The sequence below is a fragment of the Vibrio sp. La 4.2.2 genome (assembly GCF_027586995.1).
Lineage (GTDB): Bacteria > Pseudomonadota > Gammaproteobacteria > Enterobacterales > Vibrionaceae > Vibrio > Vibrio mediterranei.
In genome coordinates this window covers 1-57671 of sequence record NZ_JAPPTJ010000007.1, presented here as the reverse complement: position 1 = coordinate 57671, position 57671 = coordinate 1, and the positions used below count along the sequence as shown (strand labels likewise).

The window sequence follows — 57671 nt, the reverse complement described above, 5'->3', positions numbered from 1 at the left end:
AGTTACTGAACTATGGAAGCCAGTTATCTTCTGAGGCAGAGTTAAATGCTATCCAGGAACGTATCGCGCTGCTGACTAGCCTTAGTGAAACCCGGGTCAATAGTCTGTTCGAGATTGCAAAAAAGATAGATAGTGCCGTGACTCAAGATCAAAGAGCTCAACTCAGGGAAAAAATAGCTGAATTGCAATCCGTTACTGAGTCCGTATTGGCGTTTCAGTCTCAACTCATTGCAATGAAAGGTCGTATAGATAAGCAAGTGACGGGATTCCGTTATGGGTTAAGTTCTATTGGCCCTGAAATGAATCGTATTAGCCTAATTCTGTCTCAAGACAATCCATTGTCTTCAGATGCGGCGAGTCGATTTATTGCGAGTGCTAGCTCAATGGAGAGCACGTTCTTAGTCATGATGATGCAAGAAGAACTGAGTAAAGCGAAAAGTGAATATCGTGAAATGCGTAATCGAATCGCTGGAATCAACCTAGCATTTGCAGACTTCTCTGATTGGCACCCTGAAGTCAAAGAGTTTGCCAGTCTTATTGCACCATATGAAATGGTTCAGGACGGATTTAAACAAAGTGGTGTACTAAGTCAAATACTCGACAGGCTAGAAGTGGTTGAAAAGCAAAAAGTGGAGTTGGAACGTGCTGTTGTGATAGCCGATGACACGGTACAACTCCTACAGCAAATCTCTGATACTGCCTCGACACTAATAAAAGATAGTCAATCCGTAGTGAATCATACCCTTGATACAACCTCACAATGGTTAATTGCTGCTACAACATTTCTAATTGCAACAATTGTCGTAATCTTCTTCTCTCTGCGTCGATGGATAAATCGACCTTTAAAGAACATCATCTCTCAATTGAAAGGGCTCACAGAATACGAACTAACGGGCAAAGTGATGCTAGCGGGGCCTGCTGAAATGCAAGATATCGCCAGAAAGTTGAACCAAGTTATCGACTCGACTCATGATTCGATTGAGGTGGTAACGAGAAACTGCGAAACACTCTATCAAACGGCGGAGATAAGTCACGGTGCGGCAGAGGAAACTCGTCTGAGTTTGCGTTCACAAAACGCCTCCCTAGATAGCATGGTGACAACGGTTACAGAACTGGAAGCATCGATTAAGGAGATAGCTCAAGTGACGACTGCGTCGTTTAACGATTCTCAACAAGCGGATAGTTATGCCAACCTTGGTTTGGAAGCGGTATCTGACAACCAAGAACGACTTCATATGTTGGATACGACGTTAGGCAACAATGAAGCGTCAATGACTGAGCTAGATGGCAAAGTGAAGCAGATACAAGAGATGGTGGATATGATCAGTGGGATTGCAGATAACACTAATCTATTAGCATTAAATGCGGCTATTGAAGCTGCAAGGGCTGGCGAGAAGGGCAGAGGCTTTGCTGTTGTGGCGGACGAAGTTCGTAAACTCGCCAGTGATACTTCTGCACAAACCACAAACATTCGACAAATGATGTCGGAGCTCATCCAAGCAGCCCAAGACTCACGTCAATCGGTTGTCGAGTCACGCAAAGAAATGTCTTTTGCTTTGGAATCCAGCGAGCGAGTAAAAACGTCTTTTACTGACATCGCCCATTCAGTGAATCAGATACGTAACAGGGTAGAGCAAGTTTCTGTGGCTACTGAACAACAAGAGCGTGCCACGGCAGACGTGGGCCGCTCAATCGTTCAGGTTACTGAGCAAGGTGAACATTCGAGCATGCAGTTGGAGTCCATGGTAGAAAGTGCTGAGCAAGTAGCGGAAATTGCGGGCCACCAGCAATCGATGTTACATAAATATCAATTGAACCAAGCTTAGTTCTACTGAGAATGGCTAGCGTCGTTCTCATCGTTCCTAAAAGGTTGGGTAAGCAGTTTGTCCAACCTTTGTTCTTTTGGCTCGACAAAGGCTGGAATACCGATTACCACGCCATCATGCCCCAACTTAGGTTGAGCACGATAAGTTCCAAACCAGATGTCCCAGATGGATAGAAAGAAGCCAAAGTTGGAATGAGTTTCTTTGACGATTTCCGAGTGATGAACACGGTGAAAATCCGGTGTCACGATAACTTTTCTCAGCAAGGCATCAAACTTCAAAGGCAACTTGCCGTTGCTATGGTTAAACATCGCACTGGCATTGAGTACAATTTCAAAAATAAGCACTGCGATTGGAGGTACGCCTAAGGCAATCACGATCACTATTTTTATCCACATGGAGAGGATGATTTCAATAGGGTGGAATCGAGAACCTGTGGTGACGTCGATATCCCGATCAGCGTGATGCATTCTATGCAATCGCCAAAGGATTGGAACGCGATGAAAGACTATATGTTGAAAGTAGATTGCTGCATCCAACAGCACTACGCAAAGTGGGGCAATTAACCATGAGCTCACTTCGAACTGGTTAAAAAGCCCAATACTATGTTTCTGAGCAAAGAGTGCAGCTTCTATGGCAAGAAGTGGCATGACTAAGGCGAGAATTAGAGAGTTAAGGCCAACTAGGCTGAGATTGTTAATCCAACGCAAACGTCGTGTCCTTGTACGTTGTTTTCTAGGTACACACCATTCCCACACCGCACAAATTATGAGTACAGAGAGAAAGATCGACAATCGAATAGAGTCACTGTGTTCCATTGAATAGGGTTTCCTTTTACTTACAAAGTGTACCAGAGTAGAATCCCGCCACCTTTCGCTAGAATACCATGAAAATGAGACGTCACGCCTTCCATAAAATGTACGATGAGCGCCTAGCCGCGGCAACTAAACCATTTAATGCTCGTGGAGCGAAAGTCATACGTTGTAAAAGCTGCCAAATTGCGCAACAGTATTGTATTTGTGAGTACCAGCCAAAACCGAGCAATGACTTTGCAGTATTGCTGTTGGTTTCTGATGCGGAAATTCTGAAGCCAAGTAATACAGGCCGCCTGATACTTGATACGGTCGAAGAAGGTTATGCGTTTCCTTGGCATCGAACTGAAACTCAACCAGAACTCCTTGCACTGCTAAAAGATGAGACCTATCAACCCGTCATAATCTTTCCAGAAGATTATGTTGATGATAAAAAGCGTTTAATCGACCAAAACCAGTTCGAAGTAGAGGGAACTAAGAAACTCTTGTTTATCCTTTTGGATGGCAGTTGGCGTGAGGCTAGACGTATGTTTAGAAAGTCACCATATCTCAATCAGTTCCCTGTGTGTTCGATTAAGCCTGATGCTTTGTCTAACTATATGATGCGAAAGTCAGAGAACGAAGATCATCTTGCTACCGCAGAAGTTGCGAGTATTGTCTTTGAGCAATTCGGGTCATTACGTCATTCGATGATATTGAGAGAATGGTTCGCTGTTTTCCGCGAAAGTTACATGTTGAGCAAAACGCGTCTCTCTCCAGATTTGTCGCGACCAGCACTGAATAATTTCATAGGTCTAATAAAAAACGAGAACTCGCTCTAAAGTTCCAGTTCTAATGTGATGGCTTGTTGAACAAGCAGTTCGAACAAGGGCATAAATCCGCTCTGCGTCACGGTTTGAGGGGGTAGGGATATGGATAATGCCAACAGTTATCTATTTTTTACCTCAAGTTGAGGTTAGCAAGGAGAGTTGCATGTATTACGGCTTTGATGTCGGTGGCACTAAAATTGAATTTGGTGCATTTAATGAAAAACTTGAACGCGTTGCGACAGAACGTGTACCTACACCAGGCGATGATTATCCGCTACTAGTAGAGACCCTAGCAGGTTTAGTGGCTAAGTACGATGCAGAACTTGGAACCGAAGGTAAAGTAGGTCTTGGTCTGCCTGGTATGGAAGACGCTGACGACGGAACTGTACTCACCGTAAACATTGCATGTGCGAAAGGCAAACCTCTGCGTAGTGACTTAGAAGCGAAGATTGGGCGCGAAGTGAAACTTGAGAATGATGCAAACTGCTTTGCATTGTCTGAAGCATGGGATGACGAACTGAAAGATGCTCCATCTGTAATGGGTCTAATTCTTGGAACTGGCTTTGGTGGTGGGTTGATCTACGAAGGCAAAGTGTTCTCTGGTCGTAACCACGTAGCCGGTGAACTAGGTCATATGCGACTGCCTATTGATGCTTGGTTCCACCTTGGTGAAAAAGCGCCGCTTCTTGATTGTGGCTGTGGTAAGAAAGGGTGCTTAGATAACTACCTATCTGGACGTGGATTCGAGCTACTTTATGCAAATTATTACGGCGAAAAGAAGAAAGCTATCGACATAATTAAAGCACGTGAAGCTGGTGACGCCGATGCTATTGAGTTCGTTGATATGTTCATGGAGCTGTTGGCTATTTGTTTCGCTAACATCTTCACGGGCAACGATCCGCATGTGGTTACATTAGGCGGTGGTCTATCTAACTACGACCTTATTTATGAAGAAATGCCTAAGCGTATTCCTAAATATCTAATGTCTGTGGCGAAGTGTCCGAAAATCGTCAAAGCGAAGCACGGAGATTCTGGTGGTGTTCGTGGTGCTGCATTCCTTAACATCAAGTAGTGTTGATTGGATTGAAAAAAAGCGACCAGAAATGGTCGCTTTTTTGTTACTTGCATTAAGCTGAAAATCAGTGACTAACTAGCATTGGGCAGTGCTCTGGTAAAACCAATTGGATTGTGTTCGGCAGCACACAAAACTCGATATTGGTAGCTTCGATAGGTTCACCATCTAAATTTACAGGCATGATACCATCGGAAATCCATTCAATGGTTTTTACCTGATTACGTTTAACGAACATTCCACTATAACCATCATCTTGCATCAACTCCTCAATTACGGCAGGGATATCGCTGGGGGTGAATTCCTCAAGCGACACCACATCTAAATAGCCGTCGTTGATAAAGGAGGTTGGAGAGAGCGCTTGGCCACCACCGGCCATTCTCCCATTGCAAATAGCGCCGACAACCACATTGCTTGTGACAGTTTGACCATCAAACTTCACCGTGCCTTTAAAAGGTTGGAAGTTGATGGCTTGAACGAGGCCTGCGAGCGTGTAGGCTCCTCCGCCAAGGAAGTTTTTTAGGGCAATAGGTGTGTTTGCTGTAACTTGCGCACCAAACCCAGCGGTAGCGATATTCACAAAGTGACGGTCATTCGCTCTCGCTGCATCAACTGGCTTAGACGTTCCCGAAACAGCTAATAGCAAGGCATCGTAAGCAGAATTGGTTGGGATGGAGCAGGCGGTCGCAAAGTCGTTAGCGGTTCCAAGTGGCAAAACCGCAACTTCCATTGTGGTGATATTGTTTTTTAAAAGTGCATCAACTACTTCGTTTATGGTTCCGTCGCCACCTCCAGCAATGAGCCTAGAGACGCCTTGATCCGCCGCTTCTTGTACTAATCTTTCAATATCGCCTCCTTCCCAAGTCACACGGACTTCTATAGGGTAACCTTCACCACGGAGTTGATAGATGGCTTCTCTAATATCATCTTGAGCAGCTTTCTTTCCGTTAAGTAGGAGGCGATAAGTCATATTTCTTCCTTAAAACAGTATGTTATCTAGTCAACACAATGAAAACTATAGCACAAACTTTTCAATGGCTTTAGCTACACCGTCATCGTCATTACTGTCAGTAATATAGTCGGCAATGGATTTAGTTTCTGGCATGGCGTTCGCCATCGCAACACCTTTACCAGCGAATTTGATCATATGATGGTCATTTTCTGCATCACCAAAACACATGGTTTGTTCGTACGGGATATTTAAGTGATCGGCAATAACTTTAACACCTTCACCTTTGTTGCTTAAAGGGTTCAAAAACTCAAGGAAGAATGGGGCGCTTTGTACAATGGTATAGTCGTCGTGGTAGCGCGCTGGGATTTTACCGATGCCCTCAGTTAGTTGAGCTGGCTCACCAACAATCATCGCTTTGATGATCTCGTGATCATCCTCTAGCTTATTAAAATCATAGATGGTGATATCTAGCTTATTGATCTCAGCTTCGTGGTCGGTGTAAGGATTCGCTTCTGTAGCAATCAAACCCAATTCGCGGCTAAAGGCATGGCAATGCAGGCCGAGCTGTTTCGCTAGGTTCGCTACTTCTTTAGCGCGACGACCATCGATGATTTGTTGATGAAGTATGTCACCTGATACTACCTTCTGTACAAAGGTACCATTGAAATGGATGACATAATCTTCTTCACCGTTCAAACCAAGCTCATTAAGGGCATCTAACATACCGTTGAGAGGGCGACCAGATGCAAGCACCACTTGGACGCCTTGTTGTTTGGCAGATTGGATAGCTTGTTTAGTACGCGGAGAGATTTTTTTATCAGATGTTAGTAGGGTTCCATCCATATCGATGGCAATGAGTTTATACACGTTACTTACCTAAAAAAGAAATAAATCAAACGCCTCTAGGATATGAAAAAGCGCGTTACACTACCAGAGATTTAGTATGACACTTTGTATTGAATTTCTTGGTCGCATCCTTTAAGGTCTGCTCATCTTATATAATTGGCATGATTTGATGAGTAATACTCGATTTAAAATCAACGAGATGTTTGAAACCATCCAAGGTGAGGGCATGTTTACCGGCGTCCCGGCGGTATTTATCCGACTTCAAATTTGTAACGTAGGCTGTTCGTGGTGTGATACGAAGCAGACATGGGATGCGAATAATGAAGACCAACGTTCGTTTGGAGAAATCATAACTAAACAAGGTGACAGCCCCACGTGGAGCGATGTCGACGCAGCGGAAATTGTGGCTATGTATCAATCGCAGCAGTTTAACGCAAAGCACATTGTGATTACTGGAGGCGAGCCTTGTGAGTATGATCTAACCGCGTTATGTGAAGCCTTTGAAGCCATTGGATGTCGTTGCCAAATCGAAACCAGCGGTACTTCAGAAATAAGAGTCACGCCAGTAACCTGGGTTACGGTGTCACCAAAAGTGGCAATGAAGGGAAAACTTCCTGTACTTTCCTCGTCGTTAGAACGTGCTGATGAAATCAAGCATCCAGTTGCGACGCAAAAAAACGTCGACCAATTAGATGAGCTTTTACAGGGTGTAGAGTTAAAGAGTGATGTGGTTATTGCGCTTCAGCCAATCAGCCAGAAGCCACGTGCAACTGAGTTGTGTATTGAAACTTGTATTCAGAGAAATTGGCGTTTATCAGTTCAAACACATAAATATTTAAGTATTGCTTAAAGGGCGAGGAGATATTGATGAAAAAGGCAGTAGTCGTTTTTAGTGGTGGACAAGATTCAACAACTTGCTTGGTCCAAGCACTTGAGCAGTACGATGAAGTACATGCAATTACGTTTGATTATGGCCAACGCCATAAGCTAGAGATTGAAGTAGCGGAAGCATTGGCAAACAAGCTCAACGTGAAAGCACACAAAGTTATGGACGTTAGCTTGCTCAACGAGCTTGCGATTAGCTCATTAACTCGTGACGATATTCCTGTCTCGCACGAGCTTCAAGAAAATGGTCTGCCGAATTCATTCGTGCCGGGTCGCAATATACTGTTTCTGACACTGGCGGGTATTTACGCCTATCAAATCGGCGCGCAAGCTGTCATTACCGGTGTATGTGAAACGGACTTTTCTGGCTACCCTGACTGTCGAAATGACTTTATCAAAGCTATGAATAGCGCTTTGGTGCAAGGGATGGACAGAGAGTTTGATATTGTTACGCCACTTATGTGGTTAGATAAGGCAGAGACTTGGGCGCTGGCTGATAAGTTTAATGCGCTATCGTTAATCCGAGAAGAAACGTTAACCTGCTATAACGGCGTTATTGGCGACGGTTGTGGAGATTGTCCATCTTGTGATCTTCGAGCGAACGGACTGAATCATTATTTAGAGAATAAGTCTGAAGTGATGGCTTCTCTGAACGAGAAGTCAGAATAAAAAAAAGAGGCTGAAAGCCTCTATTTTTTTCGTTTACTTAGCGTTTAAGTACAACTTAGCGATAGCTGATGGTTCCATTTCCTTACCGTCTAGCTGACTGTTCCAGTTGGTACCGATTAGCACACCATCTTCATCGAGAGTTAGTAGCCAATCTTCTACAAAGATATCAAGTGGGATGTGTAACACTTCAAAATCAGCCCACTCTTCAACGTTGTGTGTTTTTGCGTCTTCCTCAGACGACCAAAACGGCATAACTTCTGTGTTTTCGAACTCAGTAGAATCGCACGCTAACCAACCATCTTCATTACGCAGGCCCCAAACAAGCTGGTTTTGGGTGGTTTCCTCAATAAACAGGTTAAGGTTTTGTTCGATATCTGAAGTTAATTTACTCATCACTTTATACTCTTAATAAGAATTGCTACAAGGTTAGCATGAGATACCGAATATCTAAATGAAATAAAACAAAAAGAGCGCTAATACATAGCGCTCTTAGTTTAACTGAGTGAAGAGTGAACTATTTACCGATAGTAGTAAAGATAGTCCATTCTTTTTCTACTTCACCTTTATAACCAACAACGGAAGCAACCACTTTTCTGTTCATCGCATGTGCAAACTCGGTATCACCAAGCTCTTCTGGCTGGGTATCGCCATAGCCCACAATAGTTAGGCGTTCTGGGGCAATACCGTTGTTGATGATCGCTTCACGAACAACCTCAGCGCGATTCTTCGAAAGTACCAAGTTCTTCTCTGGGTTACCAACTACACTCGCATAGCCTTGAATTTCAATAGTGGTATCTGGGTACTCCTTTAAGAAGTCTGCCATTTGGCTGATTTGTGTTTGGAATACTGGTTTGATATATGTTGACGCGTTATCAAACAAAATTCTCAACGCCATCGTATTCGACACGTCGACATATTGTTCACAACCATCGTTATCTAACGCAGCGCCCTCCGGAGTTGCAATACACAAGTCACGGGCATTAATAACGCCATCACCATCATCGTCGATTAAATCGGCTTTTTGATCGGCAAGAGGAGTTGCGATGTAGTCGTATTTATCATTTTCAGGCGTTGTTGCTGATGCAAAAAGCGGCAGAGAAACAAGGCCACATAGTAGTAATTTGGTCTGTAGTTTCATATTAATACTCCACCTTCTCGTTCCACTCTTTTGGAGTGTCAACTCGTAATGCTGCAAGTAAATCGCCAGTAGCATTCATCACTCGATAGCGAGCAAATTGCTCAGCGTATTTAGCGTCTAAATATCCTTTACGAGCCTCGAACAGTTCGTTTTCGGTGTTAAGAACATCAAGAAGAGTACGTTTGCCTATCTTGTATTGTTTTTGGTAAGCAACAACAGTGTCAGAAGCAGAGTCTACGTGATCGGACAAAAATTCACGTTGTTGAATGGTGAACTCTAAACCTGTCCAAGAGAGTTTTAATCCTTCTTCAACCATGCGGTAGGTTCTGTCACGGAAGTCTTTGGCTTTATTGAGTTGGTACGCTGCAGCTTCAGTACGATCGGAATCTGAGCCGCCATTATATAAGTTGTAACGCATTCGAAGCATAGCGCGAGTTTCATTATCGGTACCGATATTACCACCGGCATCGTCACGCCAGTTATGGCCCGCATCGATATAGAAGGTAGGGTAGTTAACCCCTTTAGTTTGTTGGTATTGAAAACGAGCAGAGTCTACATCCACCTGAGAGACTTTGATTACAGGGTGATGTTCCATGGCGATTTTTAGTGCGTCATCTACGGTTGGTGGAATAGCGACTTCATCAGCTCTAGGATATTTGAGGCCCAAAGGGGCTTGCCCTACTAGGCGTTTAAACTGCGTATGTGTATCGAAAAGGTTGTTCTGCGCGGCGAGTAAGTTACCATGAGCTTTTGCAATACGAGCTTCGACTTGTGAAAGGTCAGCGGTTGAACCAATACCTGAGTCAACACGCTTTTTAATGTCTTTATATATTTTCTTGTGTACTTCTAGATTAGCTTCAGAGAGAGCCAATATCTCGTAGGCTTTGGTCGCGTCGAGATAAATCTGAGCAACTTCAAGCGCAATGTCTGAGGCATCCGCAAGTAATTGGTATCTCACAGACTCTGCTTCCGCAGCAGTTCGATCCATATCGTTTAATGTCTCGTTACCATCCCAAATCAATTGAGTAAGACTAATACCAACTTCCTTTCGAGTTAAGTTCTCGTTTCGACTATTTAAAGAGTTTTCACGGTCATAATCCGTTCTTTCGTAGCCGATACCACCGTCCAAGTCGACTTTAGGTCGATACGCCCCCACAGAAGCTTCTGCGTCATATCGTTTACTAACGTATTCATTATAAGCGGCTTTAATATCAGGGTTAGTAGCAAGTGTGTTTGCCACTGCTTGCTCTAATGTTTGACTGCTAACCGGAAGGCTAAGGGCTACAAAACAAGCGGCTGCTGTTAGAGTGAACCTGTTCAATGTTATTCTCCTTAATCCTTGGCTAGACGAATTGCTGATTTTTGGTTTTGAGCTTGCAAATTCATCACTTCTACTCACTACTATTTATTCGAGTTAAGTCATAAACTTAGGTAACACGCTATAGAATTACTATAGCGCACAACCTTGTTCTTTCAACCTAGCTCGATCACACCTTGAACCTAAAGAGGGGTAGGTACAGGCTAGATGTTGGCTTTGTTATACATTGCCACATACTATTGAAAATAGTAGAGAAATTCGTTAATTCAATTAAGGAAATGAAAAAATGTCTTATTTTTGAGACAGCTCAATCAAAAAAGCCATTCTTTTCGAAAAAAGAATGGCTTAGAAAATGATGTAGAGTCTTGACTCTAAAGTGCTTTAGGTCTAGAGGACTTTACAAGCAAACCCTTTCAAGTAGAAGCCTTCCGGGTAAGCGGTATCTGTTGGGTGGTCTGCGGCTTGTTCAAATCGTTCTACAAACTTAACAGAACGGTTAGCATCTACAGCGGCGTCTGCGATTATTTTTTGGAATAATGCGCCGTCCATTAATCCTGAGCAAGAGTAAGTCAAAAGGGTACCACCGGGCTTCAAGATCTGCATTGCTAGCATATTGATATCCTTGTAGCCGCGACAAGCGCCATTGAGTTGAGCTTTCGATTCGGCAAACTTTGGCGGATCCATGATAACTACATCAAACTTGGTTCCTTGATCTCGGTATTCACGCAATAACTTGAAGACATCTGCATTGAGGAACACCGCTTTTTTCTTCTCAGTGAAACCATTCAGCTCGGCATTGTGTTTCGCGGTATCAAGAGCCAGTTGAGAAACATCGGCGTTAATGACACGCTTGGCACCGCCCTTTAATGCATAAAGTCCAAATCCACCGGTATAACTGAAGCAGTTTAGTACTTCTTTATCTTTTACATACTTCTGTGCTTGATAACGGCTATCGCGCTGATCCAAGTAGAACCCCGTTTTGTGTCCGTTAATGATATCGACGCTAATTTTTACGCCATTTTCTTCGATGACGACTGGCTTTGATGGTGTTTCCCCATGCAATACACCCGTGCGTTCTCTTAATCCCTCTTTTTTACGAACCGATACATCAGAACGCTCGTAAATAGAGCATTCTGGGAAGCACTGCGTAAGTGCTTCTACAAGGGCATCCTTTTGGAATTCTGCTCCAGCACTGAGCAATTGGCAAACTAGGAAGTTTTCATAGCGGTCGATGGTAATACCCGGTAAACCATCAGACTCTGCAGCTATCAAGCGATATCCGGTCAAGCCATCTCGTTCAATAATGTCTTCCCTTAGTAACTGAGCTTGCTTGATACGGCTGACAAAAAAGCTAACGTCAATATCTTGCTTTTCAAAGCTCCATACACGTGCTCGAATCTGAGAGTTAGGGGAGTATGCAGCCTTAGCTAACCACTCGCCATTGCTAGCGAACACGTCGACTGTTTCGCCAAGTGACGGCTGGCCGTCAACATGAGAAATACCTCTAGAGAAAATCCAAGGATGTTTGCGTCGAAGTGATTTGTCGCGACCTTTAACAAGATGAATAGCTGGAGCCATAGGATGCCTTACGAAGTTGAAACAGAGAAAAGGTTGGCTATTTTGTGTGAAGATTCAAACAAATGCAAATAGAGTTCCGTTAACCTGATTTAGAAACTGTATAGATGAACTAAAATCAGCTTAGCACGCTGTTCATGCAGGAGAGAAGATATGACTCAAATTTGTCAGAAGGTTGTTGTGAAAGGCATGGTTCAAGGAGTAGGGTTTCGTTACCACACTTGTCATGAAGGGTTAAAATTGGGACTGACTGGGTATGCTAAAAACTTATATGATGGCTCGGTTGAGGTGGTTGCATGTGGTGATCAAACTAAAGTTGAAGCTTTGTGTGAATGGCTAATGCAAGGCCCAAGGACCGCAACGGTTGATTCGGTGACCAAAGAGCCTTGTGAACAAAGTATTGTTTACAGTGGTTTTAAAATTCTCTGAGTACTTATAAGCACTTTGCAGGCTTTGGTAAACCTGCAAGTTTTGTAGCTTGCTTTGCCGGGCCTTTTTTGAACAGCTTGAAAAGATATTTACTGTTTCCTTTTTCCGGACCATGTGCCTTTTCCATTGCTTTTACCAGCATTCGTACCGCTGGTGAGGTGTTAAACTCCACATAAAAGTCGCGAACAAACATTACAACCTCTAGATGTGCATCGGTCAGTTCAATACCTTCCTCTTGTGCTAGAGTTTCGATCATCGCAGGCTCCCAATCTTGATGATTGAGCAAATACCCTTCGGCGTCAGTTTCGATGGTTTTACCGTTAAATTCAAACATGTTTTTGATCTTGTAATTGAAACACGTGGCAAGGTTAGCTTAGTTACACGCTTTTTTTCAAGAGTGGTAGGGTGGTTTTAATCAGTATTTAGATACAAAAAAGCCCAAGAACGTGTCTTGGGCTTTCCTTAACATCCAGCGACTTGATTAGTCGTCGTTCATAATACCTAGGATAGATAGTAGGCTGATGAAGATGTTGTAGATAGAGACATACAAGCTTACAGTTGCAGAGATGTAGTTAGTCTCACCGCCGCGAACAATTTGCTGAGTTGTAAGCAAGATAACGCCTGTTGAGAACAGGATAAACATTCCGCTCATCGCTAGGTATAGCATTGGCATTTGTAGGAAGATGTTTGCAACCATACCTACCAACAGCACAACGAAACCAGCTAGAAGCATACCGTTAAGGAACGATAGGTCACGTTTGGTTGTTAGTGCGTAAGCCGACGCGCTTAAGAACGCTAGAGCAGTACCACCTAAAGCGGTCACAATAACATCGCCCATACCAGCGCCAACATAAGCGTTAAGGATAGGACCGATTGTGTAACCTAGGAAGCCAGTAAATAGGAACGTAAATACCAAGCCCATGCTGTTGTTGCGGTTCTTTTCAGTAAGGAAAAGCAAACCGTAGAAGCCAACCAGCATAATAATCAAACCTGGGCGAGGCAGGTTCATAGCCATAGAAAATGCTGCAACGACCGCAGACCAAAGTAGCGTCATAGATAGCAGCGCGTAAGTATTTCGCAATACTTTGTTAGTTTGCAGTACACTCGCTTGAGATGAACTGCGAGATACCATAGGATCGTTCATAATCTTCCTCATAGATGATTGTCTTTACTTATATGACTATTTATGGGGCTGTTTGTTCGAAAAATCAAGTCCACAAATACAAGTCATTGAACAAAATCATAATAAAAATAATTGGTTAAGTGTGTAGTAAGTTGTAACACGATATTTCTACGTTGCAAATGGCAAAACAATGTAAAAATGGCGACTTAAAAAAGTCGCCATTTCTCATCCAGAGCAATCAGTGATGAAGTATCTGACTTAGGAAGTTTTGCGTTCGATCTGATTGCGGATTTTCAAAGAAATCAACAGGATTGTTCTCTTCGATTATCTCCCCGGCATCCATAAATATCACTCGGTCGGCAACCTCTTTTGCAAAACCCATTTCGTGCGTTACACACAGCATGGTCATTCCTTCCTCTGCGAGTTCTACCATTACGTCCAGTACTTCTCTAACCATTTCTGGGTCGAGAGCTGACGTTGGCTCGTCGAACAACATAACCTGCGGGTTCATACACAATGAGCGAGCGATAGCTACGCGTTGCTGCTGTCCACCAGATAGCTGACCTGGATATTTGTCAGCTTGATCTGGGATTTTAACGCGCTCAAGATATTTCATCGCAATGGCTTCCGCTTCTTCTTTTGGCATCTTTTTGACCCAAATAGGAGCAAGCGTGCAGTTCTCCAGCACCGTGAGGTGAGGGAACAAGTTAAAGTGTTGGAAGCACATGCCCACTTCACGTCTCACCGCTTCGATGTTTTTCAGGTCTTCAGTCAATTCGTTACCAGAGACAAAAATGTGTCCTGCTTGATGCTCTTCTAATCGGTTAATACAACGAATCATCGTTGACTTACCTGAACCGGAAGGGCCACAAATTACGATTTTTTCACCCTTTTTAACGTCAAGGTTGATATTTTTCAGTACGTGAAACTCGCCGTACCACTTGTTCATGTCCTTTAATTGGATCATGTAATCTTCTTGTTGCGTCATAATACGTCCTCGAATTTCCGTTTATCGTTTGTGACCGGTATGCAGCTTGTTCTCTAGCCAAATCGAGTATCTCGACATGCCAAAACAGAACACCCAGAACACTAACGCGACAAATACATAACTTTCCGTAGCAAAACCAAGCCACTCGGGGTCGGTGTTTGCGGCTTGACCAATACCCAGTACATCAAACATACCAATGATGAGTACTAGACTGGTATCTTTAAATAAACCGATGAAGGTGTTTACGATTGAAGGAATGGTAATCTTAAGTGCCTGCGGTAGCACAATAAGCCCCATTTTTTTCCAATAAGTAAGACCTAAAGCGTCTGCTGCTTCATATTGGCCTTTTGGAATAGCCTGTAGACCACCACGAATAACTTCCGCCATATAAGCCGCACTGAACATGACAACACCAATCAATGCTCTAATCAGCTTGTCAGTTTCTACACCTTCTGAGAAAAATAACGGCAGCATTACCGACGCCATAAACAGAACAGTGATAAGCGGAACGCCACGCCATACTTCGATATAAACAGTACAGATACTGCGAATAATCGGCATCTCTGAACGTCGACCTAATGCTAACGCTACACCAATAGGTAGAGAGACGATAATACCCACAAGAGCAATGATCAGTGTGACAAGTAGACCACCCCATTTGTGTGTTTCTACGACTTCAAGCCCAAACACACCACCGTATAAGAGGCCAGCGGCGATGAAAGGATAGATGTTGACGAAGAACAACCAAATCCATAAACGTTTAGGCGTTCGCTCATAAGCAAGCAAAGCAACGAAAATTGCCAGTGTTGCGTAGAACAGGCGAGGGCGCCATAACTCAGCTTGAGGGTAGAATCCATACATGAACTGTTCCCAGCGAACGCTGATAAACACCCAGCACGCGCCTTCTCTAGAACAAGCGTCGCGAGTGGTACCAACCCAATCTGCTTTGAGAATAGCCCAATCGAACACATACCAAAGTAGAGAGAGAGCAAAGTAGCCTAAAACAATCGTTAGTAGAGAGTTAACAGGGCCATTAAATAGATTCTTTCGTAACCAACCTACCACACCAACAGTATTGGCTGGCGGCGGAAGGTCCGGTTGAAATTGATGCTGTGACATATTACCTCTCCACCAATGCAACTTTCTTGTTGTACAAGTTCATCAATGCAGACGTCACCAAACTCAAGGTTAGGTAAACGGCCATAGTCATTGCGATGATTTCAATGGCTTGTCCAACTTGGTTTAACGTAGTACCAGCGAACACAGATACTAAATCTGGGTAACCTATCGCCATAGCTAAAGAAGAGTTCTTTGTCAGGTTAAGGTATTGACTGGTGAGTGGTGGAATGATGATCCTCATTGCCTGAGGAATAACGACCAGTTTTAATGTGCGAGATTTAGGTAATCCAAGAGACATTGCTGCCTCGGTTTGACCGTGGTTTACAGCATTAATGCCTGAGCGAACGATTTCAGCAATGAAGGAAGCGGTATAGATACTTAAAGCAAGAGTCAAAGCCGCAAGCTCAGGAATAATACTGATACCACCTTTAAAGTTGAAGCCTTTAAGAACGGGGTACTCTGCCGTGATAGGCATGCCCATAACAAAAAATACAACAACAGGAAGGACAACGATTAAACCCAAACCAATGCGAAACATTGGTGTTTGTTGACCAGTAAGCTTTTGTTTGTTCTTAGCCCAAATATTAATAATGATGGTCGCAATAATACCGAGTATAAAAGCGCCGATCACCACGCTACTGCCTTCTCCAAACACTGGAGCAGGGAAGTAAAGGCCACGAACATTTAAGAAAATAGCTTCACCTAGGCTCATACTTTGACGAGCGGAAGGTAAGGCTTGAAGGACCGCAAAGTACCAGAAGAAGATCTGTAACAATAAAGGAATGTTTCGGAAAATCTCGATATACACTGCAGCAAATCGACTAACTAGCCAGTTAGAAGAAAGTCGAGCAATACCGATGACAAATCCGAGAACAGTAGCTAACACAATGCCTAGCACAGAGACTAGCGCCGTGTTTAAAAGCCCCACAAAAAAGGTTCGGCCATAAGAAAAGGTTTCGTCATACTCGATAAGAGTAAGACCAATTCCAAAGCCTGCTTCTTGGTTTAAGAAATCAAAACCCGTTGCGATACCTCGAGCAGCTAGATTGTTTAACGCATTGTTAACGATCGTATAGAAAAAGAGTCCTAAAGCGAGAACGGCGATAACTTGGAAAACAATAGAGCGGAAGGTGGGGTTGTATAGTAGATTTGCGCTTTTCGCAGGTTTGTTCTGCGGTGCGACTTGAGTCGTAGTAGGTTTCATACAGCTATAACCTCAAATCCTTTTAAAAAAAGGGCGGATGAACCGCCCTTATTTGAGCACTTAATAGTTATTAGCGGATTGGTGGCGCGTACATGAAGCCGCCAGCATTCCATAGTGCGTTTACGCCACGTGAGATTTGAAGTGGTGAACCTTCACCAACTGTACGCTCAAAACTCTCGCCGTAGTTACCTACTTGTTTAATGATTTGGTAGCCCCAATCATCACGGATACCTAGGCCTTTACCTTTAGGACCATCAACACCAAGAATGCGCTTGATGTTTGGATCTTTAGACTTCAGCATTTCATCTGCGTTCTTTGACGTGATGCCATATTCTTCAGCGTTCACCATTGCTGCTAGTGTCCACTTAGCGATGTTGAACCATTGGTCGTCGCCTTGACGTACTACTGGGCCAAGAGGCTCTTTAGAAATGATTTCTGGAAGAACGACCGCTGAACTTGGATCTTGAAGGTTTAGACGAAGTGCATACAGACCTGATTGGTCAGTTGTTAACACATCACAACGACCTGAGTCGAAACCTTTTGACGTTTGAGCTGCAGTATCGAATACTACTGGCTTGTATTCCATACCATTGTTACGGAAGTAATCAGCTAGGTTCAGCTCAGTAGTGGTACCTGATTGAACACAAACAGACGCGCCGTCAAGTTCTTTAGCGCTAGAAAGACCTAGATCTTTCTTAACCATAAAGCCTTGACCATCGTAGTAGTTAACACCAACGAAGTTTAGACCTAGTGCAGAGTCACGGTGTAGAGTCCATGTAGTGTTACGTGATAGTACATCAATCTCACCAGATTGAAGTGCAGTAAAACGTTCTTTCGCAGTCAATGGAACGTATTTAACTTTGGATTTGTCACCCAATACCGCAGCAGCAAGAGCTTGGCAGTATTCTACGTCAATACCTTCCCACTCACCTTTTGAGTTAGGGTTAGAGAAGCCTGGAAGACCAGTACTAACGCCACAGGTTAAAACGCCAGCTTTAGTGACTTTGTCGAGAGTGCCGTCAGCAGCAGATGCTGATGTACTCATCATTGCAGCAGATGCCGCTACTAAAGAAGCAATAAGAGTGAGTTTCTTTGCCATTGTGTATCCTTCCTGTTATTTCCGTGTAAATCAGGTCCAGCCTGAATACAATGTGCTAGTTATTGTTGTGTTGCATCATAAGTCGTTAAAATTGAACTGATTTGGTGCAATTTGTAACGACCGTTTAAAGCGTAGATAATGATTTGTGATTTCTCAAATTATTAATTTAAATAGTGTTTTGAGTTGCCACATACGTCTAAACAGTAGTTAGAATGACGAAATGTGATGATTTTGTAAATAGTGCAGCTTGGCACCAAAAGGGTGCTTCAGAGAGTGGTATGTTATATTTGTGTTAAATTAACATAATCAGTCGTTTTATTGATTTTGGTTCAAATTTTTGACTAATAAACATTAAAAATTCAGTGAAAAATTGTTTTGTGACCAATGTCTCGGTGACAAATATGCACCGTAATGGTGAATATGAATGAATAGTTATTTCGTTTAGAAAAGGAAATTTATGCGTTACTTTCCACTGTTTATGGATTTACTAGATCGACCAGTTTTGGTCGTAGGGGGCGGAGAGGTCGCGTGCCGAAAAGTGGATACTTTAACGAGAGCAGGGGCTCGCGTAACGATAGTATCACCTCAACTAGAGCCTTACCTTGATGATTTAGTCGAGCAAGGTAAATGTTTATGGGTAAAGCGTTTCTACGAAGCTGAGTTAATGCATCAGGACTTTGTGCAAGTTTGGGCGACAACTGATAACCCAGAACTTAACCATCAGGTGCATAAAGATGCTAAAAAAATGGGTATTTTGGTAAATGTCGTTGATGATACCCCGTATTGCGACTTCATTACTCCATCGATAATCAATCGCGGCCGCGTTCAAATTGCCATATCAAGTGGTGGTGCCTCGCCAGTTTTAATTAGAGGTATTCGAGAAAAGCTTGAGTCCATACTTCCCATGAATACGGCTCAGCTGGCGGATTTTGCCGCAAGCAAACGTGGTGATATTAAACAGCATTTCGCTACCGTTGATGAGCGACGCAAGTTCTGGGAGTTGTTTTTCAACGAACCTAGGGTAGTGGAATGTAAGAATAATCATGAACTTGAGCTCGCCTATCAACAGCTCATAAACAGTGACGCAGAGTTTTCCAATGCCTGTACGTGGATCAAGTTTGGTGTTGACCCTGAACTCCTGCCTATTAAAGCACTAAGGATTATGCAAGAGGCTGAAGTGGTGTTCTTTGACAAGAGTTGTCCATTCGGATTTGTAGATTTAGTTCGACGGGACGCAGAGCGCATCGAGTTTCAAGATATCGCACAAGTCTCTCAAGACATTCAGAAACGCAAAGCAAACAAAGAACGTATAGTAGTGTTTGTAGACCCGCAATCTTCATCACATAGGCTTCTAAAAGAGGGCGATGAGGAAATTGGCTTGGCGCAGATAAAATAAAAGGGCGTTAACGCCCTTTTAATCAAAACGACTAACTCGAGTTAGTCGCGGAAGTTATTAAACTGGAATGGTTGACCTAGTTCGCCAGTCTTAACTAACTGCATAGTTGCTTGCAGGTCATCGCGTTTCTTACCTGTTACGCGGACTTTGTCACCTTGAATCGCGACTTGAACTTTAATTTTCGAGTCTTTTACCAGTTTCACGATTTTCTTTGCAACGTTGGTTTCGATACCTTGCTTGAACAATACGGTTTGGTGCCATTGTTTACCTGATTGTTCAGCCGTTTGCGATTCCATCGCGTTTACATCAACGCCGCGCTTAGTCAAGTTACCACGCAAAATATCGCGCATTTGCTTAAGCTGGAAATCGCCTTCACATGAAAGTTTTACGGATTCATCGTTTTGAGAGAACGATGCTTCGACGTTCCTAAAATCAAAACGCGTCGCCAGTTCACGGTTTGCATTGTCTACAGCATTACGCAGTTCTACTGTGTCGATTTCTGAAACAATATCAAATGACGGCATGTTAACCTTCCTTCTCGTTACGTTGTTTTACAGCATCAGCAAGAATGTCTAGCATTTGAACGGTATCATTCCAACTAAGGCAAGGATCTGTGATTGATTGTCCATAAGTAAGGTTATGGAGATCTTCCATGCTCTGGTTACCTTCTTCTATGAAGCTCTCAGCCATGATGCCTGAAATCTTGTTGGAACCAGAGATGATTTGACCAGCGATGTCTTTCGCAACGTCGAGTTGCTTACGATGTTGTTTTTGGCAGTTTGCATGACTGAAGTCAACAACTAGGCGAGCTGGCAAGTCAAATGATGCTAACTGCTCGCATGCTTTCTCGATAGACGCTTGATCGAAGTTTGGTCCTGTGTCTCCACCACGTAGAATCACGTGGCCATATGGGTTACCACTGGTGCGGTATACTGTCATACGGCCATGTTTATCTGGTGAGTAGAAATAGTGCTGTGCTCTCGCGGCGCGAATCGCATCAATTGCAATTTTGATGCTGCCGTTGGTACCGTTTTTGAAACCAACAGGACAAGACAAAGCTGAGGCCATTTCTCGGTGAATTTGCGACTCAGTAGTACGTGCGCCAATTGCGCCCCAAGTGATAAGGTCGGCGATGTATTGGCCCGTAATCATATCTAAAAACTCAGTTGCCGTAGCCAAACCAAGTTTGTTGATGTCTAGAAGCAAACCACGAGCTTTGTTTAAGCCAGTCTCAAGAGCATAAGAACCATCAAGATTGGGATCAGTAATTAAGCCTTTCCAGCCAACAACAGTGCGTGGTTTTTCAAAGTAGGTACGCATGACGATAAATAGTTCGTCTTTATACTTGTCTTGAATTGCACTTAAACGCTTAGCGTAGTCTAGTGCAGCTTCAGTATCGTGGACTGAACAAGGTCCTACTATGCAAAGAAGACGATGGTCTTCTCCGCTTAAAATACTTTCAATTTGACGGCGAGAATTAGCAATGCGCTCTGCAACGTCATCCGTGATTGGGTGATTCGTACTCAATTCTGACGGAGTCGGCATTGGACCTAATGCCTGTGTTCTTAGTTCATCTGTCTTTAATGGCATGGTGCAGCCTGCAAATTTATTACGAAGCGGTAAAGATAAACGAAATGACAGTTAGAATAAACCTCTAATCCGGAGATAACCGTATCATTTGCATTGATTCGCCCTTCATAAAACACACATTGGTTAAATTAGAATCAAAGTTTGGCTTTATCCTCGTGCTACAAAAATAGTGGTCACATTTAATTAAAAGGAATCCCTTGTATTCATTGGCGGGAGTCGGTATTTTTCCTTTAAAGCAAATAACAACAGCACGGAGCAGCAATGGGGTACGACACTATCCAAACTGGCCAAGAAGAAGCCGAATCAACAACCAACCTGAACCTTGGAAATGTACTGCCTAGTTTTGGCGAGCAGCAGCAACCTGCTACCCATCTTTATGTATCTATTTCTGAGCTCATTATGGAAAAGATATTCTTTCACCCCAACTATGCCTCAATGGTTGACTCTCTCGATACCGTAGAGCTCGAGGCAATAAATGCTATCTTAGGTGAGCAAAGTGCTTCAGAGTTTTTTGTTGAGACGTTGGTGAATGCAATTAAAGCGGCGAATATTGCTTCTTACGACACCGTACGTCTTGAACTCAATGATGCAAATAGCTACGAGATGAGTGCTCTACTAGGTGGAGGCGCGGAACCTGATGAGGTGAACCCTTGTCTGGGACTTCGTGGTGTCTCTCGATTTGCTTCTGACGCTTATAAAGCGTGCTTTGCGCTTGAATGCGAAGTGATAAAGCGTTTGAGAGCTGACGGTATTAATGTCGAAATCGTTGTGCCTTGCGTACGTGCCTTGAGTGATGCCGCAAAAATCATTGATCGACTCGCTGAGCAGGGTTTGCCACGAGGCCTTAATGGTTTAAAAGTATTGTTTGCTTGTGACACTCCTTCTGCAGTGCTGCTGTCTGAGCGTTTGCTTCAGTATTTCGATGGATTGGTAATTAAAGTTGAGAGCTTGACTCAATTGACTTTAGGTGTTGACATCAATCAAGAAGAACTAGTTCATCTATACGACCCCCAAAACGAAGCGGTACTAAAGCTAATTAAAGAAGCGGTTGCCGCCTCAAAAGAAGCGCGAAAACCGGCTCTACTGACAATTGGATCACTCGACGATTATCCAGCCCTTAAAGACTTCATTTCTGAACTGGGTAGAATCGACGTATATTCCACTGCAGCTTAATTACGGCGGCGCTACAGTGAAAGCTCCTGTCTTCTTACGAAGTTAGGAGCTTTTTATTAACAAAATTTTGACATCTTCGTAGCTTTCTAGTTTACTGGTCAGACAAGTATGAATGAGGGAAGTCGTATGTTATCGCCGTTACAAAAGGCTAATTTTTACCTTAACGCGTTTGGGTTTATGAAGGTGCCGTTAATTTGGTTATGCCGTCCAAAATTACTGGAACTGAACGAAGAAAAGGTCGTAATTAATATTCCATTAAGGCGACGTACGAAGAACCACTTAAACAGTATGTATTTTGGCGTGCTTGCGGTTGGTGCTGATGTTGCCGGCGGATTTATGGCGATGAACAAAGCGCAAAAACGCGGTAATAAAGTGTCGTTGGCATTCAAAGAGGTCGAAGGCAAATTTCTAAAACGGCCAGAAGCTGATGTTCAATTTGTTTGCTCTGACGGAAGGCTTATTGATGAAATGTTGGACGAGACGATAAGAACGGGAGAGCGTGTGAACAGACCGGTAAAGATTACCGCCATCTGTCCATCACTACATGGTGACGAACCAATGGCGGAGTTTTCTTTGGTCTTGTCATTAAAAGCTAAGGCAGCGTAACCTAGCAAACCAAACTGTGTACTCAAACTTTTAGTACTACAGTGGGATTTGTTCTATATCGACAATTTTCGAACGGCTGAGCACAATTTTCCAACGATAGTAAATGGGTTCGTTACCATGGTTGTGCTCCTTCACAATCAGATTGAGCAAGTGACGTTTTTCTAACGATTCTTTCACTACTTGACCGTCTTGAAGCTTATAAAAGCGGTTGTTGGATTTATCCATCAATCGCGTCAGCGCTCGGAAGTTAATATTAATGACTTCACGAGTCTGATCATAACCACTGGTAAATTTAGAGGTCGCCATGTCGGTTAGTGAGCGATAGTGCAAGATTTCTTCTTCTCTTTGAACCACACGCTTCTTGCGAATAGACTTAATTCTATCTGGCATCTTTTCGAACGTTGTGTAGTCCAACCACTCAATTTTCCTGCCCACATCTTTCTTTGTAGTTGCATCGTTATAACGTCTGCGCCACTTAGGTTTTCCTCTTTGTATCCAGCGCCACATAATATCGCGTAGGTCATCTTTAAATACTTCACGCAATGCGTAGATAACAGATAGTACAAGAATAAATGAAGCGGTAATCTCGCCCAGATAATCGCGTGCCAATATGACCGCGGACGTTACGAATAACATCACCAGTCCAGTCGCAGTACCTTTGATAACTCGTTTAGTATTACTGCCGACGGACGTTGACTTTTCTTGCAGTACTACAGGGTGTTCAATCAAGCGGCGCAATAATCTCATCTTGTTGCTAAGACGAGTAGGGTCTTTACGAACTTTTTCAGAGTTGTAGTTGTTAAGATTTCGATGTGCCTGTTCTTTTTCGACAATGGTAATAAGCCGATCTTTTAAAGGGGTATATGCCTTACCGTTAGGGATATAGACGACGAGTTCGAGAAACTTCTGCCCGGTATACCAAGATAAATAGTTATCAATGTTGGCATAGTGACGTTTAAGGCTTTCTTCATAAGGAATCGAACGGCGCATCTTCTTAAGAATATCGAGAGCGAGCTCGATGACTTCATCTATTTCATCTGCGGTGACATCTTCCTTGGCCGTTTCTTTTAAGGTTGCAACTGCTTTATCGAGGGCAATAACATATTGGTAGGCGAATAGACTCAAACTGACGCGGTATTGAGTATTAGAAAGACGTCCTCGCTTTGCTAATCGCGAGTGAACAAGTGGCAGAAGTGTTTCATTACTGTAGTAGGCTCGCTTTTGCGAAATTGAATCGTAGTAGAAATCTGTTTCGGATACTAGATGTGACTTCATCCCTAGTTCGTTCGGGACGAATAAGTAAACATCTAAATCTAATCTTTTTGAATTTGCCATCACGTGTGCAATTTTGAGTGTAATGGCGTCTTGCTTGTCGACGGTGATCAAACAACTTCTCCGTGTGCTTTGATAACGTTAAGCATATCAGAACCAAGGTAAACTAGCATCTTAAAGCGAGTCAGGTATAATCGCGCCAATTACCCCAATAGAGATAAACACAATGATTAACGTAGGTCGTATCAACCAGCTAGAAGTAACAAAAGAAGCGGATTTTGGTTGGTTTTTAGACGGAAAAGATTACGGTTCGATTTTATTAACCAAGAAGCACGCTCCTGAGGGTGTAGCGGTTGGTGATGTTGTTGATGTTTTTCTCTATTTTGATGCGGACAACCAAATTGCTGCAACCACAGAAAAACCAGTTGCACAAGTTGGCGAGTGGGGCCTGATGAAAGTTGAAGGCGTAAATAGCATCGGCGCATTTGCCAGTTGGGGAATTAAAGAGAAAGACTTACTTATTCCTTTTAGCGAACAGCGTGGTCGCCTGTCAGCAGGACAAACGATTCTGGTTTACGTGTACACCGACAAAGCATCCGGCCGTATCGTTGGTACCACGAAATTCAACAAGATTTTAGACAATACACCTGCACAATATACAAAGAACCAGCAAGTTGATTTGCTCATCGCTGAACGCAGTGACTTGGGCTACAAAGCGATCATTAATGGTGAACACTGGGGAATGATTTTCCCTTCGGATGTATTTGGTAAGTTGTTTATCGGTAAGCAGTTGAAGGGCTTTATCAAACAAGTTCGTTCTGATGGTAAGATAGACTTGACGCTTCAAAAAGTGGGCGTTGCAAAAATGGATGATTTAAGTGAAAAAATCCTAAGTCTACTAGAGAAGAAAGGTGGCTTCTTACCATTGAGCGACAAATCTACGCCTGAAGCGATTTTTGCCACCTTCAAAACCAGTAAAGGTACATATAAGAAGAGTATCGGTGGTCTATATAAGCAAGGTAAGATCAGTATTGATAAAGATGGTATTCGTCTGATTCAAGACTAATCAAAACTAACGATAAAACTTCAGACCAAAAAGAGGCCCAAAACTGATCCTGATTTGGGCCTAGGGGAATGGCTCATGGAGAGCCTACGCTAACTGTTTTAAACAAACCTGCATTCAATAATGCGTCGCTATGCTTCTTTATGTCAGTGCTTAGAATCTTTACTTTAAACGGCTATTGCGTTTAATTGCCTATGTGTTGATAACCTTTAAAGTGTAGTACAGAACAGGAAAAAAGCGATGTGACAAGCGGTTTTAGCTAGCTAAAACCGCTATGTATTTGGCTTAAAACAGGTTTTTGTCGCGCACCAACTCTCTTGGAAGGCCATTCTTTACTCTATTTCCAACCCATTTACCCAAACCAATAATAAAACCGTTATAACTAACGAACACTTCGCCTTTGCCAGATAAGCCCTCAGGCCTTACGTCTCGACCCATAAACCACTCTCTTGCGTCCTCTTTAGATAGGGGAACAGCGGCTGTTTCAGTATTAGTCAGAGCAGTAGCGACTTGATGTTGCCAGCGATAACCTTTTTTATGTTGTTCTGCGATTTTGATACCCATGCGCGAGAAACGAAACTCTCCCAACATTGGTTCTAACGCTTCTGGGAATAACCAAATGTCATTGTCACGCTTCCATAACGTGCTGTGTTGTGGAAGAGAGGTTCCCATAGTTTGCTGTAGTTGAGTGACAACGTCACTTGATTCTTTTCGAGTTAATGGTTGAAAAGGAAACTTACCTAGTCGCTTCTTTACTGTTGGAGCAGGGTAAGCTGCTGTTTTCTTAAACTTGGCAATAAAGAAGCCTTCACTGTCGTAAGTTTGCGGGAAAACGTGCAGAAACCCTTCTTGTGTTGTCGCTTTCTCTGCATCAGGGAACAGCTGTTGCAATGACGTGATTTCAACAGCATTTCCAAAAGTTTGTGTGAGATGAAGAGCAACCTGTTGGTTTTCTTCTGGACTTAAAGCACAAGTAGAATAGACCAAGGACCCACCTACTTTTAGGGCGTGAAATGCACTTTCAATAAGGTCTTTCTGGGTTTGTGCAATATCTTTGGTAGACGCTAGGCTCCAGTTTTTCATCGCATCGGCATCTTTACGAACGGTTCCTTCCCCTGAGCATGGTGCATCTAAGAGAATGGCATCAAACTGTTCGGGCAACCATCCGCCAAACACGCGAGCATCGTAGTTACTCATTGCAACATTACTGACTCCGCAGCGTTCGATATTGGCGTGCAATACTTTAACGCGGCTAGCGGCAAACTCATTCGCTACCAAAACCCCTTCGTTATTCATTAATGCGGCAATCTGAGTCGTTTTTGAGCCGGGAGCGGCGGCCATGTCCAAGACGGCTTCAAATTTGTCATCACCACAAAATAAAGCGCTAGGCGGCAGCATAGAACTGGCTTCTTGAATATAGAATAATCCGGCCATATGCTCTGCGGTGTTGCCAAGGGGTACGGTGCTTTCGTGTGCATCAATCCAAAATCCCTCTTCACACCAAGGGATGGTCGTTAATTCCCACCCATTTGCCAGTGCTTTGTTTAAAAAGTCATCAATTGAAATCTTAAGGGTATTAACGCGAATACTCTTTCTTAAGGGTCTTTGACAAGCGGCGATGAAGTCTTCCATGTTGAGAGTGCTAGGGAGGAACGTTTCAACATGTCTTAAGAAGTCTTCTGGGAGGTAAACATTGGCGTGCAAAATGATGCCTTTCGATAGCTGTGTTTATTTAGCAGCGAATTATATACCCAGCGGTAATCAAAGCAAATAAAAGCCCGCTATTGCGGGCTTAGGAAAGGCGTCTTTTGTTCGATTAAGGAGTAGGGATTGGCGTGCGCCATTTTTTCCAGCTTTCTTCTGCAGAGGTGTTTAAATAAAACGACTGTCCAGCCTCTGCTTGAGGTTGAAGCTGTTTCCCTTCTGGAGTAGAGAACGTAATCCCTCCTCGAATCAGGCTATCAACAGTACCAGCCTTGATGTTAGCGCCCGAGAGGCCAATTTGCACATCTAAACCAGACACATTCCAAAACACGCTATTAGAACGGACTAAATACGCATAGTGCGGATCAATTTGAATGGTGGAGATGACACGGTCAGCGAATGTGCCAAGCTCGACGTCAGTGACACGACCCACTTCAATGTCTCGATAGAGGATTGGTGTTCCTGGCTTAATTGAGCCACGAGTTTCACTTTGTAGCGTAAACTCAACGCCGTTTTCTACTTTAGGAAAATCGTTAAGATCGAAAACCTTAGAGGCTTTTCCTTTACCCGGCTCTACGGCTATATATTGACTAACAATAGCGCCTAGGTTCTTCACACCGTTAAGACCGATTTGCGGTTTCACCATCCAATAATAGGTGCCTGATGTAGTTAATTGATTGACATACTCCGGCAGAATTCTTGCGATTACTTCAACACGCTCTTTATCGAAATCTGGAACGGTAAGCATCACTTCACCAACTTTTACCCCTTGGTATTTTAGCGGCATACCTTTACTGACTTGTTGGTCTGATGTCGTGGTATAGAGAGTAATAGACTGACCAAATTTACGAGCTGAGTTGAAGTCCTGATATAGTTTCCAGTTCTTGCCAGTTTTGTTGTCGATACCCGGCATGCTATCAAATGCGATACCGCCGTCGATAAGTGTTTTGAGTGGCGCAGCTTTAACATTGATCCCAGATAAAGAGGCTTCAACTTCAACACCAGAGCGGTTCCAAAATACCGTTTGCGGTGTAACGAGGTGCTTGTATTTGTTATCGATGCTCGTTTGAATATAGACTCCGCCATCGGTCAATGAGTAGTTTGATACGCTACCTACCTGCATATTTCGATATAGAACAGGACTACCTTCTTGGATTGGAGGAAGCTCATTAGCGAATAGTGTCAGGCGCATTGAACCAGTTTGGTCATGTTTTGCTAACTCAGCCAACGATTTGGTTTGGAACAAGGCAAATTCTGCGCGGTCTGTTTTCGCACCTTCACTGACAAAACTGATAGAGCCTGTGAGAAGTTGTTTTGCAGGTGGGACAGTAACGTTGAGTCCCGCTTTAGTTAACTCAGCGGTAGCACTGCCTGTTACGAAAAAACGGTTTTGCGAGCGAATCAGATCTTTGTACTCAATATCGATGGAGATATCCATTGCCACTTGGTCGTCCACCAGTTCCACGCTATTTAGCGTACCGACAGGAATACCTCTATAAAGGACGCTGCTGCCAGGCTCAAGACCAAATGAGTTCTCAGAAAGTAGACGTATAGCGATAGATTTCGCTTGAACGCGGTCGAGTTCGTCTTGTTTAACTGCTACAAAGTCACGGGCTTGTTCGCCACTTCCAGGAACGAGCGTCAAAAAGTTTCCAGTAATTAGATTTGATAGGTTTTCAACCCCAGACAGTGACACTTTGGCTTCTTCCAATAAGAACAGTGTGCCCTGATTGAGCATATCACTAAAGGCTGGCTCGATAGATGCTGAAGCAATGATAGAGTCTCGTTCGCCGCTTAGTGCCAAATTGTTTATACGGCCGATCTCAAGGCCGCGATACATAATCGGTGAGCCATTGGCCTTCAGGTTACTGTTATCGGGTAGGGCGATGCGAATTGGAATACCTCGACCAGCGGTTTTAAGATCTTTGTACAGTCTAAAATCTGTCCCAGCTTTTACCGGTTCACCACCGTCTGGAGAGTCTACGGCAATGGCACCTGCGAGAATAGCACTCAAGCTTTCAAGACGAATGTCGACACCTTGAAAACCAACATTAGCTCCGATGCCACTCACATTCCAAAAGCGGCTCTTGTCAGTGATGATGTGACGAAACTCGTCTTGAATAGATGCTTTTATAATTACGGTTTCAGCATCATTATCAAGTTTGAAGCTATAGACTTCACCTATTGGAATTTTCTTGTAGACAATTTTTGAGCCTACTGAAATGCCCCCTAAGTCTCTTGCCTTTAAAGTAACAGTTAACCCGTCGTTGACGGCGAGTTCTGTTGGTACTGACTCAAGAGCCACATATTTGGATTTCGCGCTATCGGATTCGGTAGCAGGGAAAATCGATATGTAGTTACCGGATACCAGAGCATCTAATCCAGAAATGCCAGATAGCGACGCGGAAGGTTTTACCAACCAAAATTTCGTGTCTTCACCCAGTAATTTGGTTGCTTCAGGATATATATCAGCATCGACATAGATGTTACTCAGGTCTTCTGACAGATTGATGTCTCGCACCATACCCACCTCTAAACCTTGATAGCGAATAGTCGTTCTACCTGCGATTAATCCTTGAGCATCAGAGAAGTAGATTTGCACTCGTTGACCGGCATCATGAACGGCTTTTGCTAATAACCAACCCGCCAAGGCGATGGTCAAAACAGGCAAGATCCAGAGAGGAGATATGCGTCGATCTTTCTTAATCTCTGGGCTATAGGATGGTTGCTGTTGATTCTCGTTACTCATTAAAGCTACTACTCAACTTTGGTTTCAGGTTGCAAGGAAGGTTTCGAATTATGTCTGTCCCACAGTAATCGTGGGTCCAATGTTTCGGCCGCAAACATGGTTAATACAACCACTATACCGAAGGCAACGGCACCAAACCCTGGGGTGAAGTTCAAAATCTGGCCACGGTCTACTAAGGTAAGCATGATTGAAATGACGAACAAATCAGTCATCGACCATTTGCCGATCCATTTAATCGCTCGGTAAATACTCATTTCGACTTTGTGATTTTTAACCTTGTCGAATTGAATGCAAAACATCAGATAGCTGAGGCCAATAATCTTAGCTACGGGTACTACGATACTCGCCACAAAGATAATAATGGCAATGCCCAGCATGTCATTATTAATAAGCGATGCGACCCCAGAAAAAATGGTGTCTTCTAGGCGTTGTCCATTGGTAATTAAAATTGAAATAGGCACAAGGTTGGCTGGGAATATTGCAACGGTAGCGGCAATAAGCAGCGCCCATGTTTTCTGCATGGAGTTGGGCTTGCGATGGTGCAGTGGATTGTGGCAACGAACGCAAAATTCAGCTTCGGGTTGCGATAAATGGCATGTGTGGCAGTGGATTTCTTTCGCTTCTACTGGCAATGAGCTTTCTGCTTGCCAACTTTCCCAATAACGTCTTGTGCTTACTCGGTTCACTAGAACAATAGTAAGTACTTGTAGAATCACCAAGCTATATAGTGCATTACCAACGTAGATATCCGAATAATCTTGGAGCTTAAAGCATGAAATAGCGACACTGATCAGGAAGACATCTAACATTACCCAGTGCTTACTGTGTGAGAGAATGCTGAGCGATATTTTAAGCGTATTGAACCAACGATACTTCAGTGCGACATGAGCAGTTATCACTGTGGCACACATAGCGAGTGGGGCAATGGTGTGACAAAACAGGGTTAACAAAGCAAGCCCTGGGTAGCCTTCCTTAATGAGGGCATAAACCCCTTCCATTAAGGTGCCTTCAATCATCATTCCTACAAGTCGGATAGTTATAAAGTCGAAATAATGAGAAGGTATAAACAGGAGTAGGCAGGTTATTGCTAGCGCAAGGTTGCCACCAATTGAGTAACTTTCGCTGCGATAGAGTTGGGTACCGCAACGAGGGCAATCAGCACTGTAGCCTTTTTTTAGGTCGACGATGTCAACAGGCAATTCACAGCATTGGCATAAACGAACTTGGGTAGGTGTTCGCGCGTGAGAACAGGCACTCATCTTTCATGACCTATCAAAGATGAGTGTGTTGCTGTGGAGTTAACTTGCTGATTGCACTGAGCCATAAAGTGTCTGATACAGTCCTTCTGCTTCGACCAATTCGACGTGCGTTCCTGATTGAGTGACTTGTCCATCTTCCAGAACATAGATGAGATCGGCCTGTTTTACTGCTGAAAGTCGGTGAGCGACGATCAATGTGGTGCGGCCTTTCAAAAACTCAGTCAATGCGGTGTGTAAAGCCGCTTCGGTAGCAGTATCGAGTGCAGACGTCGCTTCATCAAGGATGACGAACTGCGGATCGCTTAATATCATTCTAGCAATAGCGAGTCGTTGACGTTGTCCTCCGGACAACCGAATACCATTGCGACCAATTTGTGTTTCTAGACCGTCGACTAACTTGTCAGTGACGTCTTGTAGCTGAGCAACTTTGAGCGCATTCCAAATGGAGAAGTCGTCATACTCTCTGCCAAGTGTCAGATTATGCCTCAAGCTGTCATTAAAAAGTATAGGTTGCTGTAAAACAACAGCAATTTTATCTCGAATTATGTCGAAACCTATGTCGTCAGTGTTAACACCATTGAAGCGAATGATGCCACTGCGTTGTTTATAAACACCGATAAGTAACTGAATGAGCGTTGACTTGCCCCCACCACTTGCTCCCACCAGTGCGACCTTCTTACCCGCTGGGATATGCAAGTCCAGTTTATTGAGTACGTCTTTGTCTTGATCATAAGAGAAAGAGACGTTTTCAACAGCAACATCTACCTCGCGATCAGCTTTGAATGGATTGACTTTACTAATGGCGCGCGGCTCTTCTTCCAATTCGAGTAAACTGTTGATTCTTATTAGTGCGGCTTTTGCGCTATACCAAGAGAACTGAATACCTAATAATTCCTGAACAGGACCTAACATGAACCACAAATAGCCGAAGACCGCGAAGATTTGCCCAATGGTGAGATCGCTGAATAACACCATAACCATTGCGATGGCTCTGAAAAGCTCAAATCCAATTAAGAAAAGAAGAAACGACAATCTACCTGCGGCTTCAGACTGCCACGCGTATTTATCGGCGTTACTGCGAACTTCATCGGCTTGTACTTTGAGCTGTTGTAAGAAATCTCGCTCTCGATTAGCAGCTCTAAGTTGATAAATACCATCAAGTGTTTCAACTAGGCGATTTTGAAACTTTTCGAACGCTTGGTTTTCTTGTTTTTTTAGATGCTTAACCATTCCGCCCAATTTTCGGGAGAAATAGACGACGATTGGGTTGACCAATAGGATAAACAGGCCTAGTCGCCACTCTAACCATAGCAAGACGATAGCGGTGCCTAAAACGGTTAGGAAACTAATAATAAATTTGCTTAACGTTGAGCCAATAAATTGGTCAATGGTTTCAATATCAGTAATTAAATGCGCATTAATGCCGCCACTACCGCGAGTCTCATATTGTTTGATGCTGATACGACCGAGCTTATCTATCATCTTGCATCGGATTTTATAGGTAATGGTTTTAGAAACCAGCGTAAACTGGCGACCTTGCAGAATATTTAGACCTTGGCTGACAGTACGCATAAGAACGACGAGTACTAAGGTAAGAGCGATGTAGCCGATAGGTGTCTGCCAACTATCTAACATGATCATATTCATATACTGCAAACCAGTGGAAGGTTGGTTAAGCAGAACTTCGTCGACCATCAGTGGCATCAATAGTGGGATAGGGACGCTAATGAGTGTAGCAATAAGAGCGATAATATTCGCCGCAATAAGCCGAGACTTATGATTTTTTACTTGAGTTATTAACCAGGAACGGCTAATAGTGTCTTTCGTACTTGTCATGCTTTTGAGAATAGTTCCTATTACGATTTTGAGGCATTGTACTGGTATTGTAAGATATTGAAAGTGTTATTGATGGACATATCATGAATCTAGAAAACTATGAACGCTTGGCGAAACAGGCCACAGCACTCATTGAATCCGAAACGGATTTTATTGCTAACCTATCTAATATTAGTGCACTTCTTTTTATGGAGTTAGATGATCTTAACTGGGCCGGCTTTTATTTAATGAAACAGGGCGAGTTAGTGTTAGGACCTTTCCAAGGAAAACCAGCGTGCGTCCGCATTCCAGTCGGCCGTGGTGTCTGTGGCACTGCGGCAGAAACCAACACCATACAACGTGTATACGATGTACACGCGTTTGAAGGTCACATTGCATGTGATGCTGCAAGCAATTCAGAGATTGTGATTCCATTTTCTATCGGTGGTGAAGTAGTCGGCGTCTTAGATATTGATAGCCCAACAATTGGTCGATTCAGTGAAATCGACGAAGAGGGACTAAAAAACTTCATGAATTCGGTAGAAAAGGTGCTCAATTCACATACAAACGCGGCTTAAAATGAAATTTGCCTGTGGTTTTTCTAGTGCAGGTCACTATAATACCAAGAATATTTTTCTTAATGCTTCGCGGATAACCGCATTAACCAGGAACCCACATGGAAAACACTGAGAAGTTGAAGAACAGCAAAGAAATTATCGCGTATATTGCTGAATGTTTCCCTAAATGCTTTACTGTAGAAGGTGAAGCAAAACCACTTAAAATTGGTATCTTTCAAGATCTTGCTGAACGTTTAAAAGATGACGAGAAAGTCAGCAAGACTCAGCTACGTGCAGCGTTAAGACAATACACTTCTTCTTGGCGTTATCTACACGGTGTAAAACCGGGTGCAGTGCGTGTTGACCTAGATGGCAATGAATGTGGTGAGCTAGAAGCTGAGCATGTTGAACACGCGCAAGCTACACTGGCTGAAAGTAAAGCTAAAGTTGCAGCTCGTCGTAAAGAACAAGCTCAGAAAGCTCGTGAAGAAGGCAAGGCAAAACCTAAAGCTAAAAAGCCTCAAGCACGTAAGCCACAAAACAATACTAAGAAACCAGCGAAAGTAAATACGCCAGTTGAAACGCGCGCTTTGAATGCAGATGAAATGATCATCGGTAAGCAAGTAAACGTAAACATGGGCAAAGGGAACATGGCTGCGACCATTGTTGAAATCAATAAGGAAGATGTGCGCGTTCAGCTAGTAAATGGCCTACAAATGGTTGTTAAAGCGGAGCACCTGCGCGCATAAAGGAGAAATTCCTACGCATGAAGTGCCGTTCAAAATTATCGATAGTTGCTGCTAGCCTTTGGCTAGCAGCTTCATCAGCTCACGCTTTGGAAGCGAAATTTGAAAAATCAGATATTCCTACCTTGGCTCCCGAAGTACAACATGAAACAGCCAGTAAACGCGTAACTTCTCGTTTTACTCGTTCTCACTACAAACACTTCACTCTAGACGACGAATTTTCAAAAGCGATTTTTGCACGTTATTTGGAAATGCTCGACTACAACCGAAATATCTTCACACAAGCCGACATAGACAAGTTCAACTCTTGGTCGACTCAGCTTGATGATCAACTCAAAGCTGGTAATAACCAAATTGCATTTGATGTGTATAACCTTTCGATGCAGAAACGTTATGACAGATTTGCATACGCGTTATCTCTGTTAGACAAAGAGATGAAATTCGATGTCGATGAAAGCATTACGTTAGATCGTTCAGAGGCCGCTTGGCCAAAGGATGAAGCGGAGCTTAATGAGCTTTGGCGTAAACGCGTTAAGTATGATGCGTTGAATCTGAAGTTGGCTGGCAAGAATTGGGATGAGATAAAAGAAACGCTTGGTAAACGTTACAACAACGCAATCAAACGCCTAACTCAATCACACAACGAAGATGCATTCCAAATTTATATGAATGCGTTTGCAAGAGAAGTTGATCCTCATACTAGTTATTTATCTCCTCGTTCTGCAGAACAGTTCCAGTCAGAGATGAATCTGTCTCTGGAAGGTATTGGTGCCGTTCTCCAACTCACTGATGACTATACTGTTATTCGTTCTCTAGTAGCAGGTGGTCCGGCATCTAAGAGTAAGCAATTAGGCGAAGGCGATAAGATCATCGGTGTTGGTCAAGATGGTGAAGAAATCGTAGATGTCATCGGATGGCGACTTGATGATGTAGTACAGCTTATCAAAGGTCCAAAAGGCACCAAGGTTAAATTACAGATTTTACCTGATGGCAAAGATGCTAAGGCGACAGTTGTTGAAATCGTTCGTGACAAGATTCGTTTAGAAGACAGAGCCGTTAAGTCTGAAGTTATCGAGAAAGACGGTAAGAAAATTGGTGTTCTAGAGGTACCCAGTTTCTACGTTGGTTTATCTAAAGACACAGACAAACTAATTACCGAGCTGAAAGAAAAAGGTGTCGACGGCATCATTGTTGATTTACGCAACAATGGTGGTGGTGCCTTGACGGAAGCCACTGCAATGTCGGGGCTTTTTATTGAAAGTGGCCCGGTTGTACAAGTACGAGACAGCTATGGTCGAGTCAATGTAAACAGTGATACTGACGGTAAAATCAGCTATCAAGGCCCATTGACTGTACTCGTTAATCGTTATAGCGCATCTGCCTCAGAAATTTTCGCAGCTGCAATGCAAGACTATGGTCGTGCAATTGTATTAGGCGAAAACTCATTCGGTAAAGGTACAGTTCAGCAACACCGCTCACTAAACCATATCTATGATCTATTCGATAAAGAGTTAGGTTACGTACAATATACTATCCAGAAATTCTACAGAATTAATGGTGGTAGTACGCAGAACAAAGGCGTAGTGCCAGATATCGCCTTCCCAACGCCAATCGATCCTGCTGAAACTGGTGAGAGTGTTGAAGATAACGCACTACCATGGGATAGCATAGATAAAGCGAAATACAGTGAGTTACAACGTAACGATGAAATGATCGCATCGCTTACGACTAAGCATGAAGAACGCATTAAATCGGATATGGAATTTGGATTTATCGCAGAAGACATCGCTAAGTACAAAGCTGAAAAAGACGACAAAACGTTATCTTTGAATGAAGCTGCACGTAAAGCGGAAAGCGATAACAATGATGAGCTTAGATTAGAGCGTGTCAACTTGCGTCAAAAAGCGGCGGGAGAAGAGCCATACAAAACTTTGGATGACATCCCGAAAGATTATGAAGTTCCAGACGCTTACTTAGATGAAGCCGTGGCTATTATGGTCGACATGGTAAACGCCAAATCTTAACCTGTTCAAACTAAACAAAAGCGAGCCTAGTGCTCGCTTTTTTAATGCTTGTCCTCGCTTGCCTCAGATTTGATACTTAAAATTAAAAATCGTGATTTAGATCAAAAAATTTCGCAATCTCGTATTAATCCACCTAAGCTTATTATAACTGTGAGGGGGATACATATGAGATGGATTACACTACTTTTATGTGTTTTGTCGTTTGGGGTGCTGTCTGATACACGTAAAGATAACAATGACTTAACTCAGTTTGACCAACCGTTTCTGTTGGGAGATTGGTATTTAGTAAACCCGAGTCCAGAAGAAGGCCCGGACACCTTTTTAGCAATCAAGTTATCGCTGGGTTCCAACTACACTTTTTCGATAGACATTCAAAAACAAGATTACAGTATTGAACATTGGGAAGGGTTGTTTACCGCCAATGATGATACGATCATTCTCGGTCTAAACAGTGATGAACCACAGGTCTATAACTATAGTGGTAACCATAATATGCTTAATCTTAATGGAGTCGTCTTTACTAAAGCGTTGCCCAATGCACTCGCTGGTATCTGGTCTTCAGTTAGTGTGAGTGGTGATGACAAGCACGCTCAAGAAATTGCGAGAATGGATTTAATCCTTCAGCCAGATTTTGTGTTTACGTTTCGTGTAAGTTCAAGCGATGGGGATGAAGCGATTCATAGTGGCGTCTACTACACCGAAAATGATCACATCGTGTTGCTTTATAAAGACGGTGAACACGATGCAACTTATACATTAAATCAGGATGAACTGACTTTAGAGGTAGAAGACGGTGATATGTTTGCTGTCCTCAACCGTATTCGCTAGCAACACAGGCAGTTACTCAAAAGCGTCAACTTAGTTTGACGCTTTTTTTGTATCCAATTCTGCACAGTAACAGTTCTAAGGTATATAATCGTCGAGGATTAAGCTAACTATGCTAACGATAATAATATAAGGACAAAGGATGACCGAGTCAGCACCTAAAGCCAAATACCGTAGCGACTATCAAACACCGTCGCATACTATCACAGATGTAAATCTTACTTTCGACCTTCATGAAACCCAAACTAAAGTGACCGCTGTTTCCCAAGTTAAGCAACTTGGTGAGGCAACAACCTTGGTACTTGATGGAGAAAATATCGAACTTATTCAAGTCAGAGTGAATGGAGAAGCTTGGAGTGATTTCATTACTAATGATTCCGGTTTGGAGATTTTTAATCTGCCAAAAGAATTCGAATTGGTGATTGAAAACCACATTTCTCCGTCAACGAATACTGCTCTTGAAGGTTTATATATTTCTGATGGTGCTTACTGCACTCAATGTGAAGCCGAAGGTTTCCGACGTATTACTTATTTTTTAGATCGACCAGACGTTCTTGCTAAATACACAACGAAAGTCATCGCAGACAAGGCAGATTTCCCATACCTCCTAAGTAACGGCAACAAAATCGAAGAAGGTGAGTTAGAAAGTGGTAAACATTTTGTTACCTGGGAAGATCCACATCCAAAGCCTTCCTATCTCTTTGCTCTTGTCGCCGGTGATTTTGATGTATTGCGAGATATATTTAAAACACGTTCAGGCAGAGATGTCGCACTGGAAATATTTGTGGACAAAGGCAATCTCGATCGTGCTAATCATGCGATGGTTTCACTAATTAATTCGATGAAGTGGGATGAAGAACGGTTTGGTCTTGAGTATGACTTAGACATTTATATGATCGTTGCGGTCGATTTCTTCAATATGGGTGCAATGGAGAATAAAGGCCTCAATGTCTTTAACTCTAAGTTTGTTTTGGCTAACGACCAAACCGCTACAGATACTGACTACTTGGGAATCGAAGCTGTTATTGGTCATGAATATTTTCATAACTGGACAGGTAACCGAGTGACTTGTCGCGATTGGTTCCAGTTGAGTTTAAAAGAAGGTTTAACGGTATTCCGTGACCAAGAATTTTCTTCGGATTTAGGCTCTCGCTCTGTTAACCGCATTAATAATGTTCGTATTATTCGTGGCCCTCAGTTTGCTGAAGATGCTAGCCCAATGTCACATCCGATAAGACCTGATAAAGTCATTGAAATGAATAACTTCTACACTTTGACGGTTTACGAAAAGGGAAGTGAAGTTATTCGAATGATGCATACGTTGCTAGGTGAAGACAAATTCCAAGCAGGTATGAGATTGTACTTTGAAAGGCATGATGGTACTGCTGCTACGTGTGAAGATTTTGTTTCCGCAATGGAAGATGCATCGGGAATCGATCTGAAGCAATTCCGTCTTTGGTATAGTCAATCGGGTACGCCAACATTAACGGTTACCGATAGTTACGATGAATCTGCGAAGACTTATACGCTTAACGTTTCTCAACAAACTCAGCCAACTCAAGATCAAGCCGAAAAGCAAGCGTTACACATTCCGTTTGACGTAGAACTGTATGATGAAAAAGGAAATTCTCTAGAGTTACGTTGTAACGGAGTCGAGTTAAATAACGTGTTAAATGTAACTCAGAATGAACAAGAATTTGTCTTTGAGAACATATCTTCGAAACCTGTGCCTTCAATGCTTCGCGAGTTTTCAGCTCCGGTTCGTCTCGAATTCGATTACAGCGATGAGCAATTAGCCTTTTTAATGATCAATGCGAAAAACGATTTTGCTAAGTGGGATGCTGGGCAAATGTTGTTGGCAAAGTACATTAAATCGAATGTTAATTCTGTTCAAAGTGGCATTAGTGTAGAACTACCGAGCTTGGTGATTGATGCATTTCGAGGCGTACTACTTAATAAAGATTTAGAAGAGGCGTTCATTGCTGAAGCATTATCTTTGCCAAGCTTTAATGAAGTAGCCGGCTGGTATAAAACTGTAGATGTCGATGCAGTTTGCGATGTGTTGAAAGAGATTAAGTCACTGCTAGCAGATGCGTTACAAGATGAATTGTCTGCGTTATACCACACGTTAACTCAAGCCGATTATTCGATTGAGCATGACGCAATTGGTAAACGCTCGTTAAGAAACCTTTGTCTACAGTACTTGGTGAACGTTGATGAGTACCAATACTTGGCCGAGCAACAATATCGTGATGCCAACAATATGACGGACACTATCGCCGCAATGACTGCCGCAAATAGTGCTTCACTTTCGTGTCGTCAGCTATTGATGGATGATTATAGTGAGAAATGGAGTCATGATGGACTGGTTATGGATAAATGGTTTGCCTTACAAGGGGCCAATCCATCAATCAACGCTCTAGAGAATGTTAAACATTGTATGTCACACAAAGCGTTTAGTTTAAGCAATCCAAATCGTACTCGCAGTTTGATAGGTTCTTTCTTGAACATGAACCCACGTCGCTTCCATGATATCTCGGGTGAGGGCTATCAGTTTGCTGGTGAGATATTGACTCAGTTAAATGAATCAAATCCGCAAGTAGCGTCACGGTTAATTGATCCGTTGCTCAAGCTGAAGAAGTACGACGAAAAACGTCAGGAACTTATCAAAGTCGAATTGAATAAGTTACGCAGTTTGGACAACTTAGCTAAAGATTTATTTGAGAAAGTCACAAAAGCACTAGAGTCATAATCGATAAAAAGCCAATACTGTATATATGAACAGTATTGGCTTTTTCTTAAATAAACCTAAGGAAAATTACTTAAATTGCGCAATATTTAAACAATATGAAACAGTACTGCTTCAATCTCAATATTTCGTATCAGAATTACCTTGCCCATTATACTGGTCATGCATCCAGTATAATGGTGGTGACCGATGAGCGTTTAAAACTGCAACTTCCCGCAAGTCGCTTTCGACCGTTTTTGACACAATTAGGCATTAAAGGTCGCTTTAGATTGATAACTGACCAGAACAATAAGTTTATACGGTTAGAATCACTGTAACCGCTCCAAATTATAGTGATATGAATAAGTGCATTAGTCACACTATCAAACATTTCCCTGAAACTTCTTCCATTTTTTATTAACTCTTTCTCAATAAAACTTTTACAATATAGAACAAGCCTACATCCCTCATAAAAACAAAAAGTGGAGCGTTTCTATGACCACGCGCGAACCAGTTGTTCCGGTTCTACTGGAGAAAGTATACAAGTTGATTGAATCCAAAGTTGAAGGGAGCAATCAGCCTTTAGTAACTAAACTCGCCAAACATATTTTTAGCAATGTTTCCCCCGATGATTTGCTACAAAGAAATGAATCAGATCTTTACGGTGCTGTTGTTAGTTTATGGCATCATCTCAATGAGAAAAAATACGATGAAGTGTCGGTTCGGGTATTCAACCCGGCGGTTAGTCGTCATGGGTGGCAATCAACTCACACTATTTTAGAAATCGCCGTTCCAGATTCTCCGTTCTTAGTTGACTCAGTCAAGATGGCTCTTAATCGAGTAGATTTGACTTGTCACATCATGCTTCATGGTCCGACTCAATTTGAACGCGATGAACAAGGGCAGATAACATCAGTTAATGAAGGGAAAGGGCACTTACAATCGATTTTCCATATCGAAATCGACCGTTTAAGTGACAAAGCTGAAATGTCAGCGCTTAAGGATGAGTTGGTTTCTATATTCGAAGACACTAGTTTGGTCGTTAACGAGTGGGAGGCGATGTCGGATAAGCTTAAGCAAATCACAAAAGATCTGGTTAAGAACAAAAAGAAACTTCCAATGGAAGCCGATCGTTTTGATGAAACCATCGCGTTTTTAGATTGGGTTGGTAACCACAATTTTACCTTTATGGGCTACAAAGAGTTTGATCTCATCAATGAAGAGGGTGACTCCATACTCAAACCTACCGAAGATAAAGGCTTAGGCCTGTTCGCCAGTGAAGAACGTGTCCGTTCGGTAAAAATTTCTGAGTTTTCCGACTCGGCACGCCTAGAAGCGAAAAAGCCTTTCCTACTTATTCTTACCAAAGGTAATAAAGCAAGTCGTATCCACAGACCCGCGTATACAGATTACATCGGAATCAAGAAATTCGATGCAAATGGAAAGGTTGTGGGAGAACATCGATTTACTGGCCTGTATACATCAGCCGTGTACAACCAAAGTGTATCCACCATTCCACTAATTCGCGAAAAAGTTGATCGTATCTTGGATGCTAGTGGATACCGAAATGGATCTTATTCATATAAAGCGCTTCGTAATATATTAGAAAACTATCCGCGCGATGAACTACTTCAAGCAAAAGAAGAAGAATTGCTTGAGATAGGTATGGGTGTGGTTCAAATGCAGGATCGTGACTTGATCCGCTTGTTTGTTCGTAAAGATCCGTTTGGTCGTTTCTTTAGCTGCATGGTGTATGTTAGCAAAGATCGTTATAACACTCAGCTTCGAAAAGATACACAACGGATCCTTCAAAACTACTTTGGTTGTGAGCAAGAGGTTGAGTTTACGACTTATTTCTCCGAAAGCCCTCTGGCTAGAACCCATTACATCGTAAGGGTTGATAACAATAATATGGATATGGATGTGAAGGCGATAGAAAGAAACCTAATGGAAGTATCAGCGTCTTGGGATGATCGTCTTTCGGAAGCTATTGTTGCCAATTTTGGTGAGAGCAAAGGACTACCGTTATCGAAAGTGTATTCAAGAGCATTCCCTCGTTCATATAAAGAAGACATGATGCCGACCTCTGCTGTGGCGGATATTGAGCGACTTGAATCCCTTGATGAAGATAATAAGTTGGGCATGCTGTTCTACCGACCACAAGAAGCGGCGGCGGATTCCAAAGAAGTTAAACTGAAACTATATCATCGTGATGAACCAATACACTTATCCGATGTAATGCCAATGCTCGAAAATCTTGGTCTGCGAGTGATCGGTGAATCACCGTATGAGATTGTTAAGTCAGACGGCGGAACATACTGGATCCTAGATTTTGCGATGCTACATAAGAGTGATGCGGTTGTCGATCTTCGAGAAGCTCGCGATCGATTCCAACAAGCATTCGCTGCAATTTGGTCTGGTGGTTTGGAAAGTGATGGTTTCAACCGTCTGGTACTAGGTTCCGGTTTAACTGGTCGTGAAGTGTCAATCTTAAGGGCGTATGCGCGTTATATGCGTCAAGTCGGCTTCCCATTCAGCCAACACTATATTGAAGACACTCTGAATCATTACCCAGATCTAGCAAAAGACCTAGTTGAGTTATTTGCACAGCGCTTTATGCCTTCTCTAAAAGGAAGCAAGAAAGGGCAACAACGTGTTATTGATAAGATCCACAAACAGTTAGATAAAGTAGAAAGCTTGGATGATGACCGTATTATCCGTCGCTATGTCGAAATGATTTCGGCTACGCTGCGTACAAACTACTATCAGAAAGATAACAATGGTGTTAACAAGCCTTGGTTATCTTTAAAGCTTGAGCCAAAGAACATTCCAGAAATTCCAGCTCCAGTACCTGCGTTTGAAATTTTCGTTTATGCGCCGGACATTGAGGGTGTACACCTACGTGGTGGTAAAGTTGCTCGTGGTGGTTTGCGTTGGTCGGATCGCCAAGAAGATTTCCGTACTGAAATACTTGGGTTGGTGAAAGCGCAGCAAGTTAAGAACACGGTGATCGTACCTGTAGGGGCAAAAGGTGGTTTTGTTTGTAAACGTCAACCTCAACTATCATCACGTGATGAGATATTTGCTGAAGGTCAACGCTGCTATAAACAGTTCATCAGAGCGTTATTAGATGTATCCGACAACATTATCGAAGGTGAAATTATTCCACCGAAGAGTGTTGTTCGACATGATGAAGACGATCCGTATTTAGTAGTAGCTGCGGATAAGGGGACTGCGACGTTCTCTGACTTGGCCAACTCGGTATCAGATGAATATAACTTCTGGTTGGGTGATGCGTTTGCTTCCGGTGGTTCTAACGGATACGACCATAAAGCAATGGGCATTACCGCTAAGGGTGGTTGGGAGTCAGTTAAACGTCACTTCCGTGAAATGGGCATTGATTGTCAGAACGAAGACTTTACTGCTATTGGTGTTGGTGACATGGCAGGGGATGTATTTGGTAACGGTATGTTGTTATCGAAGCACATCAAACTTCAAGCTGCGTTTAACCACATGCATATCTTCATTGATCCAAACCCACAATCTTCAGCGAAAAGTTGGGAAGAGCGTAAACGATTATTTGATCTCCCACGCTCGAGTTGGGAAGACTATGATCCGAAATTGATCTCAAAGGGCGGTGGTGTTTTTGCTCGCAAGGCAAAATCGATCACGTTAACTCCTGAGATCCAAAAAATGCTTGGGACCAAGAAAGCATCCATGGCACCAAATGATCTTATTAAGATGATTCTCTCCATGGAAGTCGATCTACTTTGGAACGGCGGTATCGGTACCTACGTCAAGTCTAGCGCTGAAACGCATACTGATGTAGGTGATCGCGCTAATGACGTACTACGCATCAACGGCAACGAATTGAAAGCCAAGGTAGTTGGTGAGGGCGGTAACTTAGGTATGACTCAACTGGGGCGTATTGAGTACGCTTTAACTGGTGGTCGTGTTAATACTGACTTTGTTGACAATGTAGGTGGTGTAGATTGCTCCGATAACGAAGTTAATATTAAGATCTTCTTGAATGGTCTTGTGTCTAACGGTGATCTGACAGTCAAACAACGCAATGAAATCCTTGAGTCTATGGAAGATGAGGTTGGCGAAATTGTTCTAGATGATGCCTATTGCCAGTCAGAGTCTATCTCAGTAACAGAATTCCAAGGCGTATCGCTAGTCAAAGAACAGATTCGTTTCATACATACGCTAGAAAAAGCAGGTCATTTGGATCGTGGTTTGGAATATATTCCATCTGATGAAGAGCTGATTGAGCGCGAGAAACAAGGCATTGGAATGACAAGACCTGAGCTCTCAGTGCTGGTGGCTTACGGTAAGATGGTATTGAAAGAAGAACTGGTGACTGATGAGATCGCGACCGATGCGTATCATCAGCAGCAACTGACACAATACTTCCCATCTGAGTTACGCCGTAACTACATAGAAAGTATGTCAACGCATCCTCTGAAGGCTGAAATCATCTCTACAATGCTTGCAAATCAGATGGTTAACGAAATGGGATGTAATTTCGTGACTCGTCTACAAGAAGAGACGGGTGCCACAGTAGTTGATATTGCCAACGCATACGCAGCATCTAGAGAAATCTATGGTTTTGCATATACTTTCGAGCAAATACGTAAACTTGATAATATTGCCAGTTCAGAAGCGCAATATGAGCTGCTGTTTATTGTACGCCGCACATTACGCAGACTTGCTCGTTGGATCTTGAGAAATCGACCTGGCAAACAGTCGGTTGAGCAACTCGTTGCTCGCTACCGTGATGACGTTATGAAAGTAGAGGAAACACTTGAAACTTGCCTTGTAGCTGAAGAAGTAGCGGAACATCGTCTACAAGCTGAAAACTGGGTGGAGCAAGGAGTAGGAAAAGAGCTGGCCAATTATGTAGCTCGTTTATCTAGCTTACTATCCGCTGTTGATATTTCGGAAATCGCTGCAGAAGCTAACTTTAGTGTTGAGCAAGCCTCTAAACTCTATTTCCATCTCGGTGATCGTCTATCATTGCATTGGTTCTTAAACCAAATAAACAGTCAAGGCGTTGACAATAATTGGCAAGCTCTTGCTAGGGCAGCATTCCGCGAAGATCTAGACTGGCAGCAACGTTTGTTGACAGCGCAAGTCCTTAAATGTGGCTGTGGTGGCGATAACGAAGACGTTATCCTGTCACTTAATAATTGGATGGAAACTAATGCGAGTAGTTTGCTTCGTTGGGAAAATATACTCAACGAGTTCAAAGTAGGTAATGTTCATGAGTTTGCTAAGTTCTCTGTAGCACTCCGAGAATTGAGCTTGTTAAATTTAAATTGTGCAAACACACAATAAATAGATACTGCTAACCGGTTTTATTAAGTGATAAGCGCCTTTTATAGGCGCTTTTTTATTGTCGAGAGAATAATGAGTGACAATGTCACATAATTTGTGTCTTTATTCGCCTAATCGTTTGCGTTTTCGCGAGAAAACTAAAAACTTCATTGCATGTTCAAACAAATAAGTAAATAATACCACCCCGTTTACACGGGTTTTCTATCGGAGGCACAATGCTTTACCGTCTTGCCAGAACTGGCTTTTTCCAACTTGATGCCGAAAAGGCTCATGATCTCGCTATTCAGAACTTCAAACGTTTTACTGGCACTCCTCTTGATCTAGCATATCGTCAACAACTTCCTAATCGTCCTGTTGAATGTATGGGGCTGACTTTTAAGAACCCTGTAGGTCTTGCTGCAGGTCTTGATAAGAATGGCGAATGCATCGAAGCGTTTGGTGCTATGGGCTTTGGTTTTGTGGAAGTAGGGACTGTGACACCTCGTCCTCAACCAGGTAACGACAAACCTCGTCTTTTCCGTTTAGTTGAAGCTGAAGGGATTATTAATCGAATGGGTTTCAATAACCTAGGTGTCGATAACCTTGTAGAGAACGTAAAGAAAGCAAAATTTGACGGTATTCTAGGTATTAATATCGGCAAGAACAAAGACACTCCGATCGAAAAGGGTGCTGAAGACTATATTATCTGCATGGAAAAGGTATACGAGCACGCTGGTTATATTGCCGTAAACATTTCCTCTCCAAATACTCCGGGACTGCGCAGCCTTCAATATGGTGAAGCACTTGATGAGCTGTTAGAAGAACTGAAAACGAAACAAGCGGAACTTGCTGAAAAACATAATAAATATGTACCTTTGGCATTGAAGATCGCTCCGGATCTTAGTGACGACGAGATTGGCCAAATCTGTGAATCGTTGATCAAAAATAAAATTGATGGCGTGATCGCAACGAATACTACGTTGGATCGTTCTATCGTAGAAGGAATGCAGCATGCGAATGAAGCTGGTGGCTTAAGTGGTCGTCCAGTTCAATCACGTAGTACCGAAGTAGTGCGTCTACTTGCTGAGAATTTGCAAGGTAAGTTGCCAATTATCGGTGTTGGCGGCATTGATTCCTATGTTTCTGCGAAAGAGAAGTTGATGGCAGGTGCAACACTCGTCCAAGTTTACTCCGGATTCATTTACCATGGTCCAAAACTTGTTAAAGACATCGTTAAAAACCTGTAATTACTGAAAAGTTACTGGGTCTAACATAAGAGAAGGGGAAAATTGTTTTCCCCTTTTTTTTTGCGTAATCGTTTGTAGAATTATATTCAACTGACAAAAAAGGTAATTAAGCGTTTTACCTAACAGTCTGATTATTCTTTAAATATAAGAGACGGAACGATGCTTAAACCCAGCGATACATGGATCTGGTATATGGATGAGGACGAAGGTTCTCTCATGCTGGATTTGGGAGATGAGATGGTTTTTAAAACCAATCTTTCCCGAAAGCTCCTTGTCGACTGCGCGATGGGTCAGAACAACTTTACCGTAGATGACGCATCCGCGTTCCAAACCTTTAAAGACCAAATAAGCATATTAGGGCTATCTGAGCCTCGCCAAGCTGAACTCACACTCTATTGTGTTGCAGCCAAGCGCTTCCATAAGCCCGTTCAGCCAAAGAGTTGGTTCTTTGACCATCAAAATGGCAGCTATCAACCTCAAGAAGGCGATTTAGTCCGATTAGTAAACCAACATTCGGAGGGCTTCTTTATCGTCCTAGAAGTCGGTGAGAGTGCTAGCTTATGTGCCTTAGTAGATTTAGAGTCATTCAGTTTGACTCCAAGTAAAGGTGTTCAGTTTGGCCAGAGCATTAAAGTCATGCATGACAGAATGGCTTGTGCACATCAATTTATGAGAATTAACCAGCCCATTGCTCTTGTCGGTTAAGAGCTTAGTAGGGTAATTCGAGCGCAAAATGCGCCAAATAGAAAAAGCAGTGGCAGCTTTTAGTAGTACACAACGATTCCAAAAACGTTCCTCGTAGAAATTTATCGGCCTTCATGGCCGATTTTTTTTGCCTCAATCCTAGAGGATACACCTCGTATTTGCCACCATCTTCCTATCTTGTTTTTAAGAAACCTATACCTTTGAATCCTATCTGGTGATATTTCGCATATTTTTTTATCTAAATAGTGACTCTTTTTCTGCTTAAAACAGGGTGTTTTATCGCTATAAATTCCTCCTTTAGCTAAAAATGTAATAAAATTACGCATCAAAATGCTCCTTGGTATAGACCAAAATTGATGTAAATAAGTATTCACTTCGTCCCTTGGTCAATAAATACGACTGGTATATCATTAATGGCTAATATAATGATGGTGACGGTGTTTATGAGTTTCATTCGGTTAAAGCTTGTTCGAACAAACGAATAACTAAGGGATTAGAGTAGGTTTGTTTAGTGAGAAGGCCGTTTGTCAGGTATAATCAACACCATTTTTCACAGTCAGATGAACACTATGAACCAATATCTTGCCGTTACTTCTAATGGACTCGAAAACCTGCTGGCTCAAGAGCTTGAGCAATTGGGTTTAACTTCAGTAAAACCTGTACAAGCGGGAGTGAAGTTTAAAGCGTCAAATGAGCAGATTTATCGAGCTTGTTTATGGAGCAGATATGCTTCTCGCTTTGTTAAAGTGCTTTCGGAGTTTACTTGCCAAGATGATATGGACTTATATCTGGCTGCGTCTTCCATTAACTGGATTAATCACTTCCATAGCTCAAAGAAATTTATCGTAGACTTTAACGGTACCAACCGTGAGATTCGCAATAGCCAGTATGGCGCGATGAAAGTCAAAGACGCCGTAGTAGATTGCTTTAATAAGAAGAATTTGCCTCGCCCAAATATCAGTAAAGACCGCGCGGATGTGCGTGTTCATGTGCGCCTACATAGAGATAAAGCGCTTATTGGCTTAGATATGGTTGGCTCAGGCTTACACCAACGTGGCTATAGAACAGAAGCAGGCCGAGCGCCTTTAAGAGAAACATTGGCCGCTGCCATTGTTGCTCGTAGCGGCTGGAAAGAAGGGCAAAACATGCTCGATCCTATGTGCGGTTCTGGTACGCTGCTGATAGAAGCGGCCATGCTTGCTGCAAATATGGCTCCTGGTGTTAAGCGTCAAACATGGTGTTTTGAAGCACTTGAAGATTTTGAACCGGAGGTATGGGCAGAGGTTAAATCAGAAGCTAATGTCCAAGCTCGACGCGGTGTCAAAAAGACTGACAGCAGATTTTGGGGATTCGATAACGACCCTAAAGTGTTGAGAACCGCTAAAGAAAATGCCAAACGTGCAGGCGTTGAAGAGTTGATTAACTTTGAGCTTGGCGATGCGAGCCAAGTGACTAAACCTGCCGAGTTCGGAGAAGGTGTTGTGGTGTGTAACCCTCCATACGGCGAGCGCTTGGGCACGGAACCAGGGCTTATCGCACTTTATACCGAATTTGGCAACCAACTAAAAACTCAATTTGGCGGTTGCCAAGCCTCTATCTTCTCTAGTTCAGACGATTTGTTAAGTTGCTTACGTATGCGAGCAGAAAAACAATTTAAACTGAACAATGGTGCGTTACAGTGTCACCAAAAAAACTATTCAATTTCTCAACGCTCCGAAGACGAGTTAGTCGGCAATAAGGACGCACAAGTTGTAGCTCCGGACTTTTCTAACCGTCTCAAGAAGAACATTGGAAAGATTGGAAAGTGGGCTAAAAAGGAAGGCTTAGATTGCTATCGCATATATGATGCTGATCTACCTGACTACAATGTTGCTGTTGACGTTTATCAAGACTATCTGGTGATTCAAGAATACGCAGCTCCCAAAAGCATTCCTGAAGAGACAGCAAAGCGTCGATTAACGGATGTTATTCGTGCCAGTATCAAGGTAACCGGTGTTGATACCAACAACGTGGTTCTTAAAGTACGTGAAAAGAAAAAAGGTTCATCGCAGTACAACAAACTGGCGGCTAAGTCATCAAAGCTTCACGTAAATGAATACGGGGCTCAGCTAATCGTCAATCTTTACGACTACTTAGACACTGGCCTGTTCCTTGACCATAAAATCACTCGCCGTAAGCTTGGTGAAATGGCGAGCAACAAAGATTTTTTAAACCTATTTGCTTATACAGGATCTGCAACTGTCCACGCAGCATTGGGTAGCGCTAAATCAACGACAACAGTTGATATGTCAAATACCTACTTAGAGTGGGCGAAAGAGAACATGAAACTCAATGGCCAAGTTGGCCGTCAGCATCAATATATTCAAGCAGACTGCTTACAATGGTTAGAAAAAGCCAACGGTAGTTACGACCTTATCTTTATTGATCCACCGACTTTTTCGAACTCTAAGCGAATGGAACAATCATTTGATGTTCAGCGTGACCACGTAACGCTAATGACGAACTTGAAACGACTACTGCGCGAAGAAGGTACGATAGTATTTTCGAACAACAAACGACACTTCAAGATGGACTTGAAAGCGCTGGAAGAACTTGGCCTTAAAGCTGAGAACATTTCAGATAAAACTCTGCCACTTGATTTTGCTCGTAACAAACATATTCATAACTGTTGGGTTATTACTCACCAAAAGTAAAGGATTATGGAAAAGGAACTTATTCTATACAGTACTGAAGGATGCCATCTCTGTGAGATGGCATTTGAGCTCATATCTCAGGTTGGATTAACTGAGCAGTTACAAGTGATCGATATTGCTTTTGATGATGAGCTATTTTCTCGTTACGGCGTCACTATACCAGTTGTAAAAAGCGAACAATCTGAAATTAACTGGCCTTTTGACCTTTCTCAACTGAAACAATGGTTAACAGCTAATGGCATTACTTACCATTCATAATGGGCAACTAGCATTTGGTGATCATCCACTGCTAGACAAATCTGATTTCGCACTTCAAGAAAACGAACGTGTGTGTTTGGTTGGCCGCAATGGTGCGGGCAAATCAACATTAATGAAAGTGCTTGCGGGAGAAATCGTCATGGACGATGGCAAACTGCAGATCACTCAAGATGTCGTGGTATCACGGCTTGAACAGGATCCTCCGCGTGATCAGGCCGGTACGGTAGCTGATTACGTCGCCGAAGGACTGGCAGAAGTCGGTGAGTTATTAAAAACTTATCATGCTCAACTGGATTTGGTTGCACAAGACCCGTCTGAGCGAAACATAAATCGATTGGCGAAAACTCAAGAGAGCTTAGAAGTTGCCGGAGCATGGCGCTTTGAAGACCGTATTAAGAATATTCTTGGGGCTTTGAAGTTAGATGGCAACACACTGTTAACTGACTTATCTGGTGGATGGCAGCGTAAAGCTGCGTTAGCTCGTGCTCTTGTTTGTGATCCTGATGTTTTACTACTCGATGAGCCTACCAACCATCTAGATGTAACCACAATCGAGTGGCTGGAAACTTTCCTAAAAGATTTTCGTGGCTCAATTATCTTTATCTCGCACGACCGTGCCTTTATTCGCTCGATGGCAACTCGCATTGTCGACCTAGACCGTGGTCAATTAGTTTCTTATCCAGGTAGTTATGAAACCTATTTGGTTGAGAAAGAGGAAGCATTACGTGTTGAAGAAATGCAAAATGCTGAATTTGATAAAAAGCTTGCGCAAGAAGAAGTATGGATCCGTCAAGGCATTAAAGCGCGTAGAACGCGTAATGAAGGACGTGTGAGAGCGCTTAAAAAACTGCGTGAGGAACGCCAAGGTCGTCGCGAAGTTCAGGGTAAAGTGAATCTTAAACTGGATGATAGCGCTCGTAGCGGGAAAATCGTTTTCGAAGCTAATGACCTCAATTATCAGATTGAAGGCAAAACCATAGTTAAGAACTTTTCCTTTAACATCCAGCGTGGTGACAGAATTGCGCTTATTGGTCCTAATGGTTGCGGCAAGAGTACTCTAATCAAGCTTCTCCTCGACGAGTTACAGCCGACATCTGGAAAGTTGAAATGTGGTACTAAGCTAGAAGTGGCTTATTTCGATCAATATCGTGAAGCTCTTGACCCAGAGAAGACGGTGATTGATAACCTTGCTGACGGTAAGCAAGAAGTCATGGTAGGCGGTCGAGAACGACACGCGTTGAGCTATCTTCAAGACTTTTTATTCGCCCCAAAACGTGCCAGAACTCCGGTTAAGGCATTATCTGGCGGCGAGAAAAACCGCTTATTATTGGCGCGTATCTTCCTTAAGTCGAACAACTTATTGGTGCTTGACGAACCAACCAACGATCTAGATATCGAAACGTTAGAGTTACTCGAGGAATTACTTGCTAACTATCAGGGCACGCTGCTCTTAGTGAGTCACGATCGTCAATTTGTTGATAATACTGTGACTACGAGCTGGATTTTTGAAGGTGAAGGGGTTATAGAAGAGTTTGTTGGTGGTTATCATGATGCCCAACAACAACGAATACAGGTCATCGAAGCAAGAAAAGCTTACGAACCTGTGAAAGAGACTAAAAAGCAAGCAGTTGAACCAGAAAAGAAAGCAACTGCTGTGAACTCTAAACCTAAAAAGCTGTCGTATAAGCTGCAAAGGGAATTAGAGGCACTACCTGCGTTACTTGAGCAGCTAGAGCAAGAATTAGAACAGTTGCAGGAAACCGTGAATACCCCTGAGTTTTTCACTAAACCTGTCACTGAAACACAACCAATTTTAGATAGTTTGTCTGCCAAAGAGCAGGAACTGGAAATTGCCTTTGAGCGATGGGAAGAGCTCGAAGCAATGCAACAGGAAAGTTAGTCTTCATGAGTCGTATTAATTTCAAAATTTCATTAATTGCAGCCGGTGTTATGGCTGCAACTTCAAGTCAGGCAGCGTTGTATAAGGTTGTGGAAGTCGCACCCACGGACTCCTCGTACGAAAAAGGAGTTGCAAATGGGGTTGATGTCACAGAGTTTTATGGTTCTGCTATAGGAAAAGAACGTAAAACAACAGGTAGCCTCGGTTGTTTTGGGCAAAGCTGTAACTCTGTCGCATATACACTTTTGAGTGAGTCAAGAACTGGCTCTGAAGGGCATTCGTTTAAACAAGAAGTCGCGTTCAACTACGACACAAGTTTTTATTATAGAGACTGGACGCGAAATAGAGATTATTGCCGCAATGAATTAGGCTATCAAACGTGTGATCCAGGCTGGGCTGATAAATTGTGGTTTAGCTATAGTGATCACGGTGGTTTACAAAGGCAAAAAGAGGCGTGGAAGAATAACAATTACAAATCGACCGCCCAGTCGTTTATAGATGGTGGTTTACTATTAGCCAATACGTTACCGGAAACGAACAACCCTGACGGCTTTAATAGTCCGATATCAGCTTCTGCCAATACTGTGATCAACCAAATTAGTGAGGATGGAGCGGATGTCAAGGCTATTGGTAATACGAGTAGCGGACATTTTACCAACGGCACGAATGCCGCAAGGACATATTTGAATCGTGGATTTGTTGGTGACGCTAGTGGTATATCTGTTTTAGAGCCAATGCAAGATAGTTTCATTATTCCTTACAAGGCTGAAAATACGGCAAATGAGTTGGCAGTAGTCCGACGCATGGGAATGACCATGGCATTTGACTCATTTGAATATGATGATACCAATTCGGGCACTGGCACTAAGTATGTTGTAGGTAGTGCTGCCGTTACGCCATTCGCTTATACTGACGGCGACAAGTCTTATGGAGGAGAGAGTTTAGAAAACTGTGTGACCGGAGGATACTCTGACCCTGCATCTCAATTTAATTGTCAGAATTTTGGCTATGCCACTAAAGCTGCTATTTGGAAAGTAGATGGTGCGGGTTCGTTGCAAGCGGTGCCTGTTTCACCTTGGAGAAACTCGGGTAACAATGGCAACGTTGCTACTCCGAATGTTGACAATAAAAGAGCTATGCAAGGAAGTGTTAGAGGAGCTGTTATCAGTAATCAAGCAGGTATACTTCAAGGTAAACCTGTACTGGTAGGCTTTAACAGTTACCAAGATGGTAACAACGTATTCATGCAAGCCACAGTTTTTAAGAGTTCATCGGTAACTAACGCTAATATAATGAACGGTGACTCATGGGAGCCATCAATTATATCAAGAGCGACTATTAAAGATGGTGATGATTTTGTTTACAGCAACTCAGTAGCTACTGATATCAACAAAAACCTTGTTGTAATCGGCGAAGCAAAACGTCGAGGCGATAAACGTGAAAATGGCGCTGCACCTAACCGAATGTTCTTAACATCGATCGACTCTAGCGGTAACGTTGGTTCTGCGCAGTACTTTGATGAGCTTAACGGTAATAGTGGGATCTTCTTCCGTGGTGTTGGCGGTGAGACGGGGGCGATTAACAACTTTAACGAAATTGTTGGTGCTGTTGATGCCGAACAGTCTACAGAGTATTTTGGTAAGAAACGTCGTCAACGTGGTTTTATCTACCCGTATAATGTTGCTGACTCTAGCGATCAGGAAATGATAGATAGACGTGCTATTTTCCAAAATCGACCATGGTTGCTAGATGACTTAACTAATGGTGGTAGTGAGTCTACTAACAATAATCAGTTCCGAATTGTTGATGCAGTTGATATTAATGATGACGGTGTAATTATAGCGACAGCGCTAAAATGTGAAGGCGGCTATGATACTACTGGTCACAACTCATACTGCGGCAGTGGTCAAAAACGTGAGAAAGTAGTAGCAGTTAAGTTGATCCCGATCGCAAATGCAACATCTGCTGATATCCAGACCCGCGCATTAGAAGCTGCACCCGTAGAGCGTAAGGGTGGTAGTCTCGGTTGGATGGCGATGATTTTCCTAGGGTTCTTAGGGTTACGCCGTAACAAATAGTCACAAGTGACAAAAATCCCAGGTTCACACTTCTGAATCTGGGATTTTTTGTGCCTTGTGATCAGCGGAATAATGCGCAATTATTAAAGAGGAGTAACAAAAGCTCCACAAATCTTTAATGGTAGAAAGCTGGGAGACTGGCTTTGTATAATGAGGACCGTACTATGAAGAGACAAAAACGTGATCGTCTAGAGCGAGCTCAATCACAGGGTTATAAAGCTGGATTGAATGGTCGATCGATGGAAACCTGTCCCTATCAACAAATGGATGCTAAGTCTTATTGGCTAGGCGGTTGGCGTGATGCCCGAGATGACAAACATTCAGGACTCTTCAAGTAAGTCGGGAGCAAAATTGAAGTTTTTTAAGGCCTCATCTTGAGGTCTTTTTTGTAGTTGTTACTTCTAATGCACTATAACTAAATATGTGTGAGTAAAATAAACGACTCCGGAGAGTCGTTTATTGAAAGTTTCGATTTAGAAAGTTGATGTGTCTTTAAAGAGGCCGACTTTTAGGTCTTTAGCAACATAGATTTCTTTACCATCTACTAAAACACGTCCGTCAGCGATACCCATAACAAGCTTGCGATTTACTACGCGCTTCATGTGTAGCTCATACGTTACTTTTTTCGCAGTAGGGAGGATTTGACCAGTGAATTTTAGTTCACCTACACCAAGAGCACGACCTTTGCCTTCGCCACCAATCCAACCAAGGTAGAAGCCAACTAGCTGCCACATTGCATCTAGACCAAGACAACCTGGCATGACTGGGTCACCAATAAAGTGACAATCAAAGAACCATAGGTCAGGGGTGATATCTAATTCTGCAACAATTAAACCTTTACCAAAGTCACCCTCGGTTTCTGACATTTTAGTTACACGATCCATCATCAGCATGTTTGGTGCTGGTAACTGAGGGTAGCCTTCGCCAAATAATTCACCACGGCTAGAGGCTAGAAGATCTTCACGGCTATAAGATTCACGTCTGTTTTGCATTATTAAATTACTCCAAATTTTGGTATGAGCATCTTAGTGAACAGGTGTACGCTAGACAAGTCCGACCACGACTAGACAAACCAGTTTTTAACCCTTTCTAACAAAGTTTCCGGCAGTTCAAGTTTTTCAAAATTTTCAATACGTTCGGCTATCTTTCCAATAACGCTATCTTCGTCTTCACTCTTGAACGGTTTATTAAGAAGTAGAGGAACCACTTCGTCAACGTGTGTAGCTGACCAAATATGGAACTCACCTTGCTTAATACTTTCTACCACCTCAGTACTGAGTGCTAGGTGTTGAAGATTAGTTTTTGGGAGTACAACACCTTGTTTACCAGTAAAACCTTGGTGTTTGCATACGCTGTAGAAACCTTCGACTTTTTCATTGAGGCCACCGACGGCTTGAACGCGGCCAAATTGGTCGACAGCACCTGTGACCGCAATTTGTTGGTCGATAGGATAGCCAGATAATGCACTTACGAGAGAACACAACTCAGCTAGCGACGCACTATCACCATCAACCTCGCAATAAGATTGCTCAAACACAATAGAGGCAGAATAAGGGAGCGGGGCATCAAGGTCCAACTCGGAAGAAACGAACGCCTGCATAATCATCATGCCTTTCGCATGGATGTTACCGCCAAGATCAACTTTTCGCTCGACATCAGAGACATCACCATCACCAAAGTGCACTACGCAGGAAATTCGAGCGGGTTCTCCGTAGGAAACTGGGTGCCCGGGAATATCTATAACAGTTAATCCGTTGACCTGGCCAACCTGTTGTCCCTGAGTTTCAATAACAACTTGCCCCTCGAGAATATCGTCAATTGCGCGTTCAGGAAGATACGCTTCTCTGCTTCGTTTCGCACAAATTGCTTCCTCAATATGAGCGGATGTTATTACTTTGTCATGACTAAAAGATGACGCTTCACCAAGTAGTGCCGAATGCCAATCGATGGACAAAGGAAGATACTGCTTATCTTCTGTTTCACGAGCTCCGGCTTGGAGAAGGCGCAGGTAGGCTGAACTATCTAGATTATATTCGGGAAGCTGCTTCTCTAGTAGACCATTTACAAAGCCGAAGTAAGTCGAGATAGTTTTTTCGGAGACCTTTAGGTCACTTTCGAGTTCTGTATACTGCATAAAGCCAGAACGGAAATCATTATCAGCATAATCAAATTCAGCGAGTTGGTCTCGGTCACCAAGAATTATCAATTTAAAATCTGATTGGAATTGTGGCGGAGATAAAACAGTAGACTGCTTATCAATGGCCACACTGTTTAGTGACGCTCCTGATAGCAAAGCCTTTATATTTCCCCAAGTGCTTAATGTACTTAATGCCGCTTGAGTTGAAGCCACAAGAAATCCTTTATTAGCTTGAGAAATCAATCCAGCGGAAACTTCAAGTTGGTTATCAACCTTAGCGTAATGATCAAACAGCAGCGCTGAGCTTGTATCCTTTGTCACGACAACATGTTTTCCTAATGCTTTGAGTGAATCAGCTATTAGTTCACGGTACTTTAGGTTGTCACCATCTTTAACAACTAACACTTTAGATTTACAAGCTTTTGATGTGAAGAACTTAAGAGCGGCTTGTAAACGAGGTTGCAAATCAAGCAGCGATGCTGGTGCAATATTCGGTGCTTGTTCAATAGTGGTTTGATAGTTGTTGTACTGCGGACAAACGTCTTGCCAAGGGACTAGATTCATTAAGGTGCTACTTATTTAAAATTTGGATGGAGTATACAACGAAACCAGAAGTAACGTTAGTAATAGAGCACGGTTAATCGGGAGCAGATTCTCAGATTTTGTGTTCTTTTATTGAGTTGTTACGTGACTTGGGTTACGCTGTCACTGTAAACAGAGTAGGGACGCAAACCAATGAAATACCAACAGCTTGAAAACCTAGAATGTGGTTGGAAGTGGCAGTATTTATCTAAAAAGTGGCGCGAGGGTGAGAATATCACTCGCTATATTGATACCAGTGAAATCGAGCAGGCCGTTGCGACTTTTAAATCATTAGAACACGAGCCTACTCTGGTTCTTGATTGGATTGATGAGCATATGTCTGCAGAGCTTGATAATAAACTCAAGCAGGCAATTCGTGCCAAGCGCAAGCGTCACTATAATGCAGAACAAGTTCATACAAAGAAAAAGTCTATCGATCTTGACTACCGAGTTTGGGAAAAGCTGTCTTACCGAGCAAACGAACTCGGATGTACATTATCCGAAGCGATCGAATACTTGTTAAGTGAAGCCTCGCGCAGTGAGAAAGCGACCAAGACAGTGAGCAGCCTGAAAGAGGACCTAAGTAAGTTACTGTCTGATTAGCCAGGGAATAGGGAGTAGTTGCGATGTTATACGTTCTTCTGATAGGTGCACTTGTTGTTTTTTGGCTTGTTGCCGTTGACCGTCCAGTTTTAACTGTAAAATTTGATAACGGTGAACTAGGTAACGTTAAAGGTCATATTCCTCCATCTTTTCGACATAATCTTAAAGATATTGTTGAGCGTGATAAAGCGACAGGTGTTTTAAAAGTTTACCAAACCCGTACCGGTATGAAGCTAAAATTTAGCAACTCAGTAGCGAAAGCATGCCAACAACGTATTCGAAATGTATTCCCACATCAAGGATTCAAGTCAAAAGGCAAAAAGAAATCTCGATGAGTTCCAATTAGTTTAGAAGTGTAGGCGCTGTAAGAAGCGCCTTTTTTAATATACCTAATGCACTATAACTAAATTAATTGACTCGATAAGATAAACAACTATCCGTGCGCCGCTATTTCTCGTTCATCCCAGATTTTCATTAGGGTACGCCTTGATTCAGAATCCAGCATTTGTATCCGGCGACAAGTCCAGTTCTCGGCAATGTAATCAGCCATCTCTAGTGAGATAGGGTTGTTATCTGTTAAATAGGTTTCTAAAGCTGCTTCTGCCTCCAATAATGACAACCCTTCGATATCCCATTTTTGAATTCGTGTATAGCTAGTTGTAAACCACTCAATAGGTAAAGACATAGAATATTCCTTTTCTAATAATTCTTGTTGTTCTCGTTGGTGAAATTAGAATTAAACATCTAACTCATTTTGTAAAGAGAATATCTTAGAAAAACA

Annotated in this window: 49 protein-coding genes (1 of these 49 running past the window's edge); 26 read left to right on the top strand and 23 right to left on the bottom strand. The window is 42.8% G+C overall.

Annotated elements, in window-relative coordinates:
* A protein-coding gene (locus OH456_RS16895) for a methyl-accepting chemotaxis protein (RefSeq protein ID WP_270033931.1) crosses the window boundary here: on the top strand, nt 1–1826 show its 3' portion. Its footprint begins 214 nt before the window's first position; only the last 1826 of its 2040 coding nucleotides appear in the window; the start codon falls outside the window, past its left edge; its stop codon occupies nt 1824–1826.
* A gap of 2 nt (nt 1827–1828) precedes the next feature.
* Here the strand turns inward: OH456_RS16895 and OH456_RS16890 are convergent, their stop codons facing one another.
* Nucleotides 1829–2641 carry a sterol desaturase family protein gene (locus OH456_RS16890; protein WP_062459740.1) on the bottom strand — a complete coding sequence of 271 codons (813 nt, stop codon included), beginning with the start codon at nt 2639–2641 and terminating at the stop codon, nt 1829–1831.
* Between the two features lie 68 nt (nt 2642–2709).
* On the opposite strand from OH456_RS16890, the gene OH456_RS16885 reads away from it, so the two are divergent.
* Nucleotides 2710–3456, top strand: a complete 747-nt coding sequence (locus tag OH456_RS16885) for a tRNA-uridine aminocarboxypropyltransferase (RefSeq protein ID WP_172427886.1) — start codon at nt 2710–2712, stop codon at nt 3454–3456.
* Nucleotides 3457–3607: 151 nt separating this feature from the next.
* The gene (gene nagK / locus OH456_RS16880) at nt 3608–4516 is read left to right on the top strand and encodes an N-acetylglucosamine kinase (RefSeq protein WP_006074168.1); all 909 of its coding nucleotides are present in this window, start codon (nt 3608–3610) and stop codon (nt 4514–4516) included.
* A gap of 67 nt (nt 4517–4583) precedes the next feature.
* Here nagK and yegS read toward each other — a convergent pair whose 3' ends face one another.
* Both yegS and OH456_RS16870 read right to left on the bottom strand, forming a co-directional pair.
* Nucleotides 4584–5486, bottom strand: a complete 903-nt coding sequence (yegS, locus tag OH456_RS16875; protein WP_006074166.1) for a lipid kinase YegS — start codon at nt 5484–5486, stop codon at nt 4584–4586.
* Nucleotides 5487–5531: 45 nt separating this feature from the next.
* On the bottom strand, nt 5532–6335 hold the full coding sequence (locus OH456_RS16870) for a Cof-type HAD-IIB family hydrolase (protein ID WP_006074164.1): 804 nt from the start codon (nt 6333–6335) through the stop codon (nt 5532–5534).
* Nucleotides 6336–6483: 148 nt separating this feature from the next.
* On the opposite strand from OH456_RS16870, the gene queE reads away from it, so the two are divergent.
* Nucleotides 6484–7164: a 7-carboxy-7-deazaguanine synthase QueE gene (gene queE / locus OH456_RS16865; protein ID WP_006074162.1), complete on the top strand. Its 681-nt coding sequence runs from the start codon at nt 6484–6486 to the stop codon at nt 7162–7164.
* 17 nt (nt 7165–7181) lie between these two features.
* A complete protein-coding gene (gene queC, locus OH456_RS16860; protein WP_124939739.1) occupies nt 7182–7868 on the top strand; it encodes a 7-cyano-7-deazaguanine synthase QueC in 687 nt (228 codons plus the stop codon).
* Between the two features lie 33 nt (nt 7869–7901).
* On the opposite strand, the gene OH456_RS16855 is transcribed toward queC, so the two are convergent.
* From OH456_RS16855 to OH456_RS16840, 4 genes are all read right to left on the bottom strand, one after another.
* The gene (locus OH456_RS16855; RefSeq protein WP_006074158.1) at nt 7902–8261 is read right to left on the bottom strand and encodes a DUF2750 domain-containing protein; all 360 of its coding nucleotides are present in this window, start codon (nt 8259–8261) and stop codon (nt 7902–7904) included.
* 121 nt (nt 8262–8382) lie between these two features.
* The gene (locus OH456_RS16850) at nt 8383–9006 is read right to left on the bottom strand and encodes an OmpA family protein (RefSeq protein ID WP_006074157.1); all 624 of its coding nucleotides are present in this window, start codon (nt 9004–9006) and stop codon (nt 8383–8385) included.
* 1 nt (nt 9007) lies between these two features.
* Nucleotides 9008–10327, bottom strand: coding sequence for a TolC family outer membrane protein (locus tag OH456_RS16845; RefSeq protein ID WP_006074156.1), 1320 nt, complete (start codon nt 10325–10327; stop codon nt 9008–9010).
* 384 nt (nt 10328–10711) lie between these two features.
* A complete protein-coding gene (locus OH456_RS16840) occupies nt 10712–11902 on the bottom strand; it encodes a class I SAM-dependent methyltransferase (RefSeq protein WP_006074154.1) in 1191 nt (396 codons plus the stop codon).
* A gap of 150 nt (nt 11903–12052) precedes the next feature.
* Between OH456_RS16840 and yccX the strand changes: the two genes are divergently transcribed.
* Nucleotides 12053–12328, top strand: coding sequence for an acylphosphatase (yccX, locus tag OH456_RS16835; protein ID WP_006074153.1), 276 nt, complete (start codon nt 12053–12055; stop codon nt 12326–12328).
* A gap of 4 nt (nt 12329–12332) precedes the next feature.
* Here yccX and OH456_RS16830 read toward each other — a convergent pair whose 3' ends face one another.
* The 6 genes from OH456_RS16830 to OH456_RS16805 all read right to left on the bottom strand — a co-directional run bounded on the left by OH456_RS16830 (nt 12333) and on the right by OH456_RS16805 (nt 17861).
* A complete protein-coding gene (locus OH456_RS16830; protein WP_124939737.1) occupies nt 12333–12662 on the bottom strand; it encodes a TusE/DsrC/DsvC family sulfur relay protein in 330 nt (109 codons plus the stop codon).
* A gap of 147 nt (nt 12663–12809) precedes the next feature.
* Nucleotides 12810–13472 carry a Bax inhibitor-1 family protein gene (locus OH456_RS16825; RefSeq protein ID WP_038230452.1) on the bottom strand — a complete coding sequence of 221 codons (663 nt, stop codon included), beginning with the start codon at nt 13470–13472 and terminating at the stop codon, nt 12810–12812.
* 217 nt (nt 13473–13689) lie between these two features.
* Entirely contained in the window at nt 13690–14439 is a 750-nt protein-coding gene (locus tag OH456_RS16820) for an amino acid ABC transporter ATP-binding protein (protein WP_031496112.1), read from the bottom strand.
* Nucleotides 14440–14460: 21 nt separating this feature from the next.
* The gene (locus OH456_RS16815; protein WP_198557846.1) at nt 14461–15558 is read right to left on the bottom strand and encodes an amino acid ABC transporter permease; all 1098 of its coding nucleotides are present in this window, start codon (nt 15556–15558) and stop codon (nt 14461–14463) included.
* A 1-nt stretch (nt 15559) separates the two neighbouring features.
* On the bottom strand, nt 15560–16762 hold the full coding sequence (locus OH456_RS16810; RefSeq protein ID WP_006074561.1) for an amino acid ABC transporter permease: 1203 nt from the start codon (nt 16760–16762) through the stop codon (nt 15560–15562).
* A gap of 70 nt (nt 16763–16832) precedes the next feature.
* The gene (locus tag OH456_RS16805; protein ID WP_006074559.1) at nt 16833–17861 is read right to left on the bottom strand and encodes an amino acid ABC transporter substrate-binding protein; all 1029 of its coding nucleotides are present in this window, start codon (nt 17859–17861) and stop codon (nt 16833–16835) included.
* A gap of 457 nt (nt 17862–18318) precedes the next feature.
* Here OH456_RS16805 and OH456_RS16800 point away from each other — a divergent pair, with 457 nt between their 5' ends.
* Nucleotides 18319–19257: a siroheme synthase gene (locus OH456_RS16800; RefSeq protein ID WP_006074556.1), complete on the top strand. Its 939-nt coding sequence runs from the start codon at nt 18319–18321 to the stop codon at nt 19255–19257.
* 41 nt (nt 19258–19298) lie between these two features.
* Here OH456_RS16800 and OH456_RS16795 read toward each other — a convergent pair whose 3' ends face one another.
* Complete coding sequence (locus OH456_RS16795; protein ID WP_006074555.1) at nt 19299–19781, bottom strand: YajQ family cyclic di-GMP-binding protein; 483 nt, start codon at nt 19779–19781, stop codon at nt 19299–19301.
* Nucleotide 19782: 1 nt separating this feature from the next.
* Nucleotides 19783–20847 (bottom strand): 3-deoxy-7-phosphoheptulonate synthase, encoded by a 1065-nt coding sequence (locus tag OH456_RS16790; RefSeq protein ID WP_270033925.1) that lies wholly within the window; start codon nt 20845–20847, stop codon nt 19783–19785.
* A gap of 261 nt (nt 20848–21108) precedes the next feature.
* Between OH456_RS16790 and OH456_RS16785 the strand changes: the two genes are divergently transcribed.
* Nucleotides 21109–22020, top strand: coding sequence for a putative PEP-binding protein (locus OH456_RS16785; RefSeq protein ID WP_006074553.1), 912 nt, complete (start codon nt 21109–21111; stop codon nt 22018–22020).
* 126 nt (nt 22021–22146) lie between these two features.
* Complete coding sequence (locus OH456_RS16780) at nt 22147–22626, top strand: PaaI family thioesterase (RefSeq protein WP_006074551.1); 480 nt, start codon at nt 22147–22149, stop codon at nt 22624–22626.
* Between the two features lie 36 nt (nt 22627–22662).
* Here the strand turns inward: OH456_RS16780 and OH456_RS16775 are convergent, their stop codons facing one another.
* Nucleotides 22663–24012, bottom strand: a complete 1350-nt coding sequence (locus OH456_RS16775) for a hypothetical protein (RefSeq protein ID WP_270033924.1) — start codon at nt 24010–24012, stop codon at nt 22663–22665.
* Nucleotides 24013–24124: 112 nt separating this feature from the next.
* On the opposite strand from OH456_RS16775, the gene OH456_RS16770 reads away from it, so the two are divergent.
* The gene (locus tag OH456_RS16770) at nt 24125–24964 is read left to right on the top strand and encodes a CvfB family protein (protein ID WP_006074547.1); all 840 of its coding nucleotides are present in this window, start codon (nt 24125–24127) and stop codon (nt 24962–24964) included.
* 282 nt (nt 24965–25246) lie between these two features.
* Here the strand turns inward: OH456_RS16770 and rsmF are convergent, their stop codons facing one another.
* The 4 genes from rsmF to OH456_RS16750 all read right to left on the bottom strand — a co-directional run bounded on the left by rsmF (nt 25247) and on the right by OH456_RS16750 (nt 32509).
* Nucleotides 25247–26665: a 16S rRNA (cytosine(1407)-C(5))-methyltransferase RsmF gene (rsmF, locus tag OH456_RS16765; protein WP_270033923.1), complete on the bottom strand. Its 1419-nt coding sequence runs from the start codon at nt 26663–26665 to the stop codon at nt 25247–25249.
* 112 nt (nt 26666–26777) lie between these two features.
* Nucleotides 26778–29414, bottom strand: a complete 2637-nt coding sequence (locus OH456_RS16760) for a PqiB family protein (RefSeq protein ID WP_270033921.1) — start codon at nt 29412–29414, stop codon at nt 26778–26780.
* An 8-nt stretch (nt 29415–29422) separates the two neighbouring features.
* Nucleotides 29423–30673 carry a paraquat-inducible protein A gene (locus OH456_RS16755; protein WP_006074543.1) on the bottom strand — a complete coding sequence of 417 codons (1251 nt, stop codon included), beginning with the start codon at nt 30671–30673 and terminating at the stop codon, nt 29423–29425.
* 39 nt (nt 30674–30712) lie between these two features.
* On the bottom strand, nt 30713–32509 hold the full coding sequence (locus tag OH456_RS16750) for an ABC transporter ATP-binding protein (protein WP_270033920.1): 1797 nt from the start codon (nt 32507–32509) through the stop codon (nt 30713–30715).
* Nucleotides 32510–32592: 83 nt separating this feature from the next.
* On the opposite strand from OH456_RS16750, the gene OH456_RS16745 reads away from it, so the two are divergent.
* From OH456_RS16745 to rmf, 14 genes are all read left to right on the top strand, one after another.
* On the top strand, nt 32593–33066 hold the full coding sequence (locus OH456_RS16745; RefSeq protein ID WP_006074540.1) for a GAF domain-containing protein: 474 nt from the start codon (nt 32593–32595) through the stop codon (nt 33064–33066).
* 98 nt (nt 33067–33164) lie between these two features.
* Nucleotides 33165–33794: an RNA chaperone ProQ gene (gene proQ / locus OH456_RS16740; protein ID WP_006074539.1), complete on the top strand. Its 630-nt coding sequence runs from the start codon at nt 33165–33167 to the stop codon at nt 33792–33794.
* 17 nt (nt 33795–33811) lie between these two features.
* Nucleotides 33812–35815, top strand: coding sequence for a carboxy terminal-processing peptidase (prc, locus tag OH456_RS16735; protein ID WP_006074538.1), 2004 nt, complete (start codon nt 33812–33814; stop codon nt 35813–35815).
* Nucleotides 35816–35980: 165 nt separating this feature from the next.
* Nucleotides 35981–36643, top strand: a complete 663-nt coding sequence (locus tag OH456_RS16730) for a hypothetical protein (RefSeq protein WP_006074536.1) — start codon at nt 35981–35983, stop codon at nt 36641–36643.
* A 139-nt stretch (nt 36644–36782) separates the two neighbouring features.
* Nucleotides 36783–39392: an aminopeptidase N gene (pepN, locus tag OH456_RS16725; protein WP_270033917.1), complete on the top strand. Its 2610-nt coding sequence runs from the start codon at nt 36783–36785 to the stop codon at nt 39390–39392.
* A 95-nt stretch (nt 39393–39487) separates the two neighbouring features.
* Nucleotides 39488–39706 (top strand): DUF2835 domain-containing protein, encoded by a 219-nt coding sequence (locus tag OH456_RS16720; protein ID WP_270033916.1) that lies wholly within the window; start codon nt 39488–39490, stop codon nt 39704–39706.
* Between the two features lie 157 nt (nt 39707–39863).
* Nucleotides 39864–44708 carry an NAD-glutamate dehydrogenase gene (locus tag OH456_RS16715; RefSeq protein ID WP_038230488.1) on the top strand — a complete coding sequence of 1615 codons (4845 nt, stop codon included), beginning with the start codon at nt 39864–39866 and terminating at the stop codon, nt 44706–44708.
* A 215-nt stretch (nt 44709–44923) separates the two neighbouring features.
* On the top strand, nt 44924–45934 hold the full coding sequence (pyrD, locus tag OH456_RS16710) for a quinone-dependent dihydroorotate dehydrogenase (RefSeq protein WP_270033914.1): 1011 nt from the start codon (nt 44924–44926) through the stop codon (nt 45932–45934).
* Nucleotides 45935–46093: 159 nt separating this feature from the next.
* A complete protein-coding gene (locus OH456_RS16705) occupies nt 46094–46639 on the top strand; it encodes a cell division protein ZapC (RefSeq protein WP_038230493.1) in 546 nt (181 codons plus the stop codon).
* Nucleotides 46640–47208: 569 nt separating this feature from the next.
* On the top strand, nt 47209–49332 hold the full coding sequence (rlmKL, locus tag OH456_RS16700) for a bifunctional 23S rRNA (guanine(2069)-N(7))-methyltransferase RlmK/23S rRNA (guanine(2445)-N(2))-methyltransferase RlmL (RefSeq protein ID WP_063606377.1): 2124 nt from the start codon (nt 47209–47211) through the stop codon (nt 49330–49332).
* A 6-nt stretch (nt 49333–49338) separates the two neighbouring features.
* The gene (locus OH456_RS16695; protein ID WP_081411582.1) at nt 49339–49590 is read left to right on the top strand and encodes a glutaredoxin family protein; all 252 of its coding nucleotides are present in this window, start codon (nt 49339–49341) and stop codon (nt 49588–49590) included.
* Entirely contained in the window at nt 49568–51490 is a 1923-nt protein-coding gene (locus OH456_RS16690; protein WP_270033912.1) for an ABC transporter ATP-binding protein, read from the top strand. Before OH456_RS16695 ends, OH456_RS16690 begins: the two co-directional genes overlap by 23 nt.
* A 5-nt stretch (nt 51491–51495) precedes the next feature.
* Nucleotides 51496–53568 (top strand): DUF3466 family protein, encoded by a 2073-nt coding sequence (locus OH456_RS16685; protein WP_124939724.1) that lies wholly within the window; start codon nt 51496–51498, stop codon nt 53566–53568.
* A 164-nt stretch (nt 53569–53732) separates the two neighbouring features.
* Nucleotides 53733–53906 carry a ribosome modulation factor gene (gene rmf, locus OH456_RS16680; protein WP_006075701.1) on the top strand — a complete coding sequence of 58 codons (174 nt, stop codon included), beginning with the start codon at nt 53733–53735 and terminating at the stop codon, nt 53904–53906.
* Between the two features lie 135 nt (nt 53907–54041).
* Here rmf and fabA read toward each other — a convergent pair whose 3' ends face one another.
* Both fabA and OH456_RS16670 read right to left on the bottom strand, forming a co-directional pair.
* Nucleotides 54042–54560, bottom strand: a complete 519-nt coding sequence (fabA, locus tag OH456_RS16675; protein ID WP_038230501.1) for a bifunctional 3-hydroxydecanoyl-ACP dehydratase/trans-2-decenoyl-ACP isomerase — start codon at nt 54558–54560, stop codon at nt 54042–54044.
* Nucleotides 54561–54631: 71 nt separating this feature from the next.
* On the bottom strand, nt 54632–56269 hold the full coding sequence (locus OH456_RS16670; RefSeq protein WP_270033910.1) for a Lon protease family protein: 1638 nt from the start codon (nt 56267–56269) through the stop codon (nt 54632–54634).
* Nucleotides 56270–56440: 171 nt separating this feature from the next.
* Here OH456_RS16670 and matP point away from each other — a divergent pair, with 171 nt between their 5' ends.
* A complete protein-coding gene (matP, locus tag OH456_RS16665) occupies nt 56441–56890 on the top strand; it encodes a macrodomain Ter protein MatP (RefSeq protein ID WP_006075455.1) in 450 nt (149 codons plus the stop codon).
* 23 nt (nt 56891–56913) lie between these two features.
* Nucleotides 56914–57225: a DUF3634 family protein gene (locus OH456_RS16660; RefSeq protein WP_270033908.1), complete on the top strand. Its 312-nt coding sequence runs from the start codon at nt 56914–56916 to the stop codon at nt 57223–57225.
* A 98-nt stretch (nt 57226–57323) separates the two neighbouring features.
* Here the strand turns inward: OH456_RS16660 and OH456_RS16655 are convergent, their stop codons facing one another.
* A complete protein-coding gene (locus OH456_RS16655) occupies nt 57324–57575 on the bottom strand; it encodes a hypothetical protein (protein WP_006075457.1) in 252 nt (83 codons plus the stop codon).
* Nucleotides 57576–57671: the final 96 nt, after the last annotated feature.

Coding starts and splice junctions, on each gene's coding strand:
- OH456_RS16750 (WP_270033920.1), bottom strand. CDS start 32,509: ATGACAAGTACGAAAGACACTATTAGCCGTTCCTGGTTAATAACTCAA.
- rmf (WP_006075701.1), top strand. CDS start 53,733: ATGAAGAGACAAAAACGTGATCGTCTAGAGCGAGCTCAATCACAGGGT.
- yccX (WP_006074153.1), top strand. CDS start 12,053: ATGACTCAAATTTGTCAGAAGGTTGTTGTGAAAGGCATGGTTCAAGGA.
- queC (WP_124939739.1), top strand. CDS start 7,182: ATGAAAAAGGCAGTAGTCGTTTTTAGTGGTGGACAAGATTCAACAACT.
- proQ (WP_006074539.1), top strand. CDS start 33,165: ATGGAAAACACTGAGAAGTTGAAGAACAGCAAAGAAATTATCGCGTAT.
- OH456_RS16655 (WP_006075457.1), bottom strand. CDS start 57,575: ATGTCTTTACCTATTGAGTGGTTTACAACTAGCTATACACGAATTCAA.
- OH456_RS16780 (WP_006074551.1), top strand. CDS start 22,147: ATGTTATCGCCGTTACAAAAGGCTAATTTTTACCTTAACGCGTTTGGG.
- OH456_RS16855 (WP_006074158.1), bottom strand. CDS start 8,261: ATGAGTAAATTAACTTCAGATATCGAACAAAACCTTAACCTGTTTATT.
- OH456_RS16755 (WP_006074543.1), bottom strand. CDS start 30,673: ATGAGTGCCTGTTCTCACGCGCGAACACCTACCCAAGTTCGTTTATGC.
- OH456_RS16805 (WP_006074559.1), bottom strand. CDS start 17,861: ATGGCAAAGAAACTCACTCTTATTGCTTCTTTAGTAGCGGCATCTGCT.
- pepN (WP_270033917.1), top strand. CDS start 36,783: ATGACCGAGTCAGCACCTAAAGCCAAATACCGTAGCGACTATCAAACA.
- OH456_RS16670 (WP_270033910.1), bottom strand. CDS start 56,269: ATGAATCTAGTCCCTTGGCAAGACGTTTGTCCGCAGTACAACAACTAT.
- rlmKL (WP_063606377.1), top strand. CDS start 47,209: ATGAACCAATATCTTGCCGTTACTTCTAATGGACTCGAAAACCTGCTG.
- fabA (WP_038230501.1), bottom strand. CDS start 54,560: ATGCAAAACAGACGTGAATCTTATAGCCGTGAAGATCTTCTAGCCTCT.
- OH456_RS16705 (WP_038230493.1), top strand. CDS start 46,094: ATGCTTAAACCCAGCGATACATGGATCTGGTATATGGATGAGGACGAA.
- OH456_RS16690 (WP_270033912.1), top strand. CDS start 49,568: ATGGCATTACTTACCATTCATAATGGGCAACTAGCATTTGGTGATCAT.
- OH456_RS16800 (WP_006074556.1), top strand. CDS start 18,319: ATGCGTTACTTTCCACTGTTTATGGATTTACTAGATCGACCAGTTTTG.
- OH456_RS16790 (WP_270033925.1), bottom strand. CDS start 20,847: ATGCCATTAAAGACAGATGAACTAAGAACACAGGCATTAGGTCCAATG.
- OH456_RS16715 (WP_038230488.1), top strand. CDS start 39,864: ATGACCACGCGCGAACCAGTTGTTCCGGTTCTACTGGAGAAAGTATAC.
- queE (WP_006074162.1), top strand. CDS start 6,484: ATGAGTAATACTCGATTTAAAATCAACGAGATGTTTGAAACCATCCAA.
- OH456_RS16850 (WP_006074157.1), bottom strand. CDS start 9,006: ATGAAACTACAGACCAAATTACTACTATGTGGCCTTGTTTCTCTGCCG.
- OH456_RS16685 (WP_124939724.1), top strand. CDS start 51,496: ATGAGTCGTATTAATTTCAAAATTTCATTAATTGCAGCCGGTGTTATG.
- OH456_RS16720 (WP_270033916.1), top strand. CDS start 39,488: ATGAAACAGTACTGCTTCAATCTCAATATTTCGTATCAGAATTACCTT.
- OH456_RS16730 (WP_006074536.1), top strand. CDS start 35,981: ATGAGATGGATTACACTACTTTTATGTGTTTTGTCGTTTGGGGTGCTG.
- OH456_RS16745 (WP_006074540.1), top strand. CDS start 32,593: ATGAATCTAGAAAACTATGAACGCTTGGCGAAACAGGCCACAGCACTC.
- yegS (WP_006074166.1), bottom strand. CDS start 5,486: ATGACTTATCGCCTCCTACTTAACGGAAAGAAAGCTGCTCAAGATGAT.
- OH456_RS16795 (WP_006074555.1), bottom strand. CDS start 19,781: ATGCCGTCATTTGATATTGTTTCAGAAATCGACACAGTAGAACTGCGT.
- matP (WP_006075455.1), top strand. CDS start 56,441: ATGAAATACCAACAGCTTGAAAACCTAGAATGTGGTTGGAAGTGGCAG.
- OH456_RS16695 (WP_081411582.1), top strand. CDS start 49,339: ATGGAAAAGGAACTTATTCTATACAGTACTGAAGGATGCCATCTCTGT.
- OH456_RS16830 (WP_124939737.1), bottom strand. CDS start 12,662: ATGTTTGAATTTAACGGTAAAACCATCGAAACTGACGCCGAAGGGTAT.
- OH456_RS16810 (WP_006074561.1), bottom strand. CDS start 16,762: ATGAAACCTACTACGACTCAAGTCGCACCGCAGAACAAACCTGCGAAA.
- OH456_RS16660 (WP_270033908.1), top strand. CDS start 56,914: ATGTTATACGTTCTTCTGATAGGTGCACTTGTTGTTTTTTGGCTTGTT.
- prc (WP_006074538.1), top strand. CDS start 33,812: ATGAAGTGCCGTTCAAAATTATCGATAGTTGCTGCTAGCCTTTGGCTA.
- OH456_RS16890 (WP_062459740.1), bottom strand. CDS start 2,641: ATGGAACACAGTGACTCTATTCGATTGTCGATCTTTCTCTCTGTACTC.
- nagK (WP_006074168.1), top strand. CDS start 3,608: ATGTATTACGGCTTTGATGTCGGTGGCACTAAAATTGAATTTGGTGCA.
- OH456_RS16815 (WP_198557846.1), bottom strand. CDS start 15,558: ATGTCACAGCATCAATTTCAACCGGACCTTCCGCCGCCAGCCAATACT.
- OH456_RS16825 (WP_038230452.1), bottom strand. CDS start 13,472: ATGAACGATCCTATGGTATCTCGCAGTTCATCTCAAGCGAGTGTACTG.
- OH456_RS16820 (WP_031496112.1), bottom strand. CDS start 14,439: ATGACGCAACAAGAAGATTACATGATCCAATTAAAGGACATGAACAAG.
- OH456_RS16770 (WP_006074547.1), top strand. CDS start 24,125: ATGATTAACGTAGGTCGTATCAACCAGCTAGAAGTAACAAAAGAAGCG.
- OH456_RS16885 (WP_172427886.1), top strand. CDS start 2,710: ATGAAAATGAGACGTCACGCCTTCCATAAAATGTACGATGAGCGCCTA.
- OH456_RS16760 (WP_270033921.1), bottom strand. CDS start 29,414: ATGAGTAACGAGAATCAACAGCAACCATCCTATAGCCCAGAGATTAAG.
- pyrD (WP_270033914.1), top strand. CDS start 44,924: ATGCTTTACCGTCTTGCCAGAACTGGCTTTTTCCAACTTGATGCCGAA.
- OH456_RS16785 (WP_006074553.1), top strand. CDS start 21,109: ATGGGGTACGACACTATCCAAACTGGCCAAGAAGAAGCCGAATCAACA.
- OH456_RS16840 (WP_006074154.1), bottom strand. CDS start 11,902: ATGGCTCCAGCTATTCATCTTGTTAAAGGTCGCGACAAATCACTTCGA.